This window comes from Mycobacterium sp. RTGN6, from assembly GCF_033804605.1.
Classification (GTDB): domain Bacteria; phylum Actinomycetota; class Actinomycetes; order Mycobacteriales; family Mycobacteriaceae; genus Mycobacterium.
Map to the genome: position 1 here is coordinate 165,567 of NZ_JAPZKZ010000003.1, position 56,886 is coordinate 222,452.

At 67.6% G+C, this 56,886-nt stretch carries 57 protein-coding genes (3 of these 57 only partly in view); 41 read left to right on the forward strand and 16 right to left on the reverse strand.

All coding sequences use genetic code 11. The annotated features are described in order from the left end of the window. Nucleotides 1–3, forward strand: partial view of a methyltransferase domain-containing protein gene (locus SLQ33_RS08835; protein WP_319453446.1) — the 3' end only. The gene continues 1,110 nt to the left of window position 1, outside the view; 3 of the gene's 1,113 nt are visible here — the last part of the coding sequence; the start codon falls outside the window, past its left edge; it ends in the stop codon at nt 1–3. Here the strand turns inward: SLQ33_RS08835 and SLQ33_RS08840 are convergent. The 6 genes from SLQ33_RS08840 to SLQ33_RS08865 all read right to left on the reverse strand — a co-directional run. Next, nucleotides 1–811, reverse strand: the 5' portion of a protein-coding gene (locus SLQ33_RS08840; RefSeq protein ID WP_319453447.1) for a glycosyltransferase family 2 protein. The gene continues 95 nt to the left of window position 1, outside the view; only the first 811 of its 906 coding nucleotides appear in the window; the start codon lies at nt 809–811; its stop codon lies off the left edge, out of view. The two genes, SLQ33_RS08835 and SLQ33_RS08840, sit on opposite strands and share 98 nt — an antisense overlap. Nucleotides 812–821: 10 nt before the next feature. After that, nucleotides 822–2,210, reverse strand: a complete 1,389-nt coding sequence (locus SLQ33_RS08845; protein WP_319453448.1) for a Wzz/FepE/Etk N-terminal domain-containing protein — start codon at nt 2,208–2,210, stop codon at nt 822–824. A 15-nt stretch (nt 2,211–2,225) separates the two neighbouring features. After that, the gene (locus SLQ33_RS08850; RefSeq protein WP_319453449.1) at nt 2,226–3,479 is read right to left on the reverse strand and encodes a lipopolysaccharide biosynthesis protein; all 1,254 of its coding nucleotides are present in this window, start codon (nt 3,477–3,479) and stop codon (nt 2,226–2,228) included. Continuing rightward, nucleotides 3,476–4,420 (reverse strand): glycosyltransferase family 2 protein, encoded by a 945-nt coding sequence (locus SLQ33_RS08855; protein ID WP_319453450.1) that lies wholly within the window; start codon nt 4,418–4,420, stop codon nt 3,476–3,478. The genes SLQ33_RS08850 and SLQ33_RS08855 overlap by 4 nt, the downstream gene beginning before the upstream one ends. Next, nucleotides 4,410–5,189 carry a WecB/TagA/CpsF family glycosyltransferase gene (locus tag SLQ33_RS08860; RefSeq protein WP_319453451.1) on the reverse strand — a complete coding sequence of 260 codons (780 nt, stop codon included), beginning with the start codon at nt 5,187–5,189 and terminating at the stop codon, nt 4,410–4,412. The genes SLQ33_RS08855 and SLQ33_RS08860 overlap by 11 nt, the downstream gene beginning before the upstream one ends. 433 nt (nt 5,190–5,622) lie before the next feature. Continuing rightward, nucleotides 5,623–7,023, reverse strand: a complete 1,401-nt coding sequence (locus SLQ33_RS08865) for a hypothetical protein (protein ID WP_319453452.1) — start codon at nt 7,021–7,023, stop codon at nt 5,623–5,625. 109 nt (nt 7,024–7,132) lie between these two features. Here SLQ33_RS08865 and SLQ33_RS08870 point away from each other — a divergent pair, with 109 nt between their 5' ends. The 4 genes from SLQ33_RS08870 to SLQ33_RS08885 all read left to right on the forward strand — a co-directional run bounded on the left by SLQ33_RS08870 (nt 7,133) and on the right by SLQ33_RS08885 (nt 11,763). Beyond that, entirely contained in the window at nt 7,133–8,521 is a 1,389-nt protein-coding gene (locus SLQ33_RS08870) for an O-antigen ligase family protein (protein ID WP_319453453.1), read from the forward strand. Beyond that, nucleotides 8,518–9,888: a glutamate-1-semialdehyde 2,1-aminomutase gene (locus tag SLQ33_RS08875; protein ID WP_319453454.1), complete on the forward strand. Its 1,371-nt coding sequence runs from the start codon at nt 8,518–8,520 to the stop codon at nt 9,886–9,888. The genes SLQ33_RS08870 and SLQ33_RS08875 overlap by 4 nt, the downstream gene beginning before the upstream one ends. Nucleotides 9,889–10,024: 136 nt before the next feature. Continuing rightward, nucleotides 10,025–11,146: a hypothetical protein gene (locus SLQ33_RS08880; RefSeq protein ID WP_319453455.1), complete on the forward strand. Its 1,122-nt coding sequence runs from the start codon at nt 10,025–10,027 to the stop codon at nt 11,144–11,146. After that, entirely contained in the window at nt 11,098–11,763 is a 666-nt protein-coding gene (locus SLQ33_RS08885; RefSeq protein ID WP_319453456.1) for a hypothetical protein, read from the forward strand. Before SLQ33_RS08880 ends, SLQ33_RS08885 begins: the two co-directional genes overlap by 49 nt. A 3-nt stretch (nt 11,764–11,766) precedes the next feature. Here the strand turns inward: SLQ33_RS08885 and SLQ33_RS08890 are convergent, their stop codons facing one another. After that, on the reverse strand, nt 11,767–12,543 hold the full coding sequence (locus SLQ33_RS08890) for a hypothetical protein (protein ID WP_319453457.1): 777 nt from the start codon (nt 12,541–12,543) through the stop codon (nt 11,767–11,769). A 34-nt stretch (nt 12,544–12,577) separates the two neighbouring features. Here SLQ33_RS08890 and SLQ33_RS08895 point away from each other — a divergent pair, with 34 nt between their 5' ends. The 9 genes from SLQ33_RS08895 to SLQ33_RS08935 all read left to right on the forward strand — a co-directional run bounded on the left by SLQ33_RS08895 (nt 12,578) and on the right by SLQ33_RS08935 (nt 20,120). Next, a complete protein-coding gene (locus SLQ33_RS08895; RefSeq protein WP_319453458.1) occupies nt 12,578–13,564 on the forward strand; it encodes a Ppx/GppA phosphatase family protein in 987 nt (328 codons plus the stop codon). Continuing rightward, complete coding sequence (locus SLQ33_RS08900) at nt 13,561–14,610, forward strand: hypothetical protein (protein WP_319453459.1); 1,050 nt, start codon at nt 13,561–13,563, stop codon at nt 14,608–14,610. The genes SLQ33_RS08895 and SLQ33_RS08900 overlap by 4 nt, the downstream gene beginning before the upstream one ends. A gap of 20 nt (nt 14,611–14,630) precedes the next feature. Further along, on the forward strand, nt 14,631–15,476 hold the full coding sequence (locus SLQ33_RS08905; RefSeq protein WP_319453460.1) for a sugar phosphate isomerase/epimerase: 846 nt from the start codon (nt 14,631–14,633) through the stop codon (nt 15,474–15,476). A 7-nt stretch (nt 15,477–15,483) separates the two neighbouring features. Further along, a complete protein-coding gene (locus tag SLQ33_RS08910; RefSeq protein WP_319453461.1) occupies nt 15,484–16,296 on the forward strand; it encodes a thioesterase family protein in 813 nt (270 codons plus the stop codon). A 27-nt stretch (nt 16,297–16,323) separates the two neighbouring features. Continuing rightward, entirely contained in the window at nt 16,324–17,196 is an 873-nt protein-coding gene (gene proC, locus SLQ33_RS08915; protein ID WP_319453462.1) for a pyrroline-5-carboxylate reductase, read from the forward strand. A 137-nt stretch (nt 17,197–17,333) separates the two neighbouring features. After that, nucleotides 17,334–17,597: a helix-turn-helix domain-containing protein gene (locus SLQ33_RS08920; RefSeq protein ID WP_319453463.1), complete on the forward strand. Its 264-nt coding sequence runs from the start codon at nt 17,334–17,336 to the stop codon at nt 17,595–17,597. Between the two features lie 176 nt (nt 17,598–17,773). Continuing rightward, nucleotides 17,774–17,875, forward strand: a complete 102-nt coding sequence (locus SLQ33_RS08925; protein ID WP_003402602.1) for a 30S ribosomal protein bS22 — start codon at nt 17,774–17,776, stop codon at nt 17,873–17,875. Between the two features lie 98 nt (nt 17,876–17,973). Continuing rightward, nucleotides 17,974–19,017, forward strand: a complete 1,044-nt coding sequence (locus SLQ33_RS08930; protein WP_319453825.1) for an SDR family oxidoreductase — start codon at nt 17,974–17,976, stop codon at nt 19,015–19,017. A 35-nt stretch (nt 19,018–19,052) separates the two neighbouring features. Then, nucleotides 19,053–20,120: a lysophospholipid acyltransferase family protein gene (locus tag SLQ33_RS08935; protein WP_319453826.1), complete on the forward strand. Its 1,068-nt coding sequence runs from the start codon at nt 19,053–19,055 to the stop codon at nt 20,118–20,120. Between the two features lie 27 nt (nt 20,121–20,147). Here the strand turns inward: SLQ33_RS08935 and SLQ33_RS08940 are convergent, their stop codons facing one another. Together SLQ33_RS08940 and SLQ33_RS08945 are read right to left on the reverse strand one after the other, a co-directional pair. Beyond that, nucleotides 20,148–20,678 carry a MaoC family dehydratase N-terminal domain-containing protein gene (locus SLQ33_RS08940; protein WP_319453464.1) on the reverse strand — a complete coding sequence of 177 codons (531 nt, stop codon included), beginning with the start codon at nt 20,676–20,678 and terminating at the stop codon, nt 20,148–20,150. Nucleotides 20,679–20,730: 52 nt separating this feature from the next. Next, the gene (locus SLQ33_RS08945) at nt 20,731–21,573 is read right to left on the reverse strand and encodes an HAD-IB family hydrolase (RefSeq protein ID WP_319453465.1); all 843 of its coding nucleotides are present in this window, start codon (nt 21,571–21,573) and stop codon (nt 20,731–20,733) included. A gap of 33 nt (nt 21,574–21,606) precedes the next feature. Between SLQ33_RS08945 and SLQ33_RS08950 the strand changes: the two genes are divergently transcribed. From SLQ33_RS08950 to SLQ33_RS09000, 11 genes are all read left to right on the forward strand, one after another. Beyond that, nucleotides 21,607–21,864 carry a glutaredoxin family protein gene (locus SLQ33_RS08950; protein WP_319453466.1) on the forward strand — a complete coding sequence of 86 codons (258 nt, stop codon included), beginning with the start codon at nt 21,607–21,609 and terminating at the stop codon, nt 21,862–21,864. A gap of 64 nt (nt 21,865–21,928) precedes the next feature. After that, entirely contained in the window at nt 21,929–23,284 is a 1,356-nt protein-coding gene (locus SLQ33_RS08955) for a glutamyl-tRNA reductase (RefSeq protein WP_319453467.1), read from the forward strand. Between the two features lie 28 nt (nt 23,285–23,312). Next, on the forward strand, nt 23,313–24,257 hold the full coding sequence (gene hemC, locus SLQ33_RS08960) for a hydroxymethylbilane synthase (RefSeq protein ID WP_319453827.1): 945 nt from the start codon (nt 23,313–23,315) through the stop codon (nt 24,255–24,257). After that, a complete protein-coding gene (locus SLQ33_RS08965; RefSeq protein WP_319453468.1) occupies nt 24,254–25,900 on the forward strand; it encodes a bifunctional uroporphyrinogen-III C-methyltransferase/uroporphyrinogen-III synthase in 1,647 nt (548 codons plus the stop codon). The genes hemC and SLQ33_RS08965 overlap by 4 nt, the downstream gene beginning before the upstream one ends. A gap of 9 nt (nt 25,901–25,909) precedes the next feature. Further along, a complete protein-coding gene (hemB, locus tag SLQ33_RS08970) occupies nt 25,910–26,890 on the forward strand; it encodes a porphobilinogen synthase (RefSeq protein ID WP_319453469.1) in 981 nt (326 codons plus the stop codon). After that, entirely contained in the window at nt 26,887–27,309 is a 423-nt protein-coding gene (locus tag SLQ33_RS08975) for a hypothetical protein (protein ID WP_319453470.1), read from the forward strand. The genes hemB and SLQ33_RS08975 overlap by 4 nt, the downstream gene beginning before the upstream one ends. Nucleotides 27,310–27,329: 20 nt before the next feature. Then, nucleotides 27,330–27,734 carry a hypothetical protein gene (locus tag SLQ33_RS08980; RefSeq protein ID WP_319453471.1) on the forward strand — a complete coding sequence of 135 codons (405 nt, stop codon included), beginning with the start codon at nt 27,330–27,332 and terminating at the stop codon, nt 27,732–27,734. Beyond that, nucleotides 27,707–28,216 (forward strand): DUF3093 domain-containing protein, encoded by a 510-nt coding sequence (locus SLQ33_RS08985; protein ID WP_319453472.1) that lies wholly within the window; start codon nt 27,707–27,709, stop codon nt 28,214–28,216. Before SLQ33_RS08980 ends, SLQ33_RS08985 begins: the two co-directional genes overlap by 28 nt. Then, entirely contained in the window at nt 28,213–28,449 is a 237-nt protein-coding gene (locus SLQ33_RS08990) for a hypothetical protein (RefSeq protein WP_319453473.1), read from the forward strand. The genes SLQ33_RS08985 and SLQ33_RS08990 overlap by 4 nt, the downstream gene beginning before the upstream one ends. Nucleotides 28,450–28,598: 149 nt before the next feature. Beyond that, entirely contained in the window at nt 28,599–29,453 is an 855-nt protein-coding gene (locus tag SLQ33_RS08995; protein WP_319453474.1) for an oxygenase MpaB family protein, read from the forward strand. After that, on the forward strand, nt 29,440–30,030 hold the full coding sequence (locus SLQ33_RS09000; RefSeq protein WP_319453475.1) for a helix-turn-helix domain-containing protein: 591 nt from the start codon (nt 29,440–29,442) through the stop codon (nt 30,028–30,030). The genes SLQ33_RS08995 and SLQ33_RS09000 overlap by 14 nt, the downstream gene beginning before the upstream one ends. A gap of 6 nt (nt 30,031–30,036) precedes the next feature. Here SLQ33_RS09000 and SLQ33_RS09005 read toward each other — a convergent pair whose 3' ends face one another. Next, nucleotides 30,037–30,381 (reverse strand): DUF3024 domain-containing protein, encoded by a 345-nt coding sequence (locus SLQ33_RS09005; RefSeq protein WP_319453476.1) that lies wholly within the window; start codon nt 30,379–30,381, stop codon nt 30,037–30,039. 22 nt (nt 30,382–30,403) lie between these two features. On the opposite strand from SLQ33_RS09005, the gene SLQ33_RS09010 reads away from it, so the two are divergent. Next, nucleotides 30,404–30,889, forward strand: coding sequence for a pyridoxamine 5'-phosphate oxidase family protein (locus tag SLQ33_RS09010; protein WP_319453477.1), 486 nt, complete (start codon nt 30,404–30,406; stop codon nt 30,887–30,889). Here the strand turns inward: SLQ33_RS09010 and SLQ33_RS09015 are convergent. The 3 genes from SLQ33_RS09015 to SLQ33_RS09025 are packed head-to-tail and all read right to left on the reverse strand — an operon-like array spanning nt 30,870 to nt 33,341. Beyond that, nucleotides 30,870–31,256 (reverse strand): nitroreductase family deazaflavin-dependent oxidoreductase, encoded by a 387-nt coding sequence (locus SLQ33_RS09015; protein ID WP_319453478.1) that lies wholly within the window; start codon nt 31,254–31,256, stop codon nt 30,870–30,872. The genes SLQ33_RS09010 and SLQ33_RS09015 overlap by 20 nt on opposite strands. A gap of 27 nt (nt 31,257–31,283) precedes the next feature. Then, nucleotides 31,284–32,288: an ATP-binding cassette domain-containing protein gene (locus SLQ33_RS09020; protein ID WP_319453479.1), complete on the reverse strand. Its 1,005-nt coding sequence runs from the start codon at nt 32,286–32,288 to the stop codon at nt 31,284–31,286. Between the two features lie 3 nt (nt 32,289–32,291). Next, a complete protein-coding gene (locus SLQ33_RS09025; RefSeq protein ID WP_319453480.1) occupies nt 32,292–33,341 on the reverse strand; it encodes an ABC transporter permease in 1,050 nt (349 codons plus the stop codon). A gap of 105 nt (nt 33,342–33,446) precedes the next feature. Here SLQ33_RS09025 and SLQ33_RS09030 point away from each other — a divergent pair, with 105 nt between their 5' ends. The 5 genes from SLQ33_RS09030 (at nt 33,447) to eutC (ending at nt 39,043) form a co-directional block, all read left to right on the forward strand. After that, on the forward strand, nt 33,447–33,833 hold the full coding sequence (locus SLQ33_RS09030) for a nitroreductase/quinone reductase family protein (protein ID WP_319453481.1): 387 nt from the start codon (nt 33,447–33,449) through the stop codon (nt 33,831–33,833). A gap of 2 nt (nt 33,834–33,835) precedes the next feature. Then, nucleotides 33,836–35,206 carry a cytochrome P450 gene (locus tag SLQ33_RS09035; RefSeq protein ID WP_319453482.1) on the forward strand — a complete coding sequence of 457 codons (1,371 nt, stop codon included), beginning with the start codon at nt 33,836–33,838 and terminating at the stop codon, nt 35,204–35,206. Between the two features lie 221 nt (nt 35,207–35,427). Continuing rightward, complete coding sequence (eat, locus tag SLQ33_RS09040; RefSeq protein WP_319453483.1) at nt 35,428–36,840, forward strand: ethanolamine permease; 1,413 nt, start codon at nt 35,428–35,430, stop codon at nt 36,838–36,840. Continuing rightward, a complete protein-coding gene (locus tag SLQ33_RS09045) occupies nt 36,837–38,279 on the forward strand; it encodes an ethanolamine ammonia-lyase subunit EutB (protein WP_319453484.1) in 1,443 nt (480 codons plus the stop codon). The genes eat and SLQ33_RS09045 overlap by 4 nt, the downstream gene beginning before the upstream one ends. Continuing rightward, the gene (eutC, locus tag SLQ33_RS09050) at nt 38,276–39,043 is read left to right on the forward strand and encodes an ethanolamine ammonia-lyase subunit EutC (RefSeq protein ID WP_319453485.1); all 768 of its coding nucleotides are present in this window, start codon (nt 38,276–38,278) and stop codon (nt 39,041–39,043) included. The genes SLQ33_RS09045 and eutC overlap by 4 nt, the downstream gene beginning before the upstream one ends. 29 nt (nt 39,044–39,072) lie before the next feature. On the opposite strand, the gene SLQ33_RS09055 is transcribed toward eutC, so the two are convergent. Next, nucleotides 39,073–41,679 carry a helix-turn-helix transcriptional regulator gene (locus tag SLQ33_RS09055; protein ID WP_319453486.1) on the reverse strand — a complete coding sequence of 869 codons (2,607 nt, stop codon included), beginning with the start codon at nt 41,677–41,679 and terminating at the stop codon, nt 39,073–39,075. A 350-nt stretch (nt 41,680–42,029) separates the two neighbouring features. Here SLQ33_RS09055 and SLQ33_RS09060 point away from each other — a divergent pair, with 350 nt between their 5' ends. From SLQ33_RS09060 to SLQ33_RS09095, 8 genes are all read left to right on the forward strand, one after another. Then, on the forward strand, nt 42,030–45,431 hold the full coding sequence (locus tag SLQ33_RS09060) for a beta-propeller fold lactonase family protein (protein ID WP_319453487.1): 3,402 nt from the start codon (nt 42,030–42,032) through the stop codon (nt 45,429–45,431). Between the two features lie 446 nt (nt 45,432–45,877). After that, nucleotides 45,878–47,179, forward strand: coding sequence for a glutamate-1-semialdehyde 2,1-aminomutase (gene hemL, locus SLQ33_RS09065; RefSeq protein ID WP_319453488.1), 1,302 nt, complete (start codon nt 45,878–45,880; stop codon nt 47,177–47,179). Next, nucleotides 47,176–47,790, forward strand: a complete 615-nt coding sequence (locus SLQ33_RS09070; RefSeq protein WP_319453489.1) for a histidine phosphatase family protein — start codon at nt 47,176–47,178, stop codon at nt 47,788–47,790. Before hemL ends, SLQ33_RS09070 begins: the two co-directional genes overlap by 4 nt. Continuing rightward, on the forward strand, nt 47,790–48,371 hold the full coding sequence (locus tag SLQ33_RS09075; RefSeq protein WP_319453490.1) for a TlpA disulfide reductase family protein: 582 nt from the start codon (nt 47,790–47,792) through the stop codon (nt 48,369–48,371). Before SLQ33_RS09070 ends, SLQ33_RS09075 begins: the two co-directional genes overlap by 1 nt. A 38-nt stretch (nt 48,372–48,409) precedes the next feature. Further along, nucleotides 48,410–49,174, forward strand: a complete 765-nt coding sequence (locus SLQ33_RS09080; protein WP_319453828.1) for a cytochrome c biogenesis CcdA family protein — start codon at nt 48,410–48,412, stop codon at nt 49,172–49,174. Between the two features lie 44 nt (nt 49,175–49,218). Beyond that, the gene (locus tag SLQ33_RS09085; protein WP_319453829.1) at nt 49,219–50,724 is read left to right on the forward strand and encodes a cytochrome c biogenesis protein ResB; all 1,506 of its coding nucleotides are present in this window, start codon (nt 49,219–49,221) and stop codon (nt 50,722–50,724) included. Further along, complete coding sequence (gene ccsB / locus SLQ33_RS09090; RefSeq protein WP_319453491.1) at nt 50,721–51,695, forward strand: c-type cytochrome biogenesis protein CcsB; 975 nt, start codon at nt 50,721–50,723, stop codon at nt 51,693–51,695. Before SLQ33_RS09085 ends, ccsB begins: the two co-directional genes overlap by 4 nt. Beyond that, complete coding sequence (locus tag SLQ33_RS09095; RefSeq protein ID WP_413467628.1) at nt 51,692–52,819, forward strand: AAA family ATPase; 1,128 nt, start codon at nt 51,692–51,694, stop codon at nt 52,817–52,819. Before ccsB ends, SLQ33_RS09095 begins: the two co-directional genes overlap by 4 nt. On the opposite strand, the gene SLQ33_RS09100 is transcribed toward SLQ33_RS09095, so the two are convergent. Next, the gene (locus SLQ33_RS09100; RefSeq protein WP_319453830.1) at nt 52,816–52,977 is read right to left on the reverse strand and encodes a hypothetical protein; all 162 of its coding nucleotides are present in this window, start codon (nt 52,975–52,977) and stop codon (nt 52,816–52,818) included. The genes SLQ33_RS09095 and SLQ33_RS09100 overlap by 4 nt on opposite strands. Nucleotides 52,978–53,030: 53 nt before the next feature. Between SLQ33_RS09100 and SLQ33_RS09105 the strand changes: the two genes are divergently transcribed. Together SLQ33_RS09105 and SLQ33_RS09110 are read left to right on the forward strand one after the other, a co-directional pair. Then, nucleotides 53,031–53,372, forward strand: coding sequence for a DUF4229 domain-containing protein (locus tag SLQ33_RS09105; RefSeq protein WP_413467616.1), 342 nt, complete (start codon nt 53,031–53,033; stop codon nt 53,370–53,372). Then, on the forward strand, nt 53,369–54,409 hold the full coding sequence (locus SLQ33_RS09110; RefSeq protein ID WP_319453493.1) for an aminotransferase class V-fold PLP-dependent enzyme: 1,041 nt from the start codon (nt 53,369–53,371) through the stop codon (nt 54,407–54,409). The genes SLQ33_RS09105 and SLQ33_RS09110 overlap by 4 nt, the downstream gene beginning before the upstream one ends. 61 nt (nt 54,410–54,470) lie before the next feature. Here SLQ33_RS09110 and SLQ33_RS09115 read toward each other — a convergent pair whose 3' ends face one another. Further along, nucleotides 54,471–56,886, reverse strand: partial view of a toll/interleukin-1 receptor domain-containing protein gene (locus SLQ33_RS09115; protein ID WP_319453494.1) — the 3' portion only. It continues 386 nt past the right edge of the window; only the last 2,416 of its 2,802 coding nucleotides appear in the window; its start codon lies off the right edge, out of view; it ends in the stop codon at nt 54,471–54,473.

Sequence of the window (56,886 nt, forward strand, 5' to 3'; positions counted from 1 at the left end):
TGATGACGAAGCTGCGGCGCGCCTGCATGGTGACCGCACCGATCCATCCGATCATCACGTCGGCACACCCCACGCGCCACTTGCCGTCCTTGACGATCCGCCTGCTGAGCTCGAGCTGCTGGCCGAACTGGGACCGCGCGGAGGTGAACGCGGTGGCCCCGTCAGCCGAGATGCGGAAGGCCGCAAGTGGATCGGGCAGTCCGACGAAGTCGCCGCGCTTGAGCAACCGCGTCCACAGTTCGAGCTCCATGGGGTAGAGCAGATCACCCCGAAAGCCGCCAACCGCGTGAAAGTCACTGCGGCGGAACGTGACCGCCGCCGATGGGCCGATGGGATTGCCGCCGCTGCGCAACACGTGCCTGACCACGGTGCGACCGTCGTGCTTGCCGGTCAGCCTGCGCAGTCCGGTGGACCTCCGCAGCGACTGGCCGACGTCGTCGATCAGGTTCGTCTTGCACGACACCAGCGCGACGTCGGGACACGTCATCAGGATGGCAGCCTGATCGGCCACGCAGTTCTCGTCGATGAGGTCGTCTGCACAGAGCAGTTTGATCAAAGGGGCCCTGCACATTTCGACGACGCGATTCCAGTTGTCCGGCATCGACAGGGTGTGGTCGTTGCGTTCGATCCGCAGTCGCGGATCGTTCGCCTCCTCCAGAATCTTCCGCGTACCGTCGGTCGTGTTGTTGTCGAGGACGACGATCTCCATGTCGGTGAAGGTCTGTGAGAAGGCAGCGTCCAGCGTCTCACGTAGGTGCCGCTCGGCCTGGTATGCCGGAATGCACAGCGAGACCGCGGGGGTGCTTCTCACGACCGAGTCCTCACCGTCTCGTCTTGCCCTTCGAACGCCGCACCCGTCGGTGGGTGGTCAGGATCGCGCCGATGGTCTTGGCGCCCGTGTCGTGCAGCGTGGCGACGGTGTCGGCCACGTCCTCCTTGGAGGTGTGGCCGCACTCGACGACCACGATGGCCCCGTCGGACGCGGCGCTGACGATCGCGGCGTCGGCCGCCTTGAGCACCGGCGCCGCGTAGACGACGACGAGGTCGAACTCGCCGCGCAGCGAGTCGAGCACCTTGGGCAGGTGGCCAGAGGCCAGTAGTGCGGTGGCCGTGGTGCCAGGCGGGACGACGCCGGCGCCGAGGATGTGAATCGGCGGGTTGTTCCAGGTCGGCAGCCGCTCGGCGATCGTGATGGTCATCTCGGGTTCGCGCAGGAGGTCGGCGAGTCCGTGGTGGCTACTCGGGGCGGAGCCAAAGTTCTGCCCTGTCCGCATGTCAGCGTTCAGAAGGAGCGTGCGCCCGCCCGCCTCGCCCGAGGCGCGGCTCAGATCGACCGCGGCTGCGAACGCCGCTTCCTGGGAGTCGACGCCGACGACGGTCAGCACGTTTCCGGAGTGGCCGACCGACATTCGCAACCTGCGGAACGCCTCGACGCGTTCATCGCCGTCGGTCCACGCCGTCGTCGCGTCGTTCGGCGGTTCGCACAGCACCGGCAGCCCGGCTTCCTCGACGTCGTCGGGGTTGTCCACCGTGGTGTCGAGGCGGTCGCGCACGATGGCCCCGAGCACGCCGACGATGAGTCCGGCGAGTGCCCCGAAGAGCAGGTTGACCTGGGTGCTCGACCCCGTCTTGGACGCTTCCTTGGCGGCCTCGACGACCGTCAGGTTGGTGAAGGGGTTGTTCTGCTGGCCGGTGTTGCGCAACTCGACTTCGGCGACCATCTGGACGAACTGCCGCGCGGCGGAGTCGGCCATCCGCCGGGCCTCGGCGGGGCTGTCGTCGGTGACCGTGATCTCGATGAGCGCGGTCTCGGGCTCGGCGATGGCCGTGATCTTGCTCGCCACGTCGCCGGCGGCCCGGTTCAGCTGCAGATCGTCGACGACGCGCTGCGCGAGCACGTCACTGGTGACGAGCGCGGCGTACGACAGCGCGCGGTCCTTCGTGAACATGCCGCACTGGTAGGCCTGTTCGATCGAGCCCTCGGCGCACGTCCCGACGAGCACGCGCGTCGAGCTGTGGTACTCCGGCGGCGTCATCGCCGATACGGCGCCCGCGCCGAGCAGGCCAAGCAGCATCGCCGCGACGATGATCGGCCAGCGGCGGGTGACCAGTCGGACGAAGTCGACCAGTCCGGCCTGGCTGGTCCCGTCGTCGCCGGGGGCGGGCGGCGACGGGACCAGCTGGTCCGGGGTGGTGGTTGGCGTTGTCATGGGGTCGGGCTCCTATCAATCCGCCGACGCCCGCGTGGGAGTCAGCTCGGCACCACCCAACTCGCTGAGATCAGCGAGTCGGGGAGAATCTTGTAGTCGTAGAACCCTGACTACGAGGGGGACACAGTTGAGGGCCATCGCCGTGCAGCCGCCGATGGCGGCGCCGACGGACCCGTAGAGGTGCCCGCCGAAACCGATGGCGGTCACGAAGGTGACGGCGAATCCGATCCCGACCTTGGCGACGAACTGTTCCTCGCCCTGGGCCTGGAGGATCGCCCCGAGCGCGGCGGCGAGCACCGCGAACGGGATGCCGATGAACAGCACCGACAGCGTGAGCCCGGCCGGCCGGTACTCGGCGCCATAGAGCAACTGGCACAACGGCTCTGCGACGAAGTAGCCGACTGGCCCTGCGAGCACCAGCACGACGGGTAGCACCAGGATGAGGCGTACGCCGACGCGCCTGGCCTGGGGCGCCGTCGCCCGCGCGGCGGGCGGCAGCACCGTCGACGCCAGGGTGCCAGGGATCAGGATCAGCGGGCTGGTCACCCGCGACGCCGCGGCGTAAAGGCCTGCGCTGTGCGCGCCCGAGAACACGGACACCAGGAAGGTGTCCAGCGTCGAGATCTGAGCCGTCACGCTGTTGACGAAGAACGCGTACGAGTTCTTCAGCACCGTCTGCCATGGCAGCCGCGCGGCGACCTTCACCACTCTGGCGCGCAGGAAGTGGGTGCTCTGCAGGTAGCCGACCAGCGTTCCGATGAGCTGCGCGACGGCGTACGCCCACAGCGCGGGCATACCGCCGATGACGAACGCGATGAACGCGATGAACTGGACGCCGCGTCGCAACAGAATCGACGATGCGGGAACGACTTTGGAGTCCGCCGCGATCGGCACGCTGAGCCGGTACTCGACGCAGCGGTCGATGGCGACCGACAGGATGAGAATGGTCATCGACAACGGCATGAAGCCCTTGGCGGACAGGCCGACGCCCACCGCGAAGGCCAGGCCGCCGAACGCCCACGTCGTGATGGTGGTGTAACGCAGCGCCGAGGCGACCATCACGTGATCTTCACGCGCGTAGGACTTCGAGATCAGCGTCGCCAGCCCGAAGTCGGTGACGGTGAACAGCACCATGCAGAACCCGATGATCGCCGACGTCATCCCGATCTCGGACGGGGTGACCGCGCGCGCGAGCACGATCACGTTGACGGCCTGCAGCACGTTCGCGAGGATGCGTGCCGACAGGATCGAGGCGAACTGGGCGTTCATGCCGCGTGACTGACCTGCCGCAGTCGACGCACCGCGAACGGCGGCCAGCTGATCGCCGCGCCGGCCAACAGGACGGTCTTGGCCGCCTTGCTCGAGGTGCCCGCCAGCATGGACCGGCGGTACAGGCCGAGACTCAGAGTCTCGGCGCGGATCTTCAGTTTCGACGCGACGTCGAGGTGCTCGAGGTAGGTGGCTTGGTTGAACTCGATGAGGCCGTTCACGCGGCGGTAGTGGTTGAACACGGCGAGCCCGATGTTGGTGCGGACGGTGCGCATGCTCGTCGCGTTGATGCCACCCTCGTGAAACGTGTAGTCCAGGACGTGACGGTCGACGTTGGCGACCTTGCCGACCTCGGCCAGCCGCAGGTACAGGTCCCAGTCCTCGGCGACGCCGTGCTCCCAATACCCGCCGATTACGTCGAGCGCCGAGCGCCGGATCACGATGGCCGAGTGGCACACCGCGTGTTGTCCGTGCAACAGGTCCGCGACGATCTCGTCGTGCTCCAGCGGCAGGCGTGACTGGGATTCGGCCTCGCCGTTGATGACTCGCCGGATCTGACCGCCGACCATGACGACGTCGGGGTGGTCGACGAGGTATTGAAGCTGGACCTCGAACCGGTCGGGCATGCAGACGTCGTCGGCATCCATGCGAGCGATGAACGGCGCCGTCGCGCACGCGATGGCTTCGTTCAGCGACGCCGCCAACCCCTTGTTCGGCCGCGAGATCACCCGAACGCGGGGATCGGCCTCGAGGTCGGCGACGGCAGCACCGGTGCCGTCGGTGCTGCCGTCGTCGACGATGATGAGCTCTAGCGCGGCAATGGTGCCGTTGAGCACGCTTTCGGCGGCAGCGCGAACCGTCGCTGCCGCGTTGTAGGCAGGTAGCACGACACTCAGAACGGGCAACCCCCAGTCGCCGGCCCGTTCCGTGTTAGTGCCCACGTATGACCGCCAGGATGAACCGGGCATTGCCGAAGAGGTACCGGCGCCACAGCCGACGGGGTTCCGAGCACAACCGGTAGGCCCACTCGAATCCGGAGTTCTGTACCCACTTGGGCGCCTCGCGTACGGACCCCGCGACGAAGTCGAACGCCGCACCAACGCCGATGTAGACGCCGGGCAGCCGCTGCGCGAGCCGGGCTGCGGCGAAGTCCTGTTTGGGAGTGCCCATGCCGATCCAGACGATGTCCGGCTTGGCCGCAGCGATCCGCTCGATGCACGCGTCGTCGATGGTCTCCTCGACCGGGCCGAACGGCGGGGCGTAGGAGTCGACGATGTGCAGCCCCGGATAGCGCGCGTGGGCTTCGTCGGAGAGCTTGGTGAGCGTCTCGTCGGTGGCGCCGAGCATGAAGTGACGCAAACCTGCCGAGCGTCCACGGTCGAGCACCTCGACGAAGAACGACGGTCCACGGACGCGTCCGGTCTTCTGTGGTTCGCGTGCTCGGCTACGAATGGCCCACGCCACCGGTGCGCCGTCGGGCAGCGTCAGCCCGGGTCCGTCGAAGAGCCGACGGTAGTCGGCGTCTTTGCTAGCCAACGCGACGCAATAGGCGTTGGACAGCCGCACGGTGAGGCTGGCTTCGGTGTGAGCACTGGCGACGGCAATCACGTCGCCCACCGCCGTGTCCATGTCGGTTACCTCGAACGGCAGACCGCCGATGAGCACGCATTCGCGGGCGGTGGCGAGGTCGAGGTCTTGGAAGTCAGTCACTTGCTGGTCCAGAGTTTCTGTTTGCCACATTATTTGCCTGCAAATAAAGTTACAGAGCTAACCGATCGCTGTGCGTGGTGGCCGTCCGGTCCGGCGAACTGGTCGACGGTGCTCGTGCTCCAGGACTTCATAGCTTGCCAATCCTCCGACGAACGACCACCTTGCGGTGCTTCTCCTGCTGATTTATACACCAACATCTCAGATTGGTAAATCGCTGGACGGCTCACCCGCCTGTGATCCCCGCCACCGATCATGATCTCGAACTTCCGCGTGTATACGCAGATTCAGCAAACTATTGCTAGAGTGCGGAACGAGATAACCGTGATCGGTCGAGGTCAGGCCGACGCACGCATGCCGGCATAGCCCGGCTGAGCAGGAAGGGAGGGGAGCAGATGACCGGTGATCACCGGACGAGCAAGGGTTGCGGCAGGGCTTACGGCCGCGGTGCTGGAGGTGGCGGCGGCGGTGGCGGCAGGTACGGCGCCGAGACGAACCAGCCGGTCACGCCCCTCAACGCGTGCCGCACCGACCCATCGGTCTCGTCTCGGAGGACGGCAGTGCTCCCGACGACGGGCGGGATCGCGAAGTCCTGGTCGACGGCGGTCCGTTTGCCTGGGCCGGAAAGCACCTTCGTGGCGACGCCCTCGCGGCCGATCACGGCGGGCAGCACGGACGGTTCGTCGAGCGCCAGCAGCATCGAGAACTGGCCCGCGCTCGCGTTCAGCACCCCTTGGGGCTGGACCTGCCCGTTGGAGGTGATGAATTGATCGACTTCGAAACCGGTGCTGGTGTTGACCACCAGTTGACCCGAGTCCGGACTCTGCTCGACGGCCGTCCCGTACTTGGTCCAGCGCGAGCTGACGAAGGTCAAGGCGTCGCCACGGATGAAGCGCACCGAGACGGGTCCCTTGGTGACCCGCAGGAAACGGCAGCCGTTGACGGAGATCGCGGCGGGGCCGGTCTTGCCGTCGCCGATCGTGATGTCCTCGCCCCGGATCCGCTCGAAGTTCAGCCCGTGAAGCGAAATCGATCGAGTCTCGTTGCCGAACAACAGCATTCCGCGGCCGCACTCGGAGAAGTCGCCGCCGACCCACTCGAGGGTCTCGACACCGTTCTCGACGAGCACCGCGACGTCGCACGTGACGGCGCTGCAGTTGCGCAGCCCCACCGGCGACGACGGGGCGAAGTCGGTGCGGGGGAACAGCCAGCCCGTGCCCGATTTCGAGACGCTGACTCCGTCGTAGCCGCAGTCCCAGCCGGACTCGTGCCGGACGCCGATGCCGTGTCCGATCACCGTGACGTCGCTGACGGTGAACCGGTTGGCGAGCTTGATGCTCAGCCCGACCTGGTTCGGCTGGCGGTTCGCGCTCGTCAGGCTCAACCCGGAGATCGCCCAGTCGGACAGGTACTCGGTGCCACCCGGCGTCCCGTGCGCGGTGACCGACGGATCGCCGCCCTCGTTGCGCAGCACCGTGACACCGCGGCCCGCGCCACGGATGTTGACCCCGCCCTTGACGGGCAGCGTCATGCCGACGAACCCGAATTCGCCGCCCGGCAGCACCACGTCGGCGCCCGTCGACGTCGACTCGGTGATGGCGGCGTTGAGCGCCGCGGTGTTCGCCTTCGCGTCGGCGGTGCTCGACAGCTTCGGCGCCACGCTGCGGGCGCTGACCTCGACCTCGACCGAACTCGGCTTCCCGGAGGTCGCCACCGCCGCGACACCGGCGCCGACCGCGGCCGCGGCCGCGGCGGTCAGAAGCCCACGACGTCCGCTCATGACACCCTTGCCCTCGCGGGTGTTGGGCGCGGACGACTGCGGGTCGACGGTACTCACGTGGATTCCTTACGGGTAGGCACGATCGGGAACATACGGCGGTGCCACCGGAGTGACATGGTAGTTGTTGCTGAGCCTTCGGCAGCACGTACGAAGGTTGGGTGTTGAGTTGACGCAGCTCCGTAGTGCCGCGCCGTGGGCGCTGGCGGCCGCAGCAGTAATCGCGGTCGGCGCCGCGGTGGCCATCGACCCGCGGTTCCTCGCCGTCGTGGCGCTGCTGCTAGTGACGGCGGTTGCCACGCTGTATCCCAACAGCCGCTGGCAGCTGGCGCCGCTGCTGGTCGTCGTGATCTCGCCGGCGATCTTCACCGACGCGGCAGGCGACCCATTGCCCAACGGCGACGCCGTGCAGAAGACCATGCTGATCGTGGCGCTCGGCTGCCTGGCGATGACGGCCGGGTTGCGCTGGTCGGCGATCGGCGCCGCTGCCGTCGGGGCCGTCGGCCTCGCGGGAGTGGTTTCGGTGCTGAACATCGGCGGCGACGTCGACGTCACCGCCGCAACGGCCGTGCGCGCCCTCATCGGCTACGCCTTGCCCTGGCTGTTCCTGTTCGTCGACTGGCGTCGGGTCGGCCTGTCGCGGGCGCTCGGGTTCCTCACCAAGCTGGCCTTGTGGTCCATCGCCGCTGGGGTGGCACTACAGGTGGCAGGCGTCACGACGGTGCTGCGCATCGACGAGGACAGCAAGGTGCCGCGACTGCAGGGCGCCTCCATACCCGCGCACCTCGCGATGCTCGCGTTGGTCGGGCTGGCGGCCGGACTGTGCCTGCTGAGCATGCCGCGGGTCGACCGCAACCCTCGCACCTACCTGTGGGTGGGGCTCAACCTCGTCATCGTGATCGCGACCGCCACCCGCGGCCCTATCGTCGTCGCGACGATGTTGGTGCTGGTCTTCGTCATCCATGCCCTGCTGGTGAGCAGGCGGGTGCCTCGTCGTGCGCGTAGCGCGGCCTGGCTGATCTCCGGCGTCGGGATCGTGGGCATGGTGGTCGCGGCCCCAGAACTCATCCAGCGCAGCATGGGCAATAGCTACGAGGGCACCTTCAACACGTCCGGACGCGACCAGGCGTGGGAGTTCTTCTTCGGCCTGGCGAGTCAGAACCCTTACACCGGAAAGGGTTTGGGTTTCGCGACCGTCGCGGTCGAGATGTACCTGCCTCCGCACGTGCAGAAGCAGTTCGTCGCGCCTCACAACGAATACATTCACCTGATGTTGGACGGCGGCGTGTGCTTCCTGGTCGCGATGCTCGCGGCGATGATGGCGCTGTTCTACACCGCCGCACGGGCACAACGCGGCACCACGAGGTGGGTGATCGGTACGTTCGCGTTCGCGGTGCTGTTCTATGCCGCGATCGACAACGTCTTCTCGACGCCGCAGTTCACCGTGCTGGTGGTGGTCATGCTCGGCCTCCTCGCCGCCCACCCCGCGGTGCGGAGAGTGCCCGTGGCGGGTGGGCCCGCCCGCGTTCCCGAAGCGGTACCGGCCGGAGTGTCATGACGGGCGTCGAATCGGGGGTGCGTGCATTCGCGCGGTCGGGTGAGCTTCAGGACCGACTGCACGACCTGGTGCCGGGCGGCGCGCACACCTACGCCCGCGGCGCGGACCAGTATCCGGAGCACATGGCGCCCGTCCTGGTGCGCGGTGACGGCTGCCGGGTGTGGGACGCCGATGGCAACGCCTACGTTGAGTACGGCATGGGACTGCGCTCGGTGACGCTGGGCCACGGTTACCGCCCCGTCGTCGACGCAGTCGCCAAGACCATCGCCAATGGGGTGAGCTTCAGCAGACCCACCCGCCTGGAACTCGTCGCGGCGGAAGACTTTCTGAGCCTGGTTCCAGGCGCCGACATGGTGAAGTTCGCGAAGAATGGCTCCGACGTCACGACGGCCGCGATCAAGCTGGCCCGCGCGGCGACCGGTCGCGACAAGGTTGCGGTGTGCCGTCAGCCGTTCTTCTCCACCGACGACTGGTTCGTCGGCACCACCGAGATGAACAACGGAATCCCCGGGTCCGCGACGGCCGACGTCGTGCGGTTCGAGTACAACGACCTCGGCTCGGTGGCGTCCGCACTATCCAGCGACGACGTCGCGTGCGTCCTCCTCGAAGCCGCGACGGCGATGGCCGAGCCTGCGCGTGGTTTTCTCGAAGGTGTTCGCGCACTGTGTGATTCGCACGGCACGTTGCTCGTCTTCGACGAGATGATCACGGGCTTCCGCTGGTCGATTGGCGGTGCCCAGGCCGTCTACGGCGTGGTACCGGATCTGTCCTGCTGGGGGAAGGCCATGGCCAACGGCTTTCCGCTGTCCGCGCTCGCCGGCAAGCGCGAGTACATGGAACTCGGCGGGCTGCGCACCGAGCAGGACCGCGTCTTTCTGTTGTCCACGACCCACGGTGCCGAGACCGCATCGCTCGCGGCGTTCCGGGCGGTGGTGCAGGTGTATCGGACCGAGGACCCGATCGGTCAGATGGAGTACGCGGGACGGCTGCTGGCCCGCGGCGTGACCGAAGCCGTCGCCGAACACGGCCTTGCGCCCTACGTCGAGGTGGTGGGCAGGCCGTCGTGCCTGCTGTTCGTCACGCGCGGCGCGGACGGCGAACCATCCCAGGCGTACCGGACGCTGTTCCTTCAGGAACTGCTGCGCCGCGGCGTGCTCGCCCAGTCCTTCGTCACCTCGGCCGCGCACGGCGCCGTCGACGTCGACGCCACCTTGGCGGCAGTGCGCGACGCCCTGCCCGCCTATCAGCGCGCCATCGAGCAGGGCTCGGTCGATGGGCTGTTGGAGGGTCGTCCCGTGGCACCGGCGATCCGTCGTACCGCAGAGCCGCATTTGCGAGTCCCCGATACTGAAGACACCGGGATTTAGTATGGGACAGTTGCTCTTTCGGCCCAATGCGGTCGGGCTCCATCGCCGAAAGGCAATGCCGGACGCAAGCAGGCGTGCAGGCACTGTCCTGTGGCCCGGCGCGATCGCGTTGGTGGTGTGCCTGTTTTGGACTCTCGTGGAGAGCACGCGTCTCAGCGTGCCTGCGCCCTTCGAGGATGCGGCGATGCTGTTCAAGTACGCCGAGAATCTCGCGCACGGGTGGGGCATCACCTGGAATCCCGGTCAGGCTCCCGGCCTGACCGATGGCGCGACCGACCTGGGGTTCGTCCTCGCACTCGCGCCGTTGAAGTTCGTCGGCTTGTCGACCGTGGTGGCCGCATTGCTGCTAAATCTCGCGGCAGTCTTCGGTATCGGGACGCTGTTCGGCGTCCTCAACAACATGCTCTGGCATCGGCCCCTGTGGCTACCGGTGGCGCTGGCCGGACTCGTCGCCGGTGGGCCGGCGAACAGGTACGTGCTCAGCGGGTTCTCACCGCCGGTGATGGGCCTCGTGCTTCTCGGGGCGTTCACGCTTGCGGTGGCCGCACCGCTGGCGCACACTCACCGCCGCTCGCTGCTCCTGCTCGCAGCCGCAGGTGTGACCGCGGGGATCGCCGGTTGGTGGCGGCCTGAGGGGTTCGCCTTCGGACCACTCGTGGTGCTGTTCGGGCTCCTGCTGACGTGGCGCGGTGGCCGACTCCGACTGAGCTCAGTTGCGACAGTGACGTCACTGCTAGCGCCGTACGTCCTGCTCGTCGTCGGGTGGGCCGCTTTACGAATCGGCTACTTCGGACAACTGCTACCGACGTCGGCGGTGATGAAGTCAGGTTCGCTTCACGGCCCGAACATCGTCTTCTCACTGCAGTTCTATGGCTCGCTGATGCTGCCGCTAATTGGCGTCTTGGTGGTTCTGATGTTGGGCCGAGGCACGTCCCACAACTGGTGGACATCGACCGCCCTGCTGGTCGTACCACTGCTGTGGGTCAATTCGGCGCTACCGCAAGAATTCTGGGACAAGATCGGGCTGCACTTCATTCCGACTGTCGCGAATGTCGCCACCGTCGTCGTCTTTGTTCCGCTGATGGTGGCGCTCGCTGTCGTGGGTATCAGGCGGCGTGACGGATCGTGGTTGTTCACCGCAGCCTTGTTCAGCTTCTCGCTCCCGTGGATCGCGCTCGCCACGACCCTCAACTGGTGGGGGCGCATGCAATGGCCCTCGTTCCGGTGCTCGTTGCGATCGCCGCCAGCCAAGCCATAGCCACTGCGGCCTCGGCGCGGCCAGCGGAATCGAACGACACCCGGCGACTCCCCGTCGTCGTGCTTGCGTTCCTCACCTGCGTGGGAATACTGCCCTTCCACCTTCCCATCGGCAGTTACTTCGAAAGTCCGTTCCAAACCAGCGTCGCGGCCGCCTTGAAGGCAGTCGACACGTCGCGCGTTCGCATCGCCACCACCGAGGCCGGGCTCATCCCGCTGGCGGTGACCGGACCTGCGCTCGACACCTACGGGCACAACAATCGGAACATCGCCCGGACCCATGGGCGCGGCCTCGTCGATGAACTCAACGAGTTCCGGCCCAATGTCGTAGCCTTACACGGTCTTCCGCCGGAGCCGGTCCGCCTGGACGACTGCTCGCCACAACAACGGGCCGGTGTGACCAAGTTCCCCGCAAACTGGTCACAGATGGTGAGCGAGCTCTACGACTACGCGGAACAGCACGGCCTGGCACTGGCGCGAATCAGCGAAACCTCACCCTGCGAAACGTGGAGTCTGTGGTTGTCCGACGACGTCGACCCGCAGGTGCGACAGGCCATCGACCAGCTCTCGATGCCAGGAACCGAAGTCGCGGTGAACAGATCTCGGCCCAACGGCTGAGGACTACTCGGCGGCGCGCGTCGCCGGGTGGATGGCGATGAGTCCAAGGGACTTGCGCCGCTCACACATCGCAGCCAGTTCGGCGTACGCCTTCTCACCGAGCAGCGCGGTCAGTTCGGGTGCGTAGGACTGCCACACCTGGCGGGCGCCGACGTGGGCAGCGGGATCGCCGGTGCAGTACCAGTGCAGATCGGACCCGCCCTCGCCCCAGCCGCGGCGGTCGTACTCGGTGATGGTGGTGCGCAGGATCTCCGAACCGTCGGGCCGGGTGATCCACTCCTGGCTGCGCCGGATCGGAAGCTGCCAGCAGACGTCGGGCTTCATGGTCAGCGGTTCGACGCCGAGCTTGAGCGCCTTGCTGTGCAGCGCGCACCCGATGCCGCCGGAGAACCCCGGTCGGTTGAGGAAGATGCAGGCGCCCTTGTACTTTCGCGTCCGAAAGTTGGGCTTGCCGTCGTACTCGTCCATCTCCAGGTAGCCCTTGCGGCCAAGGCCCTTCTCCCGGAACTGCCAGTCCTCGTCGGTCAACTTCTCGACCGACGTCTCGAGCTGCGCGATGTCGTCGTCGTCGGAAAGGAACGCCCCGTGGCTACAGCAACCGTCGTCGGGCCTGCCCTCGACGGTGCCCTGGCACGCCGGCGTGCCGAACACACACGTCCACCGCGACAACAGCCACGTCATGTCCGCAGCGATCAAATGCTCGGGGTTGTCGGGGTCGTAGAACTCCACCCATTCGCGGGCGAAGTCCAGCTCTACCTCCCGACCATGCGATCCGCTCACGGAAAACAACGGTAGACCCGATAACGTGGGTTGCGTGCGATTGGGCGTGCTCGACGTGGGCAGCAACACAGTTCACCTACTCGTGGTCGACGCACGGCGCGGGGGCCACCCGACGCCGATGAGTTCCACGAAGGCTTCGCTGCGGCTGGCCGAGGCCATCGACGGCTCCGGCAAGCTGACGCGCAAGGGCGCCGACAAGCTCGTCGACACCATCGACGAGTTCGCCAAGATCGCGGCAAGCTCCGGCTGCGCCGAGCTGATGGCCTTCGCCACCTCGGCCGTGCGCGACGCCAAGAACTCCGAGGACGTGCTCGCCCGCGTCAACGCCGAGACGGGCGTCGCGCTGCGCGTGCTGTCGGGCGTCGACGAATCCCGGCTGACGTTCCTGGCGGTCCGACGCTGGTACGGGTGGAGCGCGGGCCGGATCATCAACATCGACATCGGCGGCGGGTCGCTTGAGTTGTCCAGCGGCGTCGACGAGGAGCCGGAGGTCGCGTTGTCGCTTCCGCTGGGCGCCGGCAGGCTCACCAGGGAGTGGCTGCAGGAGGATCCGCCGGGCCGGCGTCGGGTCGCCATGCTGCGGGACTGGCTATCCACCGAGTTGGCCGACGCGGGCGCGAAGGTGTTGGAGAGCGGGGTGCCCGACCTGACCGTGGCGACCAGCAAGACGTTCCGCTCGCTGGCGCGACTCACCGGCGCGGCGCCCTCCGGTGCTGGACCCCGGGTGAAGAGGACACTGACAGCTGCGGGACTCAGGCAGCTCATAGCCTTCATCTCTAGGATGACCACCGCGGACCGAGCTGAGTTGGAAGGGGTGAGCGCTGAACGGGCGCCACAGATCGTGGCGGGCGCCCTGGTGGCCGAAGCGAGTATGCGAGCCCTTTCGATCGACACAGTGGACATTTGCCCGTGGGCGTTGCGTGAGGGACTAATCTTGCGGAAACTCGATAGCGAGGCCGACGGGACCGCCTTCGTTGAGGCGTCCGCGAGCTTAGCTAGGGCCAGAGGCAACAGACGATGACAGAACCTGAAGACCACAGCAGCACCAGGCCGATCTCGGTCGCCGAGTTGCTGGCCAGAAATGGCAGCATCGGCGCACCGCCGGTCGGCGGTCGTCGACGCCGTCGGCGGGGTGACAGCAACTCCGTGACCGTCGCCGAACTGACCGGCGAAATCCCGATCATCACCGACGCCACACACGTCCCCGACGAGGACGAACCGGCCGAGGAGCCGGCGTCGACCAACGGTGCCGCCGAGCACGTCGAGTCGATCGACGTGGCGGAACCAGTCGAAGCCGAGGAGCCGGCCGAGGTAACCGACGAGGTCGAGGCGATCGACGTCGAGGAGACCTCCGAAACAACGCCCGAACCGGTGGTGACCGAGGCCGAGGCCGACTACGAAGCCCATCTCGAGCAGCGCGATGCCGAGGTCGACCCGGTCGAGTTCACGCCGCCGCCCCGCCGTGCTCCGGTCGCCACTCCGCCCGCGTTCTCGGGACCCGCGGGTGGCGCCGAACAGATGAGCCCCGATCCCGTCGTGGATGACGACATCGACGACGACGAACACGACGGCGACCTCATCGAGTCGCTCAAGGGCGAGGCTCCGCTGTCGGCCGCCGACGACGCCACGCAGGCGGCGTTCGAGGTGCCGTCCTACCTGCGCTCCAACTCCGACACGTTGTTCGGCGGCCAGTCCGTCGCCGACGACCTGGCCCGTCGCGGACGTCAGCCGGGCCCGGAGGACATCGACCTCGGCGAGGACGAGCGACCGGACGTCGAAGCGTCCGAGGACGTGAAGCCGCAAGGCTCGTCGTTCCTGCGGGGCGTGTGGGTGGTCGCGCAGTGCATCCTCGCCGTGGTCTTCGGTGCGGGCCTGTTCATCGCCTTCGACCTGTTGTGGAATTGGAACAACATCGTCGCGCTGGTCTTGGCGGTGCTCGTCATCCTCGGGCTCGTCGTGGGCGTGCGCGTGGTCCGCAAGACCGAGGACATCGGCAGCACGCTGATCGCGGTGGCGGTTGGCGCCTTGGTCACATTGGGACCCCTGGTTCTGCTCAAGACGCACTGACGCGCAAAAATAGTTCCCCAGTGCGCCCTTCCATCAAGGTTGGTCTGTCCACGGCCTCGGTCTACCCATTGAGGACCGAGGCGGCCTTCGAGTACGCCGCCCGGCTCGGCTACGACGGTGTCGAGCTCATGGTGTGGGCCGAGACGGTCAGCCAGGACGTCGCGGCGATCGCCAAGCTGTCCGAGCAGTACGGGATGCCGGTGCTCAGCGTGCATGCGCCGTGCCTGCTGATCTCGCAGCGGGTGTGGGGCGCCAACCCCATCCCCAAACTCGAACGAAGCGTGCGCGCCGCCGAGGAGCTCGGTGCCCAGACGGTGGTGGTGCATCCGCCGTTCCGGTGGCAACGCCGCTACGCGGAGGGCTTCGCCGAGCAGGTCGCCGAACTCGAAGCGTCCAGCGACGTCCTGGTCGCCGTCGAGAACATGTTTCCCTTCCGGGCGGACCGCATCTTCGGAACGGGTCAACCGTCGATCCAGCGGATGCGCAAGCGCGGCGGGTCACCCGGGGCGGCGATCTCGGCGTTCGCCCCGTCGTTCGACCCGCTCGACGGCGGCCATGCCCACTTCACGCTGGACCTCTCGCATTCGGCCACCGCGGGCACCGACGCCGTCGACATGGCCCGCCGGATGGGCGACGGCCTCGTCCACCTGCATCTGTGTGACGGCAGCGGGGCTTCCACCGACGAACACCTCGTCCCCGGCCGCGGTACCCAGCCGACCGTCGAGATCTGCCAGATGCTGGCCGCCAGTGACTTCTCCGGCCACGTCATCCTCGAGGTGACGACGTCGCGTGCCCGGACCTCGGCCGAGCGCGAGGAGCTACTCGTCGAGTCGCTCGAGTTCGCGCGCGAACACCTGCTGCGCTAGGAGCGTGATGACTGAGTCCACCAGCTTCGCCGACGCGATGATGCTTACCGCCGCCGGTGACGGGGTCTATGAAGGCGTGCTGAACGAGCACTGGACCATCGGGCCCAAGGTGCACGGTGGCGCGATGCTGGCGTTGTGCGCCAACGCCGCCCGCACCGAGCATGCCGGTGACGTCCAGCCGATCGCCGTCTCCGGAAACTTCCTGTGGGCGCCCGATCCGGGGCCCATGCGGGTCGCCACCACCGTGCTCAAGCGCGGCCGCCGCGTCAGCCTGATCGACGTCGAGTTGAGCCAGGGCGACCGGGTTGCCGTGCGGGCGGCAGTGACGCTCGGCGATCCGGAGCACCGCGTCGTGCCGTTGTTGTCGGTCAACCCGGTGATCCCGCTGATGCAGCCCGACCCTCCGCCCGGGCTGGAGCCGATCGGGCCCGGCCACCCAATGGCCGACATCGTCCATCTCGCGCACGGCTGTGACATCCGGCCGTCGCTGACGACGATGCAGCCGCGTTCGGACGGCGGCCCACCCGTCATCGAGTACTGGGTCCGCCCGAGGGACGTCGCGCCGGACGCGCTGTTCGCGCTGCTGTGCGGCGACGTGTCCGCCCCGGTGACGTTCGGCGTCAATCGGTTCGGCTGGGCGCCAACGGTGCAACTGACCGCTTATCTGCGGGCGCTGCCAGCCGACGGGTGGCTCCGGGTGCTGTGTACCACCGTCCAGATCGGCCAGGACTGGTTCGACGAGGACCACATCGTCGTCGACTGCGAAGGCCACATCGTCGTGCAGAGCAGGCAACTGGCGATGGTGCCGGCCGCGCCCTAGCCAAACCGGACGTGCCATGCTTTCCCCGTGGCCAGAATTGCGATCATCGGCGCCGGGAGCATAGGCGAGGCACTGCTTTCCGGACTTCTGCGGGCGGGACGTCAGAGCAAGGACTTGGTGGTCGCCGAAAAGGACCCGGGCCGGGCGAAGTTCCTGGCTGAGAAGTATGGGGTGCAGATGTCGTCGGTGGCCGACGCCGCGGAGAACGCCACCTACATCGTGGTCGCGGTCAAGCCGTCGGATGTCGAGTCGGCGCTCGTCGACATCGCCGAAGCCGCGGCGCGGGCCGAGAACTCCAGCGCGGAACAGGTTTTCATCACCGTGGCGGCCGGGGTCAGCACGGCGTACTACGAGTCGAAGCTTCCGGCGGGCGCACCCGTCATCCGCGTCATGCCCAACGCCCCCGTCGTCGTCGGCGGGGGAGTCAGCGCGCTGGCGCGCGGGCGCTTCGCCACCGAAGAGCAGCTCAAGGAGGTCTCGGCCATCTTCGATGCGGTCGGTGGGGTGCTGACGGTGCCCGAGTCGCAGCTCGACGCCGTCACCGCGGTGTCCGGTTCGGGTCCTGCCTACTTCTTCCTGATGGTCGAGGCCCTCGTCGACGCGGGGGTCGCAGCGGGCCTGCCGCGCGGGGTGGCCACCGATCTGGTGACCCAAACGATGGCCGGTTCGGCGGCGATGTTGCTCGAACGGCTCGACGAGCAGGAGACGGCCGGGAATGGCGGTATGGGCTCGGCGACCGACACCAGCGCGGCGCAACTGCGGGCGATCGTGACGTCGCCGGGCGGCACTACCGCCGCTGGGCTGCGGGAACTCGAGCGGGGTGGCCTGCGCGCGGCGGTGGCGGACGCGGTGGCTGCTGCAAAAACACGCTCTGAGCAGCTAGGAATTACATCAGAGTAGTTCATCGATTTCTAACGAATTCCTCCACACCCGTCGCAATAACCCCATTGGCCACGCTATTCTCCTCGTTGTAAGCACGCTCTTGCGCCAGCGGTGGGGAAGCCGCTGGAGCGGCGTGCCTGATGGATTGGGTTGCGATGACGTCTATGAACGGGCCATCGGCACGCGATTCCGGCAGCGGAAAGTCGGCCGCGGCTGGCGGTGTTGGTGATGGCCAACCGCCCCGGGCTCAATTTCTCACTGTTGCCGAAGTGGCGAGCCTCATGCGGGTGAGCAAGATGACCGTTTATCGGTTGGTCCACAACGGAGAGCTGCCCGCGGTGCGGGTCGGCCGGTCATTCCGGGTGCATGCCAAGGCGGTTCACGACCTGTTGGAGACGTCGTACTTCGACGCGGGCTAGTTCGCCGCCAACGGGTGCGTTTCGTTTCCTAGGGCCGCCTTCGGTAAGGTGACCGGGTTAAGTCGTGTCAGTCTCGTGCGCGGTTCGCCGAGACTGCGGTGAGATCGCCCATTCCGCTGGAATTGCGATCTGCCCGCAGTTTCGCGCCGTGCATCGGTAGGTAGGTAGCGGAGTTTATGGGTTCAGTCATCAAGAAGCGTCGCAAGCGCATGTCGAAGAAGAAGCACCGCAAGCTGCTTCGTCGCACGCGGGTGCAGCGCAGAAAACTTGGCAAGTAGCGTCGAGCTTCTGCCGTTAGGCTGATCGCGTGGATGCTGACGGGCGAGCTGGGGGCCGACCCCAGCAGGGTTCCGGAGGCTCAGACTCCCAGGACACCGTGCACTACCCCAAGGTCGTGCTCGTCACCGGTGCATGCCGGTTCCTCGGCGGCTATCTGACCGCCAGGCTGGCGCAGGACCCGCTGATCAACCACGTCATCGCCGTCGACGCGATCGCGCCGAGCAAGGATCTGCTGCGCCGGATGGGCCGGGCCGAATTCGTTCGGGCCGACATCCGCAATCCGTTCATCGCCAAGGTGATGCGCAACGGCGAGGTCGACACCGTCGTGCACGCGGGAGCGGCCTCCTACGCCCCGCGCTCGGGTGGTCGGGCGGCGCTCAAGGAGCTCAACGTCATGGGCGCGATGCAGTTGTTCGCGGCCTGCCAGAAGGCTCCATCGGTGCGCCGGGTGGTGCTGAAGTCCACCTCCGAGGTGTACGGCTCGAGTCCCCGCGACCCGGTGCTGTTCACCGAGGCCGGACTATCGCGTCGCCCCCCTGGCGAGGGTTTCGCCCGCGACAGCGTCGACATCGAGGGTTACGCGCGTGGCTTGGCGCGGCGCAGGCCCGACATCGCGGTCACGATCCTGCGGCTGGCCAACATGATCGGCCCCGCGATGGACACCGCGCTGTCGCGCTATCTCGCGGGTCCGGTGGTGCCGTCGGTGCTCGGCCACGACGCGCGCCTGCAGCTGCTGCACGAGCAGGACGCACTCGGGGTACTCGAGCGGGCCAGCGTGGCGGGCCGTGCGGGCACCTTCAACATCGGCGCCTCCGGCATCATCATGATGTCCCAGGCGATCCGTCGGTCGGGCCGCGTCCAGCTGCCGGTGCCGCGTTCGGCGCTGGCGGCGGTGGATTCGCTGAGGCGCGCGACGCGCTACACCGAGCTCGACCGCGAACAGCTGAACTACCTGAGCTACGGCCGGGTGATGGACACCGTCCGCATGCGGAAGGACCTAGGTTACAACCCGAAATGGACCACGACGGAGGCTTTCGACGATTACGTGCGCGGTCGTGGATTGACGCCGATCGTCGACCCCGGCTGGGTACGCTCTGTCGAGAGAACCGCGGTATCTGCGGCCCAGCGTTGGGGGCGCTAGACTCAAGGTTCACCGGGGTGGGAGAAGGTATCGAAGTGGCGGGCGAGTCAAAAGCGAAAGTAATTCCGCTGCACTCGAATTCGAGCCGTGCATCGGCTCAGCGGCGGGCAGCTGCGCGGGCGGAGAGTTCGCGCCGACATCCGTCTCTGCTCTCCGACCCGGGAACCAGGGCTTCGGCCGAGCAGGTCGCTGCCGTCGTCCGTGAGATCGACGAGCGGCGCAGCTTCTCCAGCGGTGCGCCGCACGCCGCCGAGGGCCCCAACGAAATGGCCCAACGGATCGCCGGCATCGCCGAGTTCGTCCGCAGGCGGATGGCTGGCGACTACACCGTCGACGAGTTCGGCTTCGACGAACACCTCAACGAAGCAATCTTTCTGCCTTTGCTGAGAGGGCTCTTCAAGCACTGGTTCCGCGTCGAGGTCAGTGGCATCGAGCACCTGCCGTCGGAGGGCGCCGCGCTCGTCGTCGCCAACCATGCGGGCGTGCTGCCGTTCGACGGGTTGATGACTCAGGTGGCGGTGCACGACGAGCATCCCGCCAACCGCAACCTTCGACTGCTCGCCGCTGATCTCGTGTTCGACATGCCTGTGATGGGCCAGGCCGCGCGCAAGGCCGGCCACACGATGGCCTGCACGGCCGACGCGCATCGCCTGCTGGCCGCAGGGGAGCTGACCGCCGTGTTCCCCGAGGGGTACAAGGGTTTGGGCAAGCACTTCCGTGACCGGTACAAGCTGCAGCGGTTCGGCCGCGGCGGGTTCGTGGCGGCCGCGCTGCAGGCCAAGGCGCCGATCATCCCGTGCTCGATCGTCGGGTCGGAGGAGATCTACCCGATGCTCGCCGACGTGAAGCTGCTGGCCCGGCTGCTGGGACTTCCGTACTTCCCGGTGACCCCGCTGTTTCCGCTCGCCGGGCCGCTCGGGCTTGTTCCGCTGCCGTCGAAGTGGCACATCCAGTTCGGCGAGCCGATCAGCACCGAGGGCTACGACGAGTTCGCCCCCGACGATCCGATGGTCACCTTCGAGTTGACCGACCAGGTTCGCGAAACCATCCAGCAGACGCTCTATCAGCTGCTGGCCAATCGCGGGAACATGTTCCTGGGCTAAGCCCGAAATCGCTTGGCGTAAGTGCACTTACGCATTTTGCCCAGCAACCATCTTCGCGATGGCGGCGTCGCGGGCGGCCGCGATCTGGGCAGTGATCTCGTCAGTCTCTTCGGACGCCGACGCCTCACCGAGAATGGTGACGGTGCTAGTGAGCACCGGGTTGCCGTCGTCGTCGGTCACCTCGCCGCGGACCTCGGTGAGCACGGCGCCGTGCGACTCGATCACCGAGTCGAGGTACGAGTCGAACCAGAGCTTGTCACCGGCGACGATCGGGCGGTGGAAGACCAGCTTCTGGTCGCGGTGCAGCACGCGTTCCATGTTGAACGGCAGGTCGAACTGGTTGAAGATCTCCGTCTGCACCCGGCGCCCGGCCACGGCGACGAAGGTCAGCGACGCGACCAGCGTGTCGTAGCCGATCTCCTTGGCGGCGTCCTCGCTGTAGTGGGCCGGGTGCTCGTCCTTGACGGCCCGCGCGAACTCCCGCACCTTCTCGCGATTGACCTCGAAGTAGTCGGGATACCGGTAGTGCGTCCCGATGATGTCCTGGGCGATGCTCATGGTCAGCCTTGCTCCCCGCTCGTTCTAGCTGCGCGAGCTTACCAACTGTCGCTCAGCGACCGCCCTGACGCCGCGAGACGACCGCCGCGAGCGCCCCGCCCGCGGCCCCGAGCGCCAACGCCGACGGCACGCCGATGCGGGCGGCCTTTCGGGCGGTGCGGAAGTCTCGGATCTCCCAGCCGCGTTCGCGGGCGACGTCGCGCAGCGCCGCGTCGGGGTTGATGGCGACGGCCGTGCCGACCAACGACAACATGGGCACGTCGTTGAAGCTGTCCGAGTAGGCGGTGCAGCGCTTCAGGTTCAACCCCTCGCGGATGGCGAGCGACCGCACGGCGTGTGCCTTGCCAACGCCGTGCAGGATGTCACCGACGAGCCGGCCCGTGAACACGCCGTCGACGGATTCTGCGATGGTGCCAAGCGCGCCGGTGAGCCCGAGCTTGCGGGCGATGGTGGCGGCGAGTTCGTAGGGCGTCGCCGTGACAAGCCACACCTGCTGGCCCGCGTCGAGGTGCATCTGGGCGAGCGCACGGGTGCCCGGCCAGATCTTGTCGGCGATGATCTCGTCGTAGATCTCCTCGCCGACCTCGGCGAGTTCTGAGGTCTCACGGCCCTCGATGAACGCCAGGGCCTTGCGCCTGCCCGCGGCGACGTCGTCGCTGTTCTCCTTGCCCGTGAGCTGAAACTTGGCTTGCGCGTAGCCGAATCGCGCGAGGTCGCCGTAGGTGAAGAACTTGCGGGCCGCGAGTCCGCGCGCGAAGTGCACCAGCGACGAGCCCTGCACAAGCGTGTTGTCGACGTCGAAGAACGCCGCGGCCGTCAGATCGGGTGGTGGCGCGGGCGGCGCGCTCGGCGCATCGTCGACGACCTCGGCTGCGACGTCGCCGGACTCGGACACGGTTCAACAGTAAGTCACGGAATACTGGCGTTCATGGAGCATCAGGTGATCTTGCTGACACGCGCCGGGTGCAGTCTGTGTGACAAGGCGAAGGACCAGTTGGTCCGTTTGTCGGAGGAGTTCGGATTCGACCTCGGCGCCACCGACGTCGACGAAGCCGCTGCTGCAGGCGAGCCCGCGCTACGGACCGAGTACGGCGATCGACTGCCCGTCGTGCTGCTCGACGGGCGCGAACACAGCTACTGGGAGGTCGACGAGACCCGCCTGCGGGCCGATCTGAGCGCTGAGTAGGTGCCCAGCAAATTTGGTAAGCGGGCTGGTGAGCGGCTACCTTTGACGGCGTGGTGATGCGGCCGTGAGCGTACTGCTTTTCGGGGTTTCGCACCGGAGCGCGCCGGTTTCCGTGTTGGAGCAATTGAGCACTGACGAGTCCGATCAAGCCAAGATCGTCGAGCAGGTGCTTCAGTCTTCGCTGGTTACCGAGGCCATGGTGCTGTCGACCTGCAACCGGGTCGAGGTGTACGCCGTCGTCGAGGCGTTCCACGGCGGTCTTTCGGTCATCGGCTCGGTGCTCGCCGAGCATTCCGGCATGTCGCTGGGCGACCTCACCAAGTACGCCTACGTGCGCTACGCCGAGGCCGCCGTCGAGCACCTGTTCGCGGTGACCAGCGGCCTGGATTCCGCGGTGATCGGCGAGCAGCAGGTGCTCGGCCAGGTCCGCCGCGCGTATGCCGCCGCCGAGGCCAACCACACCGTCGGACGCATCCTTCACGAACTCGCGCAGCGGGCGCTGTCGGTGGGCAAGCGGGTGCACTCCGAGACCGGGATCGACGCCGCAGGCGCCTCGGTGGTGTCGGTGGCACTGGACATGGCCAGCGCGAAGCTCGACGGCTTGGCCGGGCGCTCGGCCGTCGTGGTCGGTGCGGGCGCCATGGGCGCGCTGGCCGCTGCGCATCTGGTGCGGGCGGGCATCGGCCGGGTCCACGTCGTGAACCGTTCGTTGCCACGCGCCGAGCGGTTGGTGCAGAACCTGCGCGAGCAGGGCGTCGACGCGAAGGCGTTCCCGTTCGACCACCTTCCGCCGGTGCTCACCGACGCCGACGTCGTCGTCTCCTGCACCGGTGCGGTGCGTCCCGTGGTGTCGCTGGCCGACGTGCATCGCGGTCTGGCCTACGTGCAGAAGCCGAAGCAACTGGTGATCTGCGACCTGGGGATGCCCCGCGACGTCGACCCCGCCGTCGCCGGCCTGCCCGGCGTGTACGTGGTCGACATGGACCGAATCCAGCGCGAACCCACCGCCAAGGCCGCGTCCGCGGACGCCGAAGCCGCCCGGGCGATCGTCGCGACAGAAGTAGCCAACTACCTGGCCGGACAGCGCGTCGCCGAGGTCACGCCCACGGTGACGGCGCTGCGTCAGCGGGCCGCCGACGTCGTCGAAGCCGAATTGCTGCGCCTCGACAGTCGCCTTCCCAGCCTGGAAGCCGCGCATCGCGACGAGGTCGCCCGCACCGTGCGACGCGTCGTCGACAAGCTCCTGCACGCGCCAACGGTGCGCGTCAAGCAACTGGCCAGCGCGCCCGGTGGCGACAGCTACGCCGAGGCGTTGCGAGAACTCTTCGAGCTCGACCCACAGGCGGTCGACGCCGTCGCTGGTGGCGAATTGCCTTTGGTGACAAGCGATTCCCGACTCGATGTCGACGGGACCGAGTAAACGCTTGCCGAACATTCCGCGTGATGCGGTGATCCGGATCGGCACGAGGGGCAGCCTGCTGGCGACCACCCAGGCCGGCATCATCAAGGCCGCCATCGAGGCCAAGGGGCGCGCGGCCGAACTCGTGATCATCTCCACCGCCGGTGACCGATCCGATGATCCGGTCGCCGAAATCGGCGTCGGCGTGTTCACCGCTGCGCTGCGCGAGGCCATCGCCGAAGGCACGGTCGACATGGCGGTGCACTCGTACAAGGATTTGCCGACCGCGCCCGACGACCGGTTCGTCATCGCGGCCATTCCCCGACGCGAGGATGCCCGCGACGCCCTGGTGGCCCGCGACGGAATGGTGCTAGGGGAGTTGCCCGCAGGCTCGGTGCTCGGCACGTCGAGCCCGCGGCGGGCGGCGCAGCTTAGAGCACTGGGTCTCGGTTTGGAAATTCGCCCCCTACGAGGCAACCTAGACACCAGGTTGAACAGGGTAAGTAGTGGTGATCTCGACGGCGTCGTCGTCGCCCGGGCGGGTCTGGCTCGCATCGGACGGCTCGGCGATGTCACCGAGACTCTCGAACCGGTGCAGATGTTGCCAGCACCGGCTCAAGGAGCCCTCGCGGTCGAGTGCCGCGCGGGTGACGGGGAGCTCGCCGCGCTGCTGGCGGAGTTGGATGACGCCGACACGCGCGCCGCAGTCACCGCGGAGCGAACCCTGCTCGCCGAGCTCGAAGCGGGGTGTTCTGCGCCGGTGGGAGCGATCGCGGAAGTGGTCGAGTCCATCGACGAGGAAGGCAACATCTTCGAGGAGCTGTCGCTACGCGGCTGCGTGGCGGCGCTGGACGGATCCGACGTGATCCGTGCGTCCGGCATCGGGACTCCCGAGCGGGCACGAGAGCTAGGGCTCTCGGTGGCCGCGGAGTTGTTCGAGTTGGGCGCGCGGGAGCTGTTGGTGGAGCGGACTGAAAGCGGGAGTGACGGATGACCACCCGAGGGCGCAAGCTGAAGCCCGGCCGCATCACGTTCGTCGGTGCCGGACCGGGTGACCCCGGTCTGCTGACGACGCGGGCACGAACAGTGCTCGCACACGCGGCCCTAGTATTCACCGACCCCGACGTGCCGGAGGCGGTGCTGGCCCTCATCGGCTCGGACCTGCCGCCCGCGTCGGGCCCGGCCGAGGCGACGAAGGAAACCGGCGACGCGACCGACGCCGAGCCGCCGACCCTGCCACTGCCGAGTGGCGTCGAGGTCCGCCCGGCCCTTGGCGACCCCGCCGAGGTGGCGAAGCTGCTGGCCAACGAGGCCCGCGCAGGCGCCGACGTCGTGCGGCTCGTCGCAGGTGATCCGCTGTCGGATGACGCCGTGATCACCGAAGTGACCGCATTGGCGCGCGCCCACGGGCAGTTCGAGATCGTGCCGGGGCTTCCGCCGACGACGGCGGTGCCGTCGTACGCAGGCCTTCCGCTCGGCTCGTCGCACACCGTGGCCGACGTCCGCGGCGACGTCGACTGGGCGGCGCTGGCCGCCGCGCCGGGGCCGCTGATCCTGGACGCCACCGCGTCGCACCTCCCTGAGGCCGCCCGCACGCTCATCGAGTACGGACTGGCCGAGACCACGCCGTGCGTGGTGACCGCCAACGGGACCACCTGCCAGCAGCGGTCGGTCGAGGCCACCTTGGCCGGACTGCTCGACAAAGCCACCCTCGCGAGTCCCGACCCCGCGGGTCCGCTCGCCGGGCCGCTGGTCGTGACGATCGGCAAGACCGTCGCCAACCGCGCGAAGCTGAACTGGTGGGAGAGCCGGGCGCTCTACGGCTGGACCGTGCTGGTGCCCCGCACCAAGGACCAGGCCGGGGAGATGAGCGACCGGCTCGTCAGCCACGGCGCCCTGCCCGTCGAGGTGCCGACCATCGCCGTCGAGCCTCCGCGCAGCCCCGCCCAAATGGAGCGTGCGGTCAAGGGTTTGGTCGACGGCCGCTTCCAGTGGGTGGTGTTCACCTCCACCAACGCAGTGCGTGCGGTGTGGGACAAGTTCAACGAGTTCGGTCTGGACGCTCGGGCGTTCTCCGGGGTGAAGATCGCGTGCGTCGGACAGGCCACCGCCGACCGGGTGCGGGCCTTCGGCATCAACCCCGAGTTGGTGCCGATGGGGGAGCAGTCCTCGCTGGGGCTGCTCGACGAGTTCCCGCCGTACGACGACATCTTCGACCCGGTGAACCGCGTGCTGCTGCCGCGCGCCGACATCGCGACCGAGACGCTGGCCGAGGGACTTCGCGAACGTGGCTGGGAGATCGAGGATGTGACGGCGTACCGCACGGTGCGCGCCGCACCGCCGCCCGCGCACACTCGCGAGATGATCAAGACCGGCGGCTTCGACGCGGTCTGCTTCACCTCGAGCTCGACGGTGCGCAACCTCGTCGGCATCGCGGGAAAGCCGCACGCGCGCACCATCGTGGCGTGCATCGGGCCCAAGACGGCTGAGACCGCAGCGGAATTCGGGCTGCGCGTCGACGTCCAGCCGGAGACGGCCGCGGTCGGCCCGCTGGTCGAGGCGCTCGCCGAGCACGCTGCCCGTCTGCGCGCCGAGGGTGCTTTGCCTCCGCCGCGCAAGAAGAGCCGTCGCCGCTAGGCTCGGTTCGTGACCTTTCCGAGGCATCGACCGCGCCGGCTGCGTTCCAGTCCGGCGATGCGTCGACTGGTATCGCAAACCTCCTTGGAGCCAAGGCATTTGGTGTTGCCGATGTTCGTCGCGGATGGCATCGACGAACCGAAGCCGATCGAATCGATGCCGGGCGTGGTTCAGCACACGCGTGAGTCGCTGCGGCGGGCAGCCGTCGCGGCCGTCGACGCGGGCGTCGGTGGCCTGATGATCTTCGGGGTGCCCTCCGACGACGACAAGGACGCGACGGGTTCGGCAGGCATCACCGAGGACGGCGTGCTCAACGTGGCACTGCGCGACCTCGCCGACGAGGTCGGCGACGCGACCGTACTGATGGCCGACACCTGTCTGGATGAGTTCACCGACCACGGCCACTGCGGCGTGCTGGACGCCGAGGGGCGGGTGGACAACGACGCCACCCTCGCTCGCTACGTGGAACTCGCTGTGGCGCAGGCGAATTCTGGTGTCCACGTGGTCGGGCCAAGCGGCATGATGGATGGCCAGGTCGCGGCGATCCGCGACGGGCTGGATGCGGCCGGTCACGTCGACGTTGCGATCTTGGCGTATGCGGCGAAGTTCGCATCCGGTTTCTACGGGCCGTTCCGCGAGGCGGTGTCCTCGAGCCTGCAGGGCGATCGTCGTACCTACCAACAGGATCCGGGCAATGCCCGCGAGGCGCGCCACGAGATCGAGCTCGACATCGCCGAAGGTGCGGACATGGTGATGGTCAAGCCAGCGATGGCCTACCTCGATCTGGTTCGCGCCGCCGCCGATGTCTCACCGGTTCCGGTGGCGGCCTATCAGGTGTCTGGCGAGTACTCGATGATCAGCGCGGCCGCGGCCAACGGCTGGATCGACATGCGGACCGTCGCGCTGGAGACGTTGATCGGCATCCGCCGCGCAGGCGCCGACATCGTGCTCACCTACTGGGCGGCCGACGTCGCCGGCTGGCTGGCGTGAGCGAACCCACCGCAGGCTCGCCAAAGGACTTGCCAGAAGACGTCGTCACCGGCTTCTGGCTGTGGGTCGTCGCGCTGCCGCTGATGGTCCTCGGGTACGTCGTCGCGGTGGTGAGCGCACCCGGCTCGACCCCGGCTTGGCTGGTCAATGCGACGACCGCGGTGTTTGCGGTCAATACGGCGGCGATCGTGACGACGTTCCTACTTCTGATGCGGCAGGGCTACCGGTGGGCGCGCACCGCACTCACCGGGGGTGGCGCCGCGTCGGTGGTGTTCGTCTGTTCGAACCTCTTGCGGTCGGACCCGCCTCCCGCGGTGGCCGTGGTTTTCGCGGTCGCGGCGATCGTCGGTTCGGTGCTGATCGTGGGCGGCATCTTCGTGCTGCACCGCAAGGACGCCCACGATTACTTCGTTCGCTGAGCCGCTAGGCTGACCCGAACATGTCCGCATCACCGCCAGCGCCGCCGAGTCGGCCCCGGGTCGTCAACGCCGCTTTTTGGGCATGGCTGGCGGCCGCCACCCTGACCGCGGCGCTCGGGCTGCTGCAGCTGAGCGAGCCTGCGCCCCTCTTCTTCCGGCTGATCGGCGCGGTACTTCTGATCGTCGGGCTCGCTCAGGGCTTCCTGACGGGACGCGCCCGCAACGGCGACCCCCGCTTCGCGCGGGCGGCCCTGGCGCTGGCGATGACGACCGTCGTGCTCAACGCGATCATGCTGTTCATATTCGGCGCCGGGCCGCTGGCGCTGGTCTTGATCGCCCTCATCATGGCGTTGCTCATCATGGGCACGTTCAGCATCACCAGGCCGGAGGCGCAGGCATGGCTCAATCGGAAGCCCGAGGCGTGACCGACAGCGGCAACGTCACCGACGAGATCCTGTTCTCCGAGCCGGGCGCGAGTTGGAAATGGATACTTGTCGGTCCGGGTTCGGGCATCGCGATGGCGCTCATCCAGATGTCATCGGGGCTCGGCTTTCAGCCACTGGTGCCCAGCGTGTTCCTGGTGCTGGTGACGGGGTTCCTCTGGATTCAGATCAAGGCCGCTCGCATCCACACCTCCGTGGAACTGACGGCCCAGTACCTGCGGCAGGGCGCCGAAACCATCCGCCTCTCCGAGATCGTGAAGATCTATCCGGAGGCCGGGGGTGCCGAGCTGCAGAAGTGGGAGTCGGCGCGTGCACTCGGCGAGCTGACGGGCGTGCCACGCGGCCGCAAGGGCATCGGGCTCAAGCTCACGGGAGACCGGATGGCGCAGGCGTGGGCGCGCAAGTACAAGTACAAGCAGCTGCGTGAGGCGTTGATCGCCGCGGTGGGCGAGCGGCCGGCGTGACGAACCGGAGGATCGCGGTCGTTCAGCTGGCCGTGGCCATCGCGGCGGCCGTCGGATGCGTGCTGTGCTGGTTCGCGTCCCGCTCGTTGGAGGTGGTCGCACCCATCCTCGATGGCGAGCCCGCGAAGTCGTCACTGGTGTACGACCCGCCCTGGATTGCATTGGCGGTGCTCCTTGCGGCGGTCGCCGGAGTGGCCGCGGTGTCCGGGGTCGCCCGGCTGCGTCGCAGCTGATCCGCTGCGCCCTACCGCGAGCGCGCGTGTCTGCGGGCGACGCGCCGCTGACAAACGGGAGAACGCGCGCGCTCGCGGTCAGAACAAGCCACGGTGAGCCCGCTCACATAAGTTCGGTACAAAGTGCGAAATCTGTAACACTGTTCCGCATGACCGAATTGGCAGAGAACGCCCAGCAGACGGATGCGCTCCCACTTGGTCCGGAGTCGCTGGTGTGGCGCTACTTCGGCGACAACCGGATGTACCTGATCGGCCCCAGGCCAGCGGTGCTGCAGAACATGCTGGCCGAACTGGGCCAGGGCGTGCTCGATCACTCGGTGTTCTTCGCCGATACCGCGGCCCGGGTCAAGCGGTCGATCCCGCCGATCATGATGACGGTGTACGGCTCCAGTGACGACAACCCCGGCGAGCAGGTGCGCGACTTCCACCGAAACATCAAGGGCGAGCTGCCCGACGGAAACCGCTACCACGCGCTCGACCCCGACACCTACTTCTGGGCGCACGCCACCTTCGTCGAGCAGGTGCTCTACTTCGCCGACACCTTCGTCAAGCGCCTGACCGACGCCGAGAAGGAGCAGATCTATCTCGAGTCCAAGACGTGGTACCGCCGCTACGGCGTCAGCGACCGGCCGATGCCGACCGACTATGCGGGTTTCCAACAGTATTGGGACCGGATGATCGACGAGACCGTCGTCGCCCATCCCACCGCGCAGTACGGCGTCGGCTACGTCACCAAGGGCTTCCCGCGCCCCAAGGGAGTGTCGCCGGTGGCGTGGCGGCTGGTGGCTCCGGTGTTCAACCCGATGGCTGCGTTCCTCACCACCGGCGGCATGCCCCCTCGGGCACGTGACCTGCTCGGGCTGCCGTGGAGCGACCGCAAGGAGAAGGCCTACCAGCGCTTCGCGGCGGCGTGGCGGAGCAAGCCTGTCAACTGGATCTGGGATCGTCTTCCCATGCGGTTGCGGTACAACAAATTCGCGCAGACGGGCTATGGCCGCGGCTGATCCCGGAGGGGCCATCCTCGACGCGGCGCTGCTCGAGTTCGAGCGGCACGGCGTCCGCCGCGTCGCGCTCGACGACGTCGCGCGGCGGGCAGGTGTCAGCCGCACCACCATCTACCGGCGCTTCGCCAACCGCGACGAACTGGTGGCAGCCGTCATCGAGCGGGAGAACGCCGACCTCTTCGCCGACATCGCCGCCGAACTGAAACACGCAGGGCCACAATCGAACTACTACGTCGAGGCCTTCACGCTGTCGATCCTGCGGTTCCGGCGCCACCGCGTGCTCAACCAGCTGGTGACCGAGGATCCAGCGTTCGTTCTGGAGCTCGCCCATCACCACTGGAGTGCGGCGATCGAGCGGATGGCCGAGGCGCTGCGGGTGATCTTTCCCGCGGGCTTCGCGGACCGAATCGGTGAGCAGGCCGTCAGCGACCTCGCCGACACCATCCTGCGGTACGCCGCGATGGTGCTGATGCTGCCAAGCGCCACCCCGTTGGACACGGCCGATGACATTCGGGCGTTTGCCACCACCCACTTCCTGCCGAGCCTGCCCGCTGCGCTGCGCTCGGTGCCGGTGTAGGGCTGCTCAACCGAAGAAGATGCAGGTGGGGTCGTCGTCGATTTCGGCGAGAAGTGTCGCGACGTCCTGCGTCGGCTCGACGAGATCGTAGACGTGAAAGTTCGAATCCCGATCCGCCCAGTAGAGCTCCCATCCTCGGGATCGGGTAAACCGCAGTCGGGCGAACGAGACTCGGAACCAATCGCTGCCGGGATCGTCGGGAAGTGTTGGCCGGCATTCCACCAGCGTCAGTGCGTTGCGATACAGGTCCAATTCGTATCGCAGCTGGCTGGCCACATGCGCGGGCATGTCCGAGTTGAGCGCTTCAACCCAATTGCGGACAACCGCGACGTCTTCCTCCGGCAGGGGCATCGTCTGTCTAGGGTAAATGCGCATGACGCCGCTGGATCGCATTGCCCCCGCATTCATCGACATGGCGCACTCCATCGTGTGGGCCTCGGTCGTCACCGTCGATCGTGACGGCAAGCCGCGCAGCCGCATCCTGCATCCGATCTGGGAGTGGGACGGCACCGACCTCGTCGGCTGGGTCGCCACGGTGCCGACGCCGCTGAAGCACGCCCACCTCCACGCCCATCCCGAGGTGGCCGTGAGCTACTGGACCAGCAGTCAGGACACCTGCAGCGCCGAGTGCACCGCGCAGTTGTACGTCGACGACGACACGCGAAAAGCTGTGTGGGACAAGTTCGCCAACGGTCCCGACCCCGTCGGCTACGACCCGTTCGTCATCCCGATGTGGGCCGACGGGCCGACGTCCGAACAGTTCGCAGCGATCCGATTGAGCCCCTACCGGCTACGCGTGATGCCGGGCACCGTGATGACCAAGGGCGAGGGCGAAACGCTCACCTGGCATCACGGCTGAGCAGCACGGCTTCGTCGAAGGGCAGCCGCGCGAAGATCGGCCGCCACGCGCCCTTCACCGACGGCGCCGCCTCGGCCTTCGACATCACTCGCGGGTCAACGAGTTCGAAGGTCTTGCCGTAGCGGCGCATTCGGCCGCCGCCGGCGGCGGTGATGTTCTTCAGCCAGTCGCGGTTCGGCCCGTAGGTGAGCAGAATCGCCACTCCGTCGTCGGTGCTGAACACCGTCAACGGCGTGCGGAACTGCTTGCCCGACTTGCGGCCGACGTGTTCGAGAATTCCCATGGTCGGTATCCAGCCGGCCCACAGCCGCTGGATGGGGTTGGTCACGTGACGGTTGAACCGGGCCAACCATTGCGGTAACTGCATGACACCATCCAACTCGCACCCGGTGGTCTACTCAAGTGCCTCGTCGACCTTGAGCGGTCGGTGCTCGATGAGATCGCGTACCCCACCCGCGCCGAGCCGCTCTCGGAACTCTTGCACCGTGTAGCCGATGACCGTCGCCTCGGTGCGGGCACGAACCGTCGCAGAGCGTGGCAGGTGGAAGAGCGGCCCGATCTCGCCGAAGTAGTCGCCAGGCGTGACGAGCTTGAGGAATTCCTCTCCGCCGCCTGCCAATTCGCGCACGATCTCCAACTCGCCCTCGGACACGACGTAGATCAGATCGCCCATCGTGCCCTGCTCGAAGAGCACGGTGCCCGCATCCACCGACACCGTCTCGGGGGACCGGTTGGTGATCGCCATTTCCGGCACCAGCTCGACGATGCGGTCGGCCAGCGGCAGGATCCTGCTGTCGTGGGTGGCGACCACCACCATGCGGTCGCCCGAGGCGAGCTCGCGGATGATTCGCAACACTTCTTCGACCTGGATGAAGTCCAGGTGTGCCGTTGGCTCGTCGGCCAGCACCAGGGGTGGGTCCAGCGCGATCGCCCTCGCGACGGCGACGCGCTGCTGCTGGCCTCCGCTGAGGTCGCGGGGATGGTGGGTCATCCTGTCTTGCAAGCCGACTCGGGTAAGCAGCTCCTTCGCCCGCGTGCGCGCCTCGCTACGGGGAATGCCTGCTGCGTGCATCGGCACCATGACGTTTTCGAGCGCGCTGAGGCTTGGCACCAGGTTGAACGCCTGGAACACGATGCCCACGGTCTCGCGCCGATAAGTCGAGAGCCCGCGGGCATCGAGGGAGGTCACGTCGACGTCGCCGAACTTGATCGCCCCGCCCTGGGGGCGCAGGATTCCGCCGAGGCACGACAACAACGTCGTCTTTCCACAACCGCTGGGACCCAACAGGATTACCAGTGATCCGGCGGCCACGTCGAGGTTGAGCCCGTCGATTGGCCTGACCGCGTATCCGCCGCTCGAGTACTCGACGACGAGGTTCTGGATGGACAGATCTCCCACGGTCTAGGGACCTCCGAACGCCAGCGCGGGATCGACGGATACCGCACGATGAAGTCCAGTGGCGCTGGCCACCAGGCCGATCACGACCGCGATCACCGGCAGTGCCACGAACGCTGACACCGGCACGATCACCTGCATCGGGAACAGTGGCCCAAGCAGCATCGAGAGCACGGCGCCCACTAGTGCCGCGAGCAGTGCCACGATGATCGACTGCATGGCCAACCCGGCGGCGATGCTACGAGTCGGGACGCCGATTGCCTTGAACACCGCGAAGTCTCGAAGCCGTTCGAGCGCGGAGAGGTAGATCACCGAGCCCACGATCAACGCCGCGACGATCCACAGCAGGATGGCGACGATGGTGATCGCGTCGACGGCCACCTTCAGTGGCCGCATGAGGTCGGCGATGGCGCCTGCGCGGTCGATGGCCTGATAGCCGGCCGGGACGCGATCGAGCTTGCCCTTGATGCCGATCGACGCGACCAGCTGCTGGCCGCCGTACACCACTTGTTGAGCGCCCGCGGTGGTGAAGAAGATGTTGGGCAGGTTGGCCAGCGCTGTCGAGTTGTCCACGATGCCGACGATGCGCAGCTTGCGCGAGGCGATCTCGATCTCGTCGCCCAGCTGGCGTCCAAGCGTGCTGGAAACCGCCACCTCGTCGGGTGTCGATGGGGCCCGGCCTTCGGAGGTGACGGGCATGCCGGGGCCGTGCTCGGGGGCGCCGAAGAGGTCGGCATTGCGCGTCGAATCACCGCTGGTGACCGTCCCGCCCGCGTACGTAAGCGGTGCCGATGCGGTGACACCCGGGGTCGCGGCGATCCGCCCGAGTTCAGTGGGGGCGAATGGCGTCGCCCCGACGAACGGGCCCGACGCGCCCTCCTTCACCAGGAACACGTCGACGCTAAGCGCATCGACGGTCTTCGCGGCCTCCACCCGGAAGCCGTTCGCGAGCCCGGTGAGCACCAGCGTCATCGCGAAGATGATGGCGGTGCTCAGCACCGCGATGACAAAACGCCGTTTCCGCCACTGCATGTCGCGCAGCGCGGCGATCAACATGCTTCGACGTTACCGACGCCTGCTGATCCTCACCTCCGGTTTCGATCAGGTTCAGTGCCAGCGAACCTTTGCATTAGGCCGTCACGGCGACCAAACTCGTAACTCATGGCCTACCTCAAGCCCCCGTGGTTCACCGCCAGGATCTTCAACCGGCTCGCGATGGCCTTCGGCATCGGCGGCAGCGAAACGCTCACCGTGATCAAGCGCGGCAGCAAGCAGCCCCAACAGATTCCGGTGGTCGTGCCGGAGGTCGACGGGATCAAGTACCTGGTGTCGACGCGCGGCGAGTCGGAGTGGGTGCGCAACGTGCGGGCCGAGCCGAACGTCACGCTCGGCGACACCAGGTTCGTCGCAGCCGAGGTGCCCGTCGAGCAGCGCGCCCCGATCATCGCCGCCTACCGGCCGCTGGCGGGCAAGGTCGTCGAGGGCTACTGGCGCCAACTTCCCGACGACGCCGACCACCCGACCTTCGCGTTGACGCCCCTGTCGTAGGCATGCTCGATTCAACGACAAGACCGGGCGACGTCAGCGCGCTGCCGCTCACGCCTAAGAACCCACTGCCGTACTGGCGGCTACTGAAGGCGGTGCGGGCCCTCGACACCGGCCAAGAGCTGATCCGGGATGCGGGCGGCCCGATCACCCGCGTCGGCTTCGGGCCGAAGTGGCTGCTGCCCCAGCTGGTTGCGGTGATGTCGCCCAACGGGATTCGTGACGTGCTCGGCCGCAACGACGCGTTCGCCGAGCGCTGCGTCGTCCATGACGAAGTGCGGCACCTGGCCGGCGACAGCTTGTTCGTGCTGCCCAACGAACCGTGGCGGCCTCGCAAGCGTGCGCTGCAGCCGGTGTTCACCAAACTCAACGTCCATTCGTTCGGCGGCCACATGGCCAAGGCGGCGCAGGCCGTCGTCGACACGTGGCGCGACGGGATGGAGGTCGACCTCGACGCCGCGTGCCGCAGGCTCACCATGCGGTCGCTGGGGCGGTCGGTGCTTGGCATCGACCTCAACGACAACGCAGAGGTCATCGCCGAGCACATGCACGTCGCGTCCTCCTACACCGCCGACCGTGCGCTGCGGCCGTTCCGAGCGCCGCGCTGGTTGCCGACCCCGGCACGCAAGCGGGCCCGCACCGCCGTCGCGGCGATGCGCCAGGTCACCGCCGACATCTTGGCGGCCTGCCGGGCCGACCCGACCCGCGACGCACCGCTAGTGCGTGCCCTGCTTGCGGCGTCGGATCCGGAGACCGGGCAGCCGATCTCCGACGACGACATCTGCAACGACCTGCTGATCTTCATGCTGGCCGGTCACGACACGACCGCGACCGCGTTGACGTACGCGCTGTGGGCCCTCGGGCACCACGACGACGTCCAGAGTCGCGTCGCCGCCGAGGCGGCCGAACTCGGCGACCGCGAACTGACGGCGCAAGACGTCACCCGGCTCGGATACACCACCCAGGTGCTCCGCGAGGCCCTGCGCCTGTGCCCGCCGGCTGCCGGTGTCGGGCGGTTGGCGGTGCGCGACATCGACGTGGACGGCTACCGGGTGGAGGCGGGCACCCTGATCGCGGTCGGGATATACGCCCTGCACCGCGACCCGGCGCTGTGGCCCGACCCGCTGGTCTTCGACCCCGATCGGTTCAGCCCCGAGCGCATGAAGGGACGCGACCGCTGGCACTTCGTTCCCTTCGCAGGCGGGGCCAGGTCGTGTATCGGTGAGCACTTCGCGATGCTGGAGACGACGCTGGCGCTCGCCACGATCGTCCGCTCCACCCGGCTCAGCTCGCTGCACGACGAATTTCCCGTCGACGTGCCGTTCACCACCGTCGCGCGGGGCCCGATCCCGGCCCGTGTCGAGACGCGGCGCTGACCAACCCTCGCGAGATCGACATGAGGGTCGTTCCGCGATCGAGATCACGACCCTGGTGTCGAACTCGTCGATGAAGTGCGCTTGCTAGTCGAACGCTCAGCGTCCCCCGGCTGAACTAAATGCACGTAATGCTGCGGTCATCTGGGGCACCTGGACGCGTTACAGCGCCGCCCTACCGTCCGGGGAACCTAGGCACGCGGCCCGGGGAGAGCGGAGTAGGCATGTCGACGACCCCTGGCGTTCAAGACGCGAGCAGCGAGTACCTCGCGAAGCGAACACTGAAGCGGGGTAGCGCCGGCTGGCTGCTGCTCGCCGGCCTCGGCGTCAGCTACGTGATCTCAGGCGACTACTCGGGGTGGAACTTCGGCCTCGCCGAGGGTGGCTTCGGGGGACTGCTGATCGCTGGTGTGGTGATCGCGGGCATGTATCTGGCCCTGGTGCTCGGCATGGCTGAGATGTCCTCGGCGCTACCGGCGGCGGGCGGCGGCTACACCTTCGCGCGTCGGGCACTGGGACCGTGGGGTGGGTTTGCCACCGGGACAGCGATTCTGATCGAGTACGCGATCGCGCCCGCGGCGATCGCCACCTTCATCGGCGCCTACGTCGAATCCCTTGGCCTGTTCGGCATTACCGACGGTTGGTGGGTGTACCTCGCCGTGTACGCGTTGTTCATCGGCATCCACCTGAGCGGTGTCGGCGAAGCGCTCAAGGTCATGTTCGTCATCACCGCGATCGCGCTGGCCGGTCTGCTGATCTTCGCGGGCTCGGCCATCGGCAGCTTCGATGCTTCGAACCTGACTGACATCGCGCCGACCGATGCGGCGGGCGCTTCGTCGTTCCTGCCCTTCGGGTACATGGGTATCTGGGCGGCGGTGCCGTTCGCGATCTGGTTCTTCCTGGCCGTCGAAGGCGTCCCACTGGCGGCCGAGGAAGCCAAGGAGCCCGAACGCAATGTGCCAAAGGGGATCATCGCCGCGATGGGCGTCTTGCTGGTCACCGGCGCCACCGTGTTGGTCCTCACCGCCGGCGTCGGTGGGGCCGAGGCCATGAGCGCGTCGGGCAACCCATTGGTGGAGGCCCTCGGCGACTCGGGCATGGCCAAGGTGGTCAACTACATCGGGCTGGCCGGGCTGGTCGCCAGCTTCTTCTCCATCATCTACGCCTACTCGCGGCAGCTGTTCGCACTGTCCCGGGCCGGCTACCTCCCAAAGAGCCTGTCGGTAGTCAACTCCCGCAAGGCACCGACACTCGCGTTGGTGGTACCCGGCGTGATCGGCTTCGCGTTGTCGCTGACAGGTCAGGGCGCGATGCTGCTGAACATGGCGGTGTTCGGCGCCGCGCTGTCCTACGTCCTGATGATGGTCAGCCACATCGTGCTGCGGATCCGCGAACCGCATATGCCGCGGCCGTATCGCACTCCGGGCGGCATCGTCACGACGTCGTTCGCGCTCGTCGTCGCGGCGCTGTCGGTGGTGGCGACCTTCGTGGTGGACGTCACGGCCGCGTTCTGGTGCCTCGGGGTATTCGCGGCGTTCATGGCGTACTTCGGGTTCTACAGTCGCCACCACTTGGTGGCGAACTCGCCCGACGAGGAGTTCGCGGCACTCGCGGCCGCCGAGGAGGAGCTGGAATGACCGGCCCGCGGCTCAAGCAGCACACCGCGCGTGCCGGCGGAAAGACCTACACCTTCAACGGCCTGGTGGAACTGATGGCCAAGGCCACGCCGCTGCGATCGGGTGACGAGCTGGCCGGCTGCGCGGCATCCTCGGATGCCGAGCGGGCGGCCGCTCAGTGGGCGCTTGCCGACACCGGCCTCGAGGTCTTCCTCGAAGAGATGGTGGTTCCGTACGAGGACGACGAAGTCACCCGGCTCATCATCGACAGCCACGACAGGGTCGAGTTCCAGTGGATCTCGCATCTGAGCGTCGGCGGATTGCGCGACTGGCTGCTCGACGTCGCCGCCGGGCCCGACCCAGTGGCTGCGGCTGCGAAGATCGCCGCAATCTCGGGGGCGATCACCCCGGAGATGGCCGCCGCGGTCAGCAAGATCATGCGCAACCAGGACCTGATCGCGGCCGCACGGGCGATGACGGTGACATCGGCCTTCCGCACCACCGTCGGCCTGCCGGGCACACTTGCCACCCGCCTCCAGCCGAATCACCCCACCGACGACCCGCGCGGGATCGCCGCGGCCACATTGGACGGCCTGTTGCTGGGATGCGGCGACGCGGTGATCGGCATCAATCCGGCCACCGATTCCCCGGAGGCCACCGCAGACCTGCTGGTGCTGCTCGACGATATCCGCGCCCGCTACGCGATTCCGGCCCAGTCGTGCGTGTTGTCGCACGTCACCACCACCATCGAACTGATCGAGCGAGGTGCTCCCGTCGATCTGGTATTCCAATCGGTGGCAGGCACCGAGGGCGCCAACTCGGCGTTCGGTGTCGACATCGCGCTGCTGCGTGAGGGATTGGCGGCCGGACGGTCGCTGAACCGTGGCACCGTCGGGGACAACGTGATGTACCTCGAGACGGGCCAGGGCTCCGCGCTGAGCTCAGGTGCGCACCTCGGCATGGGCGGCCAGCCGGTCGACCAGCAGACGCTGGAGACCCGGGCCTACGCGGTCGCGCGGGACCTGGAGCCACTGCTGGTCAACACCGTGGTCGGGTTCATCGGGCCCGAATACCTCTACGACGGAAAGCAAATCGTGCGCGCGGGCCTCGAGGATCACTTCTGCGGCAAGCTACTTGGCCTGCCGATGGGTGTCGACGTGTGCTACACCAACCACGCCGAAGCAGACCAGGACGACATGGACGTACTCGTGACGCTGCTGGCCGCGGCCGGCGTGGCGTTCGTGATCGCGGTGCCGGGTGCCGACGACGTGATGCTGGGTTACCAAAGCCTGTCGTTTCACGACGTGCTCTACGCCCGTCAGGTGCTTGGGCTACGGCCCGCGCCAGAGTTCGAGGCGTGGCTGCGCGGCCTTGGGATGAGCGACGCGCACGGGCGGGTGATGCCGGTCGAGGTCGACCAGTCACCATTGCGCGCACTCACCGGCAAGCTGGGCGCATGACTAGCCCTGCGGCGCAAGAGTTTTGGGATCGGCTGCGCCTGACGACGCAGTCCCGCATCGGCCTCGGCCGGGCCGGCAACGCGCTGCCGACCGCCCGCGTGCTGGAGTTCACGACCGCCCACGCGGAGGCGCGCGACGCCGTGCACATCCCGCTCGACGCACCGGCGTTTGCGGCGAAGATCGCCGCGGTGGGCGTCGGAGCTCCTGCCGTGGTGGCCAGCCAGGCCGCCAGCCGCAGCGAGTACCTGCGCAGGCCCGACCTGGGCCGGCTACCCGCCACCCTGGAGTCCGTGCCTGCCGGCACCGCCGACATCGGTGTGGTGCTCGCGGACGGATTGTCGGCCCGCGCGCTGGAGGAGCACGGCGTGGGCTTGCTGACTGCGTTGGTGGAGACCCTGGGCGAGCGGTATTCGATCGCCCCACCCGTGATCGCCACTCAGGCGCGGGTCGCGCTTGGTGATCACATCGGCGCAGCGATGGGCGTGCGCACGTTGATCGTGGTCATCGGCGAGCGGCCGGGCCTGTCGGTCGCCGCCAGCCTCGGGATCTACCTGACGCACCTGCCGCGTCCCGGGCTGACCGATGCAGACCGCAACTGCATCTCCAACATCCATCCGCCCGAAGGCCTCGGTTACGCCGCCGCCGCGCGGGTGGTGGCCGGCTTGGTGGAGGGTGCGCGGCGGCTGGGTCGCTCCGGTGTCGAGCTGAAGGACACGTCACGTGCCGACGAGTTGACGACGCGGCCGACCCTCACCCTGGAGTGAGTTCGCGGAACTAGACGCGCCCACACCACTCAGAGGCCTCGCAGAATGGAGATCAGCTGTTCACGTCTGTTCGTTCCGACACGTTGGGAGGCGCGGAAGAGGTGTCCTTCGACGGAGCGGATCGACATGGTGAGCCGGTCGCCGATCTCCTTGTTCGATAGTCCTTGTGCAGCAAGCGATATGATTTCTCGCTGTCGCGCCGTGAACGGCTGCGCCGTTGTCGCCGCCCGTATTGCCGGGGTCTGGGCGCCTTGGCATTCGGCCACCAGGCGCTGGACGGTGGTGGATGCGCCCAACGCCGCGCCGCCCAACCCCGCGTTTCGGTACGCGACGACGGCTTGCGCTGCGGCGTCGGCGGCGGCGATGCGGTCACCGAACCCCTCGTATTGGTGGGAGACGTCGATGAGTGCGTCCCCGCTTCCCGCGGCGAGTGCTGCGGCATGAGCCGCGGCCGCGGGTGCGCGGGGACCTTTAACGACGTCTGCCAGCTCGGCCAGCCTCGAGGCCGTCGTGTGATCGCCGAACTGGGTCGCGGTCTGCAGCACAACGACTTCCCAGGCGGGTCGGCCTAGCTCACACTCTCTTGCAGCCGCGTCGCGAGTGATCGAGATCGCCTGCGACACGGCGCCTTCGGCGGCGCACGTCCAGGCCTCCGCGATCGATTTCTCCGAGTCCACCATGCAGGCGTCGGGCTCTTGGGCCCACCACTCGATGGCATCGAATTCCCGGCGCGCATCGGTGGCTCGTCCGACCATTGCGGTGACAGTCGTCAGCCACGCCCGCGCGAAGGTCTTCATCATGCGCCCGCGCTCGCCCGTACCTAGATACGCAACGGCTTCCCACAACGAACGCCGCGCGTCATCCAGCGCACCCCGGCTCATCGCCGACATGCCGACAAGCACGCTGTGCCACGACTCCTCATAGGGAACGTCGCGCGTGTCACGCCAAATCCTGGCAATCACGGCGTCCGATTGTGTCAGCGCACCCGCGAGTCGGTAGCCGTAGCTCTGCAGGAACGCCAGTGGGTGCCGCAGGTGTGACACCTCTGGAGATCTGTCGGCGACTGCGTAGCCGCTGTTTGCCGCAGGCTCGAGCTCATCGATGCGACCGAGGTCGCCGAGCCCGGCGACCAACACCCAGGCCAAGAGCACTTGTTCGAGGTCGCTGGTGGGTGTGCCGGCGCGGATGGTAATGGCGCGGTCGACGGCAGCCCCGGCGTTCCCGCGCACCACGTCGATCAATACTCGCAGTGCCGAGGCGAGTGCTTGCGCGGCATCGTCGTCGGCTGGTACTTCGTCGAGTTCCCGCTCGGCGCTTGTCGTTTGACCGAGTGCAACCGTGAAATTCAAAGCGCGAAGAATCGCAATCTGGGCCCGCAGCGGGCCGGACGTTTGGTCGGCGAGTTCGGCGTAGATGGCCTCCGCTTCGATGCCGCGCTCTTGCCAGGCGATCGTCATCACGTGAGCGATCTTGGCCCCTGCCCCACCACCGGCGGCCACTGCGCGCTCGGCGAGGGTTTCGGCGAGCCGCTGATCCAGCAGTTGCATCGCGGCCGAGGCCGCGGTGAGTAGGAGCTCTGGGTCAGCCGCGAGATCGGATTCGATGGTGAGGGCCGCGCGTCGCACGAGCTCTCGCGCATCTGTCGAGCCCTTTCGGGCGAGTTCTCCTGCGATGCGCCCGCGCAGGCGTCGCATGCGCAGGGTGCCGGTGCGGCGGATCTCGCCCAGCATCGGGTGGGCGAGCCGCACGGATGCGGGTCGCACGCTGGAATCGACGCTTATCAGGCCCAGTGATTCGGCCTCGTCGATCGCGTCGGAATCGGCGATCACCGCCAAGACGTCGGCTTCCAGTGGCTCGGCCACGGCAAGCGCATCGAGCACATCACCAATGTTGTTGGGCACTTGGGCCAACCGCGCCGCAAGCAACTCTGCGAGTGTCGGTGAGAGCTTGGGGTGCCCGTCCCACACCCACACGTTTGAGCGCTGTGCCATCCGGCCGGCGTCCACCTCGTTCTCGAGGAGGTGGCGCAGATACAACGCGTTGCCTTGGGTGTATTGCCAAAGCCGTTGTGCACTAACGGAATCCACCGGACCATCGAGTACGTGTTCCACCAGGTGTATGGTCTCGGCCGCCGAAAGCGGTTGCAGTTCCAGGCGTTCCAGATGCTGGTCTTTCCAGATCGCCGTGATGGCGTCTGGTGGCGATTCCCCAGAGCGAACCGTCATGATGACGGTGGCCAGTCGGCGCGTGACGAGTTGGTGAACCGTGAACGCCGACAGGTCGTCCAGGAGATGCGCGTCGTCGACGCCGACGATCACCTCGCCACTTTCCCGGTCGCCAATGAGCCCGTCGATCAGCTCACGCACCCGTCGTAACGGATCGGGGCCGAAGTCGCTGGCGATGTCGGCGAAGGCGCCCAACGGAACGCTGCGCGCCGAGGCAGTGCCGACGATCCAATGCCGGCGCGCCGTTCGGGGACCACAGTCGGTGACGGCTTCGCGCGCGACCCGCGTCTTGCCCACACCGGCGGAGCCGGACAGCACGACCCCGCGGGCGCGCTCGGCGCCCGCCTGGGTGGCCTCGGCGATCACCGCAAGCTCTTCGGATCGCCCGACCAGGGGCCACTGGCGGATCACCGGCAGATTCTAACCGGCACAGACACCCGACTTCCGATTTCAAGCAAGCACGAACATTGGCGCGCGCGAAGACAATTAGCTAGGTCAATGCCCGCATCGCGCAACCACAGTGTGGTCGCATCGGGCAGTGGCAACCGCGGTAGGGACTTGGTCCCGGGCGCATCGGTGGGCATATGCGAAAGATGGACTCGGTCAGCAACGTTCGGCTGAGTGAACGGCTATCCCAATCCGGATCCGATTCAGAACTGGGGTAGTCATTTACGTCAGCCGGTCCGCGGTAGCGCACTTAGTTTCCCTGGCAACACATTGCGAATTCGCAATCGGGTGTTCGGGTAGATGGAGGGGCGACGATGGGTAACGCAAGATACATCGGCCGGGTCGGTGCGCTGGCGGTCGCGCTGGGCATCGGGACTGCGGTGGCCACCACGCCGGGGGTTGCGATGGCCGAGCCTGCGTCGGATTCGTCGTCAGCAGCTGACTCCTCGCCATCGGCTGCCGCGGACTCGACGTCGAAGGACGACGACGCGAAACCCGCGACGTCAGTGGGCAGTTCAGGTGGCGCTCACGCAGCGGGGGACACCCGTGATGTCGCGCAACCGGCTGCGGAGGAGCCTGCCGCTGAGCCCGATGAGGATATCTCGGCAACACCCCAAACCCCGGAACCGACCGCCGAGGAACCCGTCGACGCCGAACCCGTCACGGGCCCCGAATCGAGTGCGCCGGAACAGCCGCTGGTCTCCGATACCCCGGCCGCGCCACCAACCACCGCGGCCGTCGCCCGCACCGAACCTCCGGACAACGACCGCCCCGCGCCTGCGCAACCGGTGACCGTCGATCTGCCGCAGGCCGAACAATCTGACAGCACCGACCCGGACGCCGCGGTGCCCGCCGTCCGCGGTTTGGCCGTTGTCCACCAACCGGCGACCACGGCGTCGTCGGCGCGCAGCACCGCCGCCACGGCCTCCGCCGTGCCCAGCTCGCTGGCCGAGCCCACCACCGCCATGGCGGCGCAGGTGCTTCCCGCTGCCCCGGTAAACCCGCTCGGCGCGGTGTCGGACGTGGTGTCACGCGTCGTGTCGGGGTTGTTGGCGTGGGTGGGGTTGGGTCCGTCGATGACGGCCGCCCCCGCTGCACCGGTGCAGTCGGTGGGGCTGTGGGGGCTGCTGGCGTGGGTGCGCCGAGAAGTCCAGCGCACGTTCTTCAATCAGGGCCCAGCCATTGGCTATGACCCCGCGTTGAACAGCCAGACCCTCGACGGGGTGGTGACCGGTGACCTGAATGCCGTCGATCCCGATGGCGATCCGTTGAGCCTCAGCGTCGTCGAGGCACCGAAGTACGGGTCGGTGTTGATCAACCGGGACGGCACCTTCACCTATACGCCCAACCCCGATTTCGCGCGCACCGGCGGCACCGATGAGTTCACGGTTATGGCCGCGGACACCGGGTTCCACCTGCATGGACCGGGGGGTGTGTTCGCACCCAGCTTCGGCCACACGACATTGGTCAAGGCAAGCGTCGACTTGTTCGCCATCCCGACCACCATCGACGTCGGCGACGGCCCGAACGATGTGGCGATCAGTCCCGGCGGTGCCACCGCCTACGTCACGAACAGCCTCGGCGACACGGTGTCGGTGATCGACACCGCCACCGAATCAGTCACCGCCACCATCACCGTCGGTGATAATCCGCGCGGGGTGGCAATCAGTCCTGATGGCACCCTCGCCTACGTCGCCAATAGCTGGGACGACACGGTGTCGGTGATCGACACTGCTACCAACACCGTCACCGCCACCATCGACGTCGGCGAAGCCCCGCTCTTGGTGGCGGTCGGCCCCGACGGCACTACCGTCTACGTCACCAATAACTTCGACGCCACCGTGTCGGTGATCGACACCGTTACCAACACCGTCACCGCAACCATCGACGTCGTCGCCGATCCGTGCGGGGTGGCGGTCAGCCCCGACGGCGCCACCGTCTACGTCGTCGAGTTCTTCGGCGGCTCCGTGTCGGTGATCGACACCGCTACCAACACCGTCACAACAACCATCGACGTCGGCGACGGCCCGTTCGCCGTGGCGTTCAGCCCCGACGGCGCCGTCGCGTACGTCACCAACGGCGCCGGCGGCACCGTGCGGGTGATCGACACGGCCACCAACAGCGTCACCGCCACCATCACCGTCGGCAACGGACCGGACGACGTCGCGTTCAGCCCCGACGGCGCCACCGCCTACGTCACCAACCAGAGCGACGACACCGTGTCAGTGATCGATACCGCCACCAACACCGTCACCAAGACCCTCACCGTCGGCGACTGGCCGCTCGCTGTGGCGGTCGGCCCCGACGGCACCCGCGTCTACGTCACGAACTTCAAGGACGACACCGTGTCGGTGCTCGATGTGTCGGCGCAGCTGAATGTTGCTGCGGTGTCCGCTGTTCCGGCGAACCCGGCGGCCTCGTCCGTGCAGACGAGCATCGTGTCCGATGTGGTGTCGGGGCTGTGGGGGCTGCTGGGCTGGGTGCGCCGAGAAGTCCAGCGCACGTTCTTCAATGAGGCTTCAACCATCAGCTACAACCCCGCGTTGAACAGCCAGTCCCGCGACGGGGTGGTGACCGGTGACCTGAATGCCGTCGATCCCGATGGCGATCCGTTGAGCCTGAGCATCGTCGAGGCACCGAAGTACGGGTCGGTGTTGATCAACCGGGACGGGACCTTCACCTATACGCCCAACCCCGATTTCGCGCGCACCGGCGGCACCGATGAGTTCACGGTTATGGCCGCGGACACCGGGTTCCACCTGCATGGGCCGGGGGGTGTGTTCGCACCCAGCTTCGGCCACACGACATTGGTCAAGGCAAGCGTCGACTTGTTCGCCATCCCGACCATCATCGATGTCGGCGACGACTGGCCGCAGGGTGTGGTGGTCAGACCCGATGGCGCCACCGTCTACGTCACCAACCAGCTCGACGACTCGGTGTCGGTGATCGACACCGCCACCAACACCGTCACCACCACGATCGGCGTCGGCGATAACCCGTTCGGGGTGGCAGTCAGTCCCAACGGCGCCACCGCCTACGTCGCCAATCGCTCAGGCGACTCGGTATCGGTGATCGACACCGTCACCAACACCGTCACCGCGACCATCACCGTCGGCGACGGTCCGTTGGGTGTGGCGGTCAGCCCCGACGGTGCCATCGTCTACGTCGCCAATCGCCCAGGCGACTCGGTATCGGTGATCGACACCGTCACCAACACCGTCACCGCCACGATCGGCGTGGGCGATGGCTCGTCCGCGGTGGTGGTCAGTCCGGACGGTGCCACCGTCTACGTCGCCAACGCCAACGACGACTCGGTATCGGTGATCGACACCGTCACCAACACCGTCACCGCCACGATCGCCGTCGGCGAGGACCCGCACTCGGTGGTGGTCAGTCCCGACGGCGCCACCGTGTACGTCGCCAACGCCCACGACGACTCGGTATCGGTGATCGACACCGTCACCAACACAGTCACCACCACGATCGCTGTCGGCGACTACCCGGTCAGCGTGGTGGTCAGTCCCGACGGCGCCACCGTCTACGTCGCCAACGGCCACGGCGACACGGTGTCGGTGATCGATACCGCCACCAACACCGTCACCAAGACCAAAACCGTCGGCGACTTCCCCGTCGAGGTGGCGGTCAGCCCCGACGGCACCATCTACATCAGCCATCACGGCGACGGCACCGTCTGGGCGATCGACCTCCCCTGGTGACATTCGCCGGCGTCGTCCGTCTGCCGGCAACGGCCCAGCGCCCTTGGAAAGGAAACATCATGAAACGAACACTCATCGCGGGGTTGGCAACTGCTGCCCTGGTATCGAACGGGCTTTTGCTGGCCGCGGGCACAGCGCAGGCCGCCAACGAGGGCCCGTTCGTATGGTGCCCAGGGCAAACCATGAGTTACCCGGGACCGGGGGGCGAATTCCTTTGGGACATGAATGTCTGCCACACCTGGTACCGCGTCGACTTCGGGAAGGGCAATGTTCCGCGGAATTCCCCTCCGCCTCCCGAATCGAACATTTGGGACGGCGATAATCCCCCACCGAGCGATCGGTGCTATCCCTGGTGCTTGTAGGCCGCCGATGCGACGGTGAATGCCCTATCGGTATAACTACACCCTGTAGTTGACGCTGTAGGTGTGACTGGGACACTGGTGGCCATGCGTGCTGACACATCGGCGCGGCTGTTCGCCGAGGCGGCCGCCGTGATCCCCGGCGGGGTCAACTCGCCGGTGCGGGCCTTCACCTCCGTGGGTGGGACGCCGCGGTTCATCACGAAGGCCGCAGGCTGCTGGCTGACCGACGCCGACGACAACCGCTACGTCGACCTGGTGTGTTCGTGGGGCCCGATGCTGCTCGGGCACGCGCACCCCGCGATCGTCGAGGCGGTTCAGCGGGCCGCCGCCGACGGGCTGAGCTTCGGAGCGCCGACGCCTGCGGAGACCGAGTTGGCCCGTGAGCTCATCGGCCGCGTCAGCGCCGTCGAGAAGGTCCGGTTCGTCAACTCGGGCACCGAGGCCACCATGAGCGCGATCCGGCTGGCCCGCGGCTTCACCGGTCGCCCCAAGATCGTCAAGTTCTCGGGCTGCTATCACGGCCACAGCGACGCGCTGCTCGCCGACGCCGGCTCGGGCGTTGCGACGCTGGGCCTGCCGTCCTCGCCCGGCGTCACCGGCGCAGCCACCGCCGACACCATCGTGTTGCCGTACAACGACGTCGCCGCCGTCGAAGCCACCTTCGCCGAGCTCGGCGACCAGATCGCCTGCATCATCAGCGAAGCCGCCGCGGGCAACATGGGCACCGTCGCCCCGCTGCCCGGCTACAACGCCGCGCTGCGCCGCATCACCCAGCAGCACGGTGCGCTGCTCATCCTCGACGAGGTGATGACCGGCTTCCGGGTCAGCCGCGCGGGCTGGTTCGGCGTCGACGGGGTCGCGGCCGACCTGCTGACCTTCGGCAAGGTGATGAGCGGGGGGCTGCCCGCCGCCGCGTTCGGTGGTCGCGCCGAGGTGATGGATCGACTCGCCCCGATCGGCCCGGTGTATCAGGCGGGCACGCTGTCGGGGAATCCCGTCGCGATGGCCGCCGGCCTGGCCACGCTGCGCACCGCCGACGCCGCTGCCTACGCCACCGTCGACGCCAACGCTGACCGACTGGCTGGCCTGCTCAGCGACGCCTTGACCGAAGCATCTGTGGCGCACCGGGTTTCGCGGGCCGGAAACATGTTCAGCGTGTTCTTCTCCGAGTCGCCGGTCACCGACTTCGCGTCGGCCAAGGCCACCGATACGTGGCGCTTCCCGCCGTTCTTCCACGCCCTGCTCGACGCAGGCGTGTACCCGCCGTGCAGTGCGTACGAGACGTGGTTCGCCTCCACCGCACTTGACGACGACGCGTTCGACCGGATCGCCGCCGCGCTGCCCGCCGCCGCCCGCGCCGCGGCCGAAGCGAAGGTGCCGGCGTGACCGAACTGACGACGGTGCACGTCATGCGCCACGGCGAAGTGCACAACCCGGACAAGGTGCTCTACGGCCGGCTGCCGGACTTCCACCTCTCCGAACGGGGCCGGGCGCAGGCCCAGGCGACGGCAAACTGGTTGGCGCGCAACGACATCGTCTACATCGTGGCCTCGCCGTTGGAACGGGCTCAGGAGACCGCCGAGCCCATCGCGGTGGCCCACGGCCTTCCGGTCGACACCGACGCCGACCTCATCGAGTCGTGGAACGACTTCGAGGGCAACAAGGTGGCACCGGGCGACGGCGCGCTGCGCGACCCGAGGAACTGGCCGAAGCTGCGCAACCCGCGCAAGCCGTCCTGGGGCGAGCCCTATGACGAGATCGCGCCCCGCATGATGGCGGCGTTGCACCGGGCGCGGGAAAAGGCGGTCGGCCACGAGGCGGTGTGCGTCAGCCACCAGCTTCCCGTCGAGACGTTGCGCCGCGCGATGACTGGACGCAAGCTGCCGCATCTTCCGTTGCCGCACAGCAGGTTGTGCAACCTGGCGTCGGTGACGTCGTTCACCTTCGATGGCGACCGCATGATCCGCTGGGGTTATACGGAGCCCTGGGGAATCTAGTGAGATGGGTGGTGGCTTCGCTGGCGGTGGCAGTGCTTCTGAGCGGCTGCTCCACCGGTGACGACGCGGTGGCCCAGGGTGGCACGTTCGAGTTCGTCGCTCCCGGCGGAAAGACCGACATCACCTACGACCCACCGGCGTCCCGCAACCGGCCTGGCCCAATCTCCGGACCCGAACTGACCGACCCGGCCAAGACGGTGTCGCTCGACGACTTCGCCGGCAAGGTCGTCGTCATCAACGTCTGGGGGCAGTGGTGCGGCCCGTGCCGCTCGGAGATCACCGAGTTGCAGAAGGTCTACGACGCCACCAAGGACAAGGGCGTGGCGTTTCTCGGCATCGACGTCCGGGACAACAATCGTGATGCCGCAGTCGATTTCGTCGTCGACCGCAAGGTGACCTTCCCGTCCATCTACGACCCCGCGATGCGGACGATGATCGCGTTCGGCGGCAGGTATCCGACCACGGTCATCCCGTCCACCGTCGTGTTGGACCGACAGCACCGCGTCGCGGCAGTGTTCCTGCGCGAACTGCTCGCCGAGGACCTGCAGCCGCTCGTCGAACGGCTGGCCGCCGAGAAGTGACGGTCCTGGCAGCCACCCTCGACGAGGTCGACCAGCTGATGTCGACCGGACCGATTGCGCTCGCGGTATGCGTCAGTGTGCTGGCCGGTTTCGTGTCGTTCGCGTCGCCCTGCGTGGTGCCGTTGGTGCCCGGGTATCTGTCCTACCTGGCGGCGGTCGTCGGCGTGGAGGACGCCCCGACGGGAGCCGACGGCGCGCACGTCGCGGTGCGCGCCGCCCGGTGGCGCGTCGCCGGGGCCGCGCTGCTGTTCATCGCCGGGTTCACGGTGGTGTTCGTGCTCGGCACCGTGGCGGTGCTTGGGCTGACCACCACGCTGATCGCGAATCAGCTTCTGCTGCAACGCATCGGTGGCGTCATCACCATCGTCATGGGTTTGGTGTTCATCGGGTTCATTCCGGTGATGCAGCGCGAGGTGCGGTTCGCGCCGCGCCTGCTGTCGACCATCGGCGGCGCCCCGCTGCTCGGCGCGGTGTTTGCGCTCGGCTGGACGCCGTGCCTCGGCCCGACGCTGACGGCCGTCATCGCGGTGGCCTCGGCCAGCGACGGTGGCACCGTGACCCGCGGCGTGGTGCTGGTGGTCGCCTACTGCTTGGGATTGGGAATTCCGTTCCTGCTCTTGGCCTTCGGCTCGGCGTGGGCAGTGCGCGGACTGGGTTGGCTGCGCCGTCACACGCGGACCATCCAGCTGCTCGGCGGCATATTGCTGATCATCGTCGGGCTCGCACTTGTGACCGGGTTGTGGAACGAGTTCATTTCGTGGGTGCGCGACGCGTTCGTCAGCGACTTCAGGTTGCCGCTGTGAAACTCGTTGCCTACGCCCGCAACACGTGGCGCACCCTGACGTCGATGGGCACCGCACTGGTGCTGCTGTTCCTGCTGGCGCTGGCCGCGATACCCGGAGCGCTGCTGCCCCAGCGCAGTCTGAACGCGTCGAAGGTCGACGAGTACCTCGCCGAGCATTCGACCATCGGGCCGTGGCTCGACCGGCTGCAGGCGTTCACCGTGTTCTCCAGCTTCTGGTTCACGGCCATCTACGTGCTGCTGTTCATCTCGCTGGTGGGGTGTCTGACGCCGCGGCTGTTCGAGCACGTCAAGAGCCTGCGCGCGACGCCCGTCGCCGCGCCGCGCAACCTGTCCAGACTGCCCAAGCACCACGAAGCCGTCGTCGCGGGTGACGCAGAGGACGTCGCAGCCGAGGTGTCTGAACGGCTTTCGGGCTGGCGACGCACCATCCGGCGCGAGGGCGAGGCCGTCGAGGTCTCCGCCGAGAAGGGCTACCTGCGCGAGTTCGGCAACATCGTCTTCCACTTCTCGCTGATCGGCCTGCTGGTCGCCGTCGCGGCGGGCAAGTTGTTCGGCTACGAGGGCAATGTCATCGTCGTCGCCAACGGCGGGCCCGGCTTCTGCTCGGCGTCGCCCGCGGCCTTCGACTCGTTCCGGGCGGGCAACACCGTCGACGGCACGTCGCTGCATCCGATCTGCTTGAAGGTCAACGACTTCGACGCACGGTACCTCCCGTCGGGGCAGGCCCTGTCGTTCGCGGCGAACATCGAGTATCAGAGCGGCGAAGACCTCAACAGCGATACCTGGCGGCCGTACCGGCTCGAGGTCAACCATCCGCTGCGCCTCGGCGGAGACCGGATCTATCTGCAGGGCCACGGCTACGCGCCGACGTTCACGGTGACGTTCCCCGACGGGCAGAGCCGCACCCAAACGGTGCAGTGGCGGCCCGATGATCCGCTGACGCTGCTGTCGTCGGGGGTGATCCGCGTCGACCCGCCCGGCGGCACCTACCCCGACGCCGAGGAACGTCGCAAGCACCAGATCGCGGTGCAGGGGTTGTTCGCCCCGACCGAGCAACTCGACGGGAAGCTGCTGTCGTCGAGCTTCCCCGCGCTGAACGATCCCGCAGTGGCCATCGACGTCTACCGCGGTGACACCGGGTTGGACACTGGGCGCCCGCAGTCGCTCTTCTCGCTGGACCCCAGCCTCATCGAACAGAAGCGGCTGACCAAGCAGGCCCGGGTCAACCTGACGGTAGGCGAGTCCACCCGGCTCGACGACGGTACGACGGTGCGGTTCGACGGCGCGGTGCCGTTCATCAATCTGCAGGTGTCGCATGACCCGGCTCAGGTGTGGGTGCTGGTGTCCGCGCTGACGATGATGGCCGGATTGCTGGTGTCGTTGGTGGTGCGGAGGCGGCGTGTTTGGGTTCGTGTGACGCCCACGACGCCGGGTACGGTAAGCGTCGAACTCGGAGGCCTCGCACGCACCGACAATTCGGGCTGGGGTGACGAGTTCGAGCGGTTGACCGCACGGCTATTGGACGGCCGGGAGAGTAGGGACGAGTGAACACCGACCACATCGACATCGGCCTTTCCCGCTATTCGGACTTGGCCTTCACCTCGTCGATCGTGGTGCTCGTCGTCGCCTTGCTGCTGCTCGCGTTCGAACTCGCGTACACCCGCAGCCGACGCGTCGAGGCGCGCGAGACCGTGAGCGCGGGCGTCGCGGCAGGCGATGGTCGACCGGGCCTGGTGGCGGACGCGCCGCGGCGGTCGTTCGACGAGCGGGTCGGCGGCGCCGGGTTGGCCCTGGTCTACCTCGGCATCGCGATGCTGCTCGGTTGCATCGTGTTGCGCGGCCTGGCGACCATGCGCGTGCCGTGGGGCAACATGTACGAGTTCATCAACCTGACCTGCTTCTGCGGTCTGGTTGCAGCCGCCGTCATGCTGCGCAAGCCGCAGTACCGCTCCCTCTGGGCGTTCGTGCTGCTACCCGTGCTGATCCTGCTGACGGTGTCCGGACGCTGGCTATATGCCAACGCCGCCCCGGTGATGCCCGCGCTGCAGTCGTACTGGCTGCCCATCCACGTCTCGGTGGTGAGCTTGGGCTCGGGAGTCTTCCTGGTCGCAGGCGTGGCCAGCATTCTCTTCCTGGTCAAGATGTCGCCGCTGGGCGAGCCGGACCGCGACGGCGTCGTCGCCCGGATCGTGGCGCGGCTGCCCGACGCGCAGACACTGGACCGCATCGCGTACCGCGCGACCATCTTCGGTTTCCCGGTGTTCGGTTTTGGCGTCATCTTCGGGGCGATCTGGGCCGAGGAGGCGTGGGGCCGCTACTGGGGTTGGGACCCCAAGGAGACGGTGGCCTTCATCGCGTGGGTCATCTACGCCGCGTACCTGCACGCCCGTTCCACGGCAGGCTGGCGTGACCGCAAGGCTGCGTGGATCAACGTCGCCGGGTTCGTCGCAATGGTGTTCAACCTGTTCTTCATCAACCTGGTGACCGCCGGACTGCACTCGTACGCGGGGGTGGGCTGAGCTTGAGTCACCCGCCGGCATCCGAGAGGCCATCGGGGTTCCGATCGCAGGAGCGGTTCAGCGACCCCGCACAGTCGATACCGCCGGAGTGGACGGCGCCGACGCCACCCAACGGGTTCCCGGCGCTACGTCCGCCGACCGCGGCGCCCGTGCCCGTCCCACCGGCACCTGCACCCGAACCGCTGCCAGACGCGGGCGCGTCGCCCTATCTCGACCTCTCGACGGTCGCGCTGTTGGGCCAGCCGAAGCGCAAGCCGTCGAAGGGGTGGCGACGCTGGCTGTACGCGTCCACCTTCAGCCTGGTCAATCTCGGCGACGGTTCCAAGGCGACGCGGCACAAGTCGCTGACCACGCAGGTGAATCGGCCGCTGCGCGGGTGCTACCGGATCGCGCTGCTGTCGCTCAAGGGCGGCGTCGGTAAGACCACCGTCACGGCGACGCTGGGTGCCACGTTCGCGTCGATCCGCGGCGACCGGGTGATCGCCGTCGATGCGAACCCGGACCGCGGCACGCTCAGCCAGAAGGTGCCGCTGGAGACTCCTTCGACGGTCCGGCACCTGCTGCGCGACGCCGAGGGGATCAGCAGCTACAGCGACGTCCGCAGCTACACCTCGCAGGGGCCCAGTCGGCTGGAAGTGCTTGCCTCCGAGTCGGATCCGGCGGTGTCGGAGGCGTTCAGCTCCGACGACTACTCCCGGACGCTCGAGGTCTTGGAGCGGTTTTACAGCCTGGTGCTGACCGACTGCGGGACGGGTCTGCTGCATTCGGCGATGTCGGCGGTGCTGAACAACGCGGACCTGCTGGTGGTGGTCAGCTCGGGTTCGGTCGACGGGGCGCGAAGCGCGTCAGCGACGCTGGACTGGCTGGACGCCCATGGCCACCAGCAGTTGGTGCGCGACTCGATCGCGGTCATCAATGCGGTGCGGCCCCGGTCCGGGAAGGTCGACCTGCGCAAGGTCGACGATCACTTCGCGCGCAGGTGCAGAGCCGTGATTCACGTGCCGTTCGATCCGCACCTCGAAGAGGGCGCCGAGATCAATTTGGACCGGCTCAAGCCGCCGACCCGCGATGCGCTGCTCGAAATGGCGGCGGTGGTGGCAAACGGCTTCCCGGACACCCGCTAGCGCGGGTCGTTGTCGGGGTGGCCGATCCTCCGTAGGAAGTCCGGGTCGTCGTCCGGCCCGATCATCCTGGTCTTGGGCCTACTGGCGACGGTCCGCGACAACCGCCAGACCGTAAAGCCCAAGCCCGCCAAGATGAGGACGAGGAGTAAGAACTGCAGCACGCAAAAAACCTCCTTGGAGTCAATATACGCGCCATCGGTACGCTCGGTTCGTGGCTGATGCGGACAGCGGGAGCGAAACGACTCCGGAAATGAGCGGTCGGCCCGGCACGCGCGTGGCGTTCGACGTCGCTGCCTACCTGTTGGCGCGGCTGGGGTTGGCGGCAGTGCTGGCGGTGGTCGTCTACGCGGCGGGTCGGCTCATCACCGTGGACTTCCCGGTGACGGTGGCGGTGCTGTTCGCGATCGTGTTGGCCTTCCCGTTGGGCATCTGGGTGTTCGCGCCGTTGCGGCGTCGCGCGACGGTCAGCATCGCCGACTTCGACGAGCGCAGGCAGCGCGACCGCGAAGACCTCAGGGCACGGCTGCGCGGCGACGAACCGTCCGACACGTGACGGCGGCGCGTTCGGCATTCGGAGCTGAATTCGTCGGTGCGGAAGGCTTTCTCAACTCGCCGACCTACGGCCTGCCGCCGGCCTTCCTCGTCGACGAGCTGCGTACCTGCATCGACGCCTGGCAGGCGGGCACGATGGATGCCCGATCGTTCGACGAGCCGGTACGACGCGGGCGTGCCGGGTACGCCGCGCTTGCTGGGGTACCCCTCGAGTCCGTTGCGATGGGCGGCAGTGTCTCGGCGTTGCTGGGTTTGATCGCTGCCGCGGTTCCCGATGGTAGTCGGCTCGTGACACTCGCCGGCGAGTTCACCAGCACCACGTTCCCGTTCGCCGCGCAGGCTGGTCGTGGCGTCACGCTGACCGAGTTGAGCGCTGCGGAGTTGGTGGCGACGGCGTCCGACTACGACGGTGTCGTCGCGAGCGTCGTGCAGTCGGCGAACGGTGACGTGCTCGACGTCGAGGCGTTGCGGGCCGCGGTGGCGGGCAGCGACACGCTGACGGTGCTCGACGTCACGCAGGCGGTCGGATGGAAGCGGCTGGAGCTCGGCTGGGCCGACGTCACCGTCGCGGCGGTGTACAAGTGGCTGCTGGCACCGCGCGGCACCGCGTGGATGTCGTTGAGCGACCGCATGTCTGGGCTCGTGACGCCGCACGCCGCGAATTGGTACGCGGGGCCGGAGCCGTGGTCGACCATCTACGGGTTGCCGCTGCGGCTGGCCGACGACGCGCGCCGGTTCGACACGTCGCCGGCCTGGTTCGGTGCGCTTGGGGCGGGGCTGACGCTGCCGTGGCTCGCTTCGCTGGACGCTGTGGCGGTGGAGGCGCATTGCGTGGGGCTGGCCAACCGGACGTGCGCTGAACTCGGGCTACCGCAAGCTGATTCGGCCATCGTGTCGCTGCCGATCGAGGACGCCGCCGACAAGTTGGCCACGGCCGGAATCCGGGCGTCGGTTCGGGCGGGCGCGGTCCGGGTGGGGTTTCACCTGTACAACACCGAGGACGACCTCGATCGCCTGCTCGCCGCCCTCGCCACCTAGCGACTTCGGCGCGCTTTCGCTCGCTGAGCGTCCGTAACCGCGCCGAAATCGCCGGGGTTGCTCAGTTCGTCGAGTACTCCGCCTCCTCGGCTGAGGTCAGTTGCCTGACGACGAGGCTTCGGGCCAGCGAGAGGACCGCTGGAAAGGGCATGGCGAAGGCCGTTGGCACGAGATGGAGTCCGGTCGTGTCATTCACGGCCAGCAGGAACGCGTCGGGGTTGATGGCCAGGTGGGGTGCCACCTCATAGCGCCCCACTTCGATCGGAGCTGAGTCCGGCTGCAGGTCCCACACCCCGACATAGCCGTCGTCGGTCGAAACCGCCAGCGTCGGACCGTTGTCGGCCAGGGCGAATTGGCTCGGCCCGTAGTCGGGCAGCACCTCGGTCACGGTCTGTGCGGTCAGGTCCCATATGGACGCGTGGCTAGAGGTCAACACGATCTTGGACGGCGTGAGGTACGCCACTTGGAACAGCCCGTCGGAGTTCGTTCCGTCGGGCAACGACTGCAGCACCGTCGCCGGCCCGGTGCCGTCCCAGGACTGGAGGCCGTTGGTGCTGTCGTCGATGAAGTCGACCCGTTGGTCGGGACGCCAGCCGAGTAGCGCCGTCACGCCCGCGTCGGATCGGCCGTGAGGTCGGAGCGTGACCGGCGGTTTGGCCGACGCCCACGGCCAGATGAGCAGGCTGGCGGGGCGCTCGGTCTGGTCACGTACGGCGAGGACTCCGCCGGTGGGGTCGAATGCCACCTGGAAGTCGCTGATCGCATACCCGGGGATGGTGTCGAAATCGTCCCTGTTGGACACCGCCAGGCTGGCGATCCGTGACCGAGTGTTCAAGTCCCACACCGTGATCGCGTTGGCTTGCTCCATCGCAAGGTGGCGACCGTCCGCGCTAAAGGCGAGCGGAATGCCGTGGCCAAGCGGTGTTGACACGCCCCTCGTGTCGACCAGGACCGTGTCGATGGCATCGGTGGCGACCGCGACGGTGTTCCCGTCCGGGCGCATGATCGGAAGTCCCTTGGCCGTGCCGGCATACTCCCGCGCGCTCCCAGCCGTCCACTCCCAGATCGCGACTTGGCCGCCTCCGGTGGCGATGTACTTCCCGTCGGTGCTGAACGCGACGCCACCGGACGTCGAGACGTTGCCGTTGAGGTACAAAGGCGTTGGGGAATTGCCCTCCCACACCCGCAGCGAGGCATCGCTCGTGCCCGCCGCCAGTTGCTTGCCGTCGGGACTCCACACCAGCAGCGGTGCGTTGACGTCGCAGCAATGTGCAGGATGGCCGGGCGGCGGATCGATCGACAAGGTTCTGGCCTTCGCCACTGTCTGCGCGGGATCCGTTGTCGCGGTGAGGTCCAACACCTTGGCGGATTGGCCGACGGCGACGGCAAGCCGGGAGCCGTCGGGACTGAACGCCATCGATCCACCGGCCACGTCCTCGCCGATCGGATACGTCGCGGGTCGGGACAGGTCGGCGAGGTTCCACACGTCGACGTCGGTGTCTCCGTTGGTCGCGAGGTACCTCTCGTCAGGACTGAGTGCCACCGCCCGCACCGCTTTGCCCGCGACGAGCCGTATGGTCCGTCCACCGTCGAGCGGCGTCAACGTCACGAGGCCGTCGACATTCAGGTAGTCGAACTCGATGGCGTACTTGCCTCCTGGGCTGAGCACTGGAGCTCGCCCAACACGAGTGATCGTCCGAATGGCTTGCGCCGCTTGACCTTGACGCCAGTCCCAAGCGAATACGGTGCCGTCGCTCGTCGCGAACACGACGTCGCCATTGGCGCGAAATTCCGACCCGACCACGGAGCCATGTTTCTGGCCGACGGTCTTGGCGGCCACGTCGGCGGGGTCGCCGGCTGGCGAGCGGATCCAGTCCCACACCTGCACTTCCAGCTCGGTGTGTGTCACCACGTGTTGGCCGGAGGCGTCGAAGGCGTGCTGACCGATCGTCGTGAGTTCGTTCGTGTCCGTATCGGGGGGCGGCATCATCGCCCGAACGGTGGACTGGCGCACGGCTTCTCGAACCGCGGACATCGCCCCCTCGGTGGGGGCACTGTCGTACGCGCGCAGTGCCAGTATGAGCGCGAGCTGGGGGTCGCCAATGAGGTTGGTCTGAGACTCGGCCGCCAACTGTCGCGATACCGCGATGGTCCGCTGTAACGTCGCGGCATTGCGCTGAACCGTGGCGTTGTGCCAGAAGAAGATCGCCAACGTGGCGACGATGGCCATCGTCGTGGCGATGGCCACCGCAGCGGCGATCGATCCACGCTGTCGGCGGCTGGCAGCGCGGCGGCTGGTGGCGATGAACCTGCTCTGGACGGGGACAGTGGTTGGCTTGCGGTCGGTCTGGCCTTCGAGCCACTGCTCGGCCTCGGTGAGTTGTACGCCACGGAGCAGCAGGCTCGCGTCACCGCCACGCGTATCCCACTCGGTGGCGCGCACCAGCAGGCGCGTGTGCTGATGAACGCGTGCGATG

Bases quoted from the DNA above. Each gene is read 5' to 3' on its own strand.
- SLQ33_RS08845 (WP_319453448.1), bottom strand. From the start codon at position 2,210: ATGACAACGCCAACCACCACCCCGGACCAGCTGGTCCCGTCGCCGCCC.
- SLQ33_RS08850 (WP_319453449.1), bottom strand. From the start codon at position 3,479: ATGAACGCCCAGTTCGCCTCGATCCTGTCGGCACGCATCCTCGCGAAC.
- SLQ33_RS08875 (WP_319453454.1), top strand. From the start codon at position 8,518: ATGACGGGCGTCGAATCGGGGGTGCGTGCATTCGCGCGGTCGGGTGAG.
- SLQ33_RS08885 (WP_319453456.1), top strand. From the start codon at position 11,098: ATGGCCCTCGTTCCGGTGCTCGTTGCGATCGCCGCCAGCCAAGCCATA.
- SLQ33_RS08900 (WP_319453459.1), top strand. From the start codon at position 13,561: ATGACAGAACCTGAAGACCACAGCAGCACCAGGCCGATCTCGGTCGCC.
- SLQ33_RS08910 (WP_319453461.1), top strand. From the start codon at position 15,484: ATGACTGAGTCCACCAGCTTCGCCGACGCGATGATGCTTACCGCCGCC.
- SLQ33_RS08920 (WP_319453463.1), top strand. From the start codon at position 17,334: ATGACGTCTATGAACGGGCCATCGGCACGCGATTCCGGCAGCGGAAAG.
- SLQ33_RS08925 (WP_003402602.1), top strand. From the start codon at position 17,774: ATGGGTTCAGTCATCAAGAAGCGTCGCAAGCGCATGTCGAAGAAGAAG.
- SLQ33_RS08940 (WP_319453464.1), bottom strand. From the start codon at position 20,678: ATGAGCATCGCCCAGGACATCATCGGGACGCACTACCGGTATCCCGAC.
- SLQ33_RS08950 (WP_319453466.1), top strand. From the start codon at position 21,607: ATGGAGCATCAGGTGATCTTGCTGACACGCGCCGGGTGCAGTCTGTGT.
- SLQ33_RS08965 (WP_319453468.1), top strand. From the start codon at position 24,254: ATGACCACCCGAGGGCGCAAGCTGAAGCCCGGCCGCATCACGTTCGTC.
- SLQ33_RS08980 (WP_319453471.1), top strand. From the start codon at position 27,330: ATGTCCGCATCACCGCCAGCGCCGCCGAGTCGGCCCCGGGTCGTCAAC.
- SLQ33_RS08985 (WP_319453472.1), top strand. From the start codon at position 27,707: ATGGCTCAATCGGAAGCCCGAGGCGTGACCGACAGCGGCAACGTCACC.
- SLQ33_RS08995 (WP_319453474.1), top strand. From the start codon at position 28,599: ATGACCGAATTGGCAGAGAACGCCCAGCAGACGGATGCGCTCCCACTT.
- SLQ33_RS09000 (WP_319453475.1), top strand. From the start codon at position 29,440: ATGGCCGCGGCTGATCCCGGAGGGGCCATCCTCGACGCGGCGCTGCTC.
- SLQ33_RS09005 (WP_319453476.1), bottom strand. From the start codon at position 30,381: ATGCCCCTGCCGGAGGAAGACGTCGCGGTTGTCCGCAATTGGGTTGAA.
- SLQ33_RS09010 (WP_319453477.1), top strand. From the start codon at position 30,404: ATGACGCCGCTGGATCGCATTGCCCCCGCATTCATCGACATGGCGCAC.
- SLQ33_RS09015 (WP_319453478.1), bottom strand. From the start codon at position 31,256: ATGCAGTTACCGCAATGGTTGGCCCGGTTCAACCGTCACGTGACCAAC.
- SLQ33_RS09025 (WP_319453480.1), bottom strand. From the start codon at position 33,341: ATGTTGATCGCCGCGCTGCGCGACATGCAGTGGCGGAAACGGCGTTTT.
- SLQ33_RS09030 (WP_319453481.1), top strand. From the start codon at position 33,447: ATGGCCTACCTCAAGCCCCCGTGGTTCACCGCCAGGATCTTCAACCGG.
- SLQ33_RS09035 (WP_319453482.1), top strand. From the start codon at position 33,836: ATGCTCGATTCAACGACAAGACCGGGCGACGTCAGCGCGCTGCCGCTC.
- eat (WP_319453483.1), top strand. From the start codon at position 35,428: ATGTCGACGACCCCTGGCGTTCAAGACGCGAGCAGCGAGTACCTCGCG.
- SLQ33_RS09045 (WP_319453484.1), top strand. From the start codon at position 36,837: ATGACCGGCCCGCGGCTCAAGCAGCACACCGCGCGTGCCGGCGGAAAG.
- eutC (WP_319453485.1), top strand. From the start codon at position 38,276: ATGACTAGCCCTGCGGCGCAAGAGTTTTGGGATCGGCTGCGCCTGACG.
- SLQ33_RS09060 (WP_319453487.1), top strand. From the start codon at position 42,030: ATGGGTAACGCAAGATACATCGGCCGGGTCGGTGCGCTGGCGGTCGCG.
- hemL (WP_319453488.1), top strand. From the start codon at position 45,878: ATGCGTGCTGACACATCGGCGCGGCTGTTCGCCGAGGCGGCCGCCGTG.
- SLQ33_RS09080 (WP_319453828.1), top strand. From the start codon at position 48,410: ATGTCGACCGGACCGATTGCGCTCGCGGTATGCGTCAGTGTGCTGGCC.
- SLQ33_RS09085 (WP_319453829.1), top strand. From the start codon at position 49,219: ATGGGCACCGCACTGGTGCTGCTGTTCCTGCTGGCGCTGGCCGCGATA.